The 57,671-nt window shown below is 42.1% G+C and carries 51 protein-coding genes and 2 tRNA genes (1 of these 53 running past the window's edge); 25 read left to right on the top strand and 28 right to left on the bottom strand.

From position 1 onward, the window contains the following. The 3 genes in view from M2470_RS12900 to M2470_RS12890 are tightly spaced (at most 8 nt apart) and all read right to left on the bottom strand, a layout consistent with a single transcriptional unit that may run on beyond the window. On the bottom strand, nt 1-110 hold the beginning of the coding sequence (locus M2470_RS12900; RefSeq protein WP_280745409.1) for a TolC family protein. It extends 1,231 nt beyond the left edge of the window; the window shows 110 of its 1,341 coding nt (coding positions 1-110); it begins with the start codon at nt 108-110; its stop codon lies beyond the left edge, outside the window. Then, nucleotides 107-3,145 carry an efflux RND transporter permease subunit gene (locus M2470_RS12895; RefSeq protein WP_280745408.1) on the bottom strand — a complete coding sequence of 1,013 codons (3,039 nt, stop codon included), beginning with the start codon at nt 3,143-3,145 and terminating at the stop codon, nt 107-109. Before M2470_RS12895 ends, M2470_RS12900 begins: the two co-directional genes overlap by 4 nt. An 8-nt stretch (nt 3,146-3,153) precedes the next feature. Further along, entirely contained in the window at nt 3,154-4,251 is a 1,098-nt protein-coding gene (locus M2470_RS12890) for an efflux RND transporter periplasmic adaptor subunit (protein WP_280745407.1), read from the bottom strand. 191 nt (nt 4,252-4,442) lie between these two features. On the opposite strand from M2470_RS12890, the gene M2470_RS12885 reads away from it, so the two are divergent. Next, nucleotides 4,443-4,694: a hypothetical protein gene (locus M2470_RS12885; protein WP_280745406.1), complete on the top strand. Its 252-nt coding sequence runs from the start codon at nt 4,443-4,445 to the stop codon at nt 4,692-4,694. Continuing rightward, on the top strand, nt 4,685-4,999 hold the full coding sequence (locus tag M2470_RS12880) for a type II toxin-antitoxin system RelE/ParE family toxin (protein ID WP_280745405.1): 315 nt from the start codon (nt 4,685-4,687) through the stop codon (nt 4,997-4,999). Before M2470_RS12885 ends, M2470_RS12880 begins: the two co-directional genes overlap by 10 nt. A 237-nt stretch (nt 5,000-5,236) precedes the next feature. Here M2470_RS12880 and M2470_RS12875 read toward each other — a convergent pair whose 3' ends face one another. From M2470_RS12875 to M2470_RS12850, 6 genes are all read right to left on the bottom strand, one after another. Next, the gene (locus M2470_RS12875) at nt 5,237-5,701 is read right to left on the bottom strand and encodes a hypothetical protein (protein WP_280745404.1); all 465 of its coding nucleotides are present in this window, start codon (nt 5,699-5,701) and stop codon (nt 5,237-5,239) included. Between the two features lie 183 nt (nt 5,702-5,884). Beyond that, entirely contained in the window at nt 5,885-6,763 is an 879-nt protein-coding gene (locus M2470_RS12870) for a helix-turn-helix domain-containing protein (RefSeq protein WP_280745403.1), read from the bottom strand. A 4-nt stretch (nt 6,764-6,767) separates the two neighbouring features. Further along, nucleotides 6,768-7,943 carry a thioredoxin-like domain-containing protein gene (locus M2470_RS12865; RefSeq protein WP_280745402.1) on the bottom strand — a complete coding sequence of 392 codons (1,176 nt, stop codon included), beginning with the start codon at nt 7,941-7,943 and terminating at the stop codon, nt 6,768-6,770. Nucleotides 7,944-7,957: 14 nt separating this feature from the next. Beyond that, nucleotides 7,958-9,610: a hypothetical protein gene (locus tag M2470_RS12860; protein ID WP_280745401.1), complete on the bottom strand. Its 1,653-nt coding sequence runs from the start codon at nt 9,608-9,610 to the stop codon at nt 7,958-7,960. A gap of 31 nt (nt 9,611-9,641) precedes the next feature. Further along, nucleotides 9,642-11,720, bottom strand: coding sequence for a hypothetical protein (locus M2470_RS12855; protein ID WP_280745400.1), 2,079 nt, complete (start codon nt 11,718-11,720; stop codon nt 9,642-9,644). A gap of 11 nt (nt 11,721-11,731) precedes the next feature. Continuing rightward, nucleotides 11,732-12,622: a hypothetical protein gene (locus M2470_RS12850; protein ID WP_280745399.1), complete on the bottom strand. Its 891-nt coding sequence runs from the start codon at nt 12,620-12,622 to the stop codon at nt 11,732-11,734. Between M2470_RS12850 and M2470_RS12845 the strand changes: the two genes are divergently transcribed. Then, nucleotides 12,621-12,866 (top strand): hypothetical protein, encoded by a 246-nt coding sequence (locus M2470_RS12845; RefSeq protein ID WP_280745398.1) that lies wholly within the window; start codon nt 12,621-12,623, stop codon nt 12,864-12,866. The two genes, M2470_RS12850 and M2470_RS12845, sit on opposite strands and share 2 nt — an antisense overlap. Before the next feature lie 238 nt (nt 12,867-13,104). On the opposite strand, the gene M2470_RS12840 is transcribed toward M2470_RS12845, so the two are convergent. From M2470_RS12840 to M2470_RS12815, 6 genes are all read right to left on the bottom strand, one after another. Further along, nucleotides 13,105-14,280, bottom strand: a complete 1,176-nt coding sequence (locus M2470_RS12840) for a hypothetical protein (RefSeq protein ID WP_280745396.1) — start codon at nt 14,278-14,280, stop codon at nt 13,105-13,107. 272 nt (nt 14,281-14,552) lie between these two features. Further along, nucleotides 14,553-15,506, bottom strand: coding sequence for a FimB/Mfa2 family fimbrial subunit (locus tag M2470_RS12835; protein ID WP_280745395.1), 954 nt, complete (start codon nt 15,504-15,506; stop codon nt 14,553-14,555). Nucleotides 15,507-15,603: 97 nt separating this feature from the next. Then, nucleotides 15,604-16,986, bottom strand: coding sequence for an Mfa1 family fimbria major subunit (locus M2470_RS12830; protein WP_280745394.1), 1,383 nt, complete (start codon nt 16,984-16,986; stop codon nt 15,604-15,606). Nucleotides 16,987-17,111: 125 nt separating this feature from the next. Next, the gene (locus tag M2470_RS12825) at nt 17,112-18,614 is read right to left on the bottom strand and encodes a DUF3868 domain-containing protein (RefSeq protein WP_280745393.1); all 1,503 of its coding nucleotides are present in this window, start codon (nt 18,612-18,614) and stop codon (nt 17,112-17,114) included. 6 nt (nt 18,615-18,620) lie between these two features. Then, nucleotides 18,621-19,175, bottom strand: coding sequence for a DUF3575 domain-containing protein (locus tag M2470_RS12820; protein WP_280745477.1), 555 nt, complete (start codon nt 19,173-19,175; stop codon nt 18,621-18,623). An 864-nt stretch (nt 19,176-20,039) separates the two neighbouring features. Continuing rightward, complete coding sequence (locus tag M2470_RS12815) at nt 20,040-21,290, bottom strand: site-specific integrase (RefSeq protein WP_280745392.1); 1,251 nt, start codon at nt 21,288-21,290, stop codon at nt 20,040-20,042. Between the two features lie 471 nt (nt 21,291-21,761). Between M2470_RS12815 and M2470_RS12810 the strand changes: the two genes are divergently transcribed. From M2470_RS12810 to M2470_RS12770, 9 genes are all read left to right on the top strand, one after another. Beyond that, complete coding sequence (locus tag M2470_RS12810; RefSeq protein WP_280745391.1) at nt 21,762-22,097, top strand: hypothetical protein; 336 nt, start codon at nt 21,762-21,764, stop codon at nt 22,095-22,097. A 2-nt stretch (nt 22,098-22,099) separates the two neighbouring features. Beyond that, a complete protein-coding gene (locus M2470_RS12805; RefSeq protein ID WP_280745390.1) occupies nt 22,100-22,735 on the top strand; it encodes a porin family protein in 636 nt (211 codons plus the stop codon). A 161-nt stretch (nt 22,736-22,896) separates the two neighbouring features. Next, nucleotides 22,897-23,352: a 50S ribosomal protein L13 gene (gene rplM / locus M2470_RS12800; protein WP_280745389.1), complete on the top strand. Its 456-nt coding sequence runs from the start codon at nt 22,897-22,899 to the stop codon at nt 23,350-23,352. A gap of 4 nt (nt 23,353-23,356) precedes the next feature. Next, nucleotides 23,357-23,743 (top strand): 30S ribosomal protein S9, encoded by a 387-nt coding sequence (gene rpsI / locus M2470_RS12795; RefSeq protein WP_280745388.1) that lies wholly within the window; start codon nt 23,357-23,359, stop codon nt 23,741-23,743. A gap of 140 nt (nt 23,744-23,883) precedes the next feature. Next, complete coding sequence (gene rpsB, locus M2470_RS12790; RefSeq protein WP_280745387.1) at nt 23,884-24,732, top strand: 30S ribosomal protein S2; 849 nt, start codon at nt 23,884-23,886, stop codon at nt 24,730-24,732. 25 nt (nt 24,733-24,757) lie between these two features. Then, on the top strand, nt 24,758-25,585 hold the full coding sequence (gene tsf / locus M2470_RS12785; protein ID WP_280745386.1) for a translation elongation factor Ts: 828 nt from the start codon (nt 24,758-24,760) through the stop codon (nt 25,583-25,585). An 83-nt stretch (nt 25,586-25,668) separates the two neighbouring features. Further along, nucleotides 25,669-26,337: a DUF3800 domain-containing protein gene (locus tag M2470_RS12780; RefSeq protein WP_280745385.1), complete on the top strand. Its 669-nt coding sequence runs from the start codon at nt 25,669-25,671 to the stop codon at nt 26,335-26,337. Nucleotides 26,338-26,341: 4 nt separating this feature from the next. Continuing rightward, a complete protein-coding gene (locus M2470_RS12775) occupies nt 26,342-26,866 on the top strand; it encodes a hypothetical protein (RefSeq protein WP_280745384.1) in 525 nt (174 codons plus the stop codon). Nucleotides 26,867-27,077: 211 nt separating this feature from the next. Continuing rightward, the gene (locus M2470_RS12770) at nt 27,078-28,343 is read left to right on the top strand and encodes a DUF2851 family protein (protein ID WP_280745383.1); all 1,266 of its coding nucleotides are present in this window, start codon (nt 27,078-27,080) and stop codon (nt 28,341-28,343) included. Between the two features lie 5 nt (nt 28,344-28,348). Here M2470_RS12770 and M2470_RS12765 read toward each other — a convergent pair whose 3' ends face one another. Both M2470_RS12765 and M2470_RS12760 read right to left on the bottom strand, forming a co-directional pair. After that, a complete protein-coding gene (locus M2470_RS12765; RefSeq protein WP_280745382.1) occupies nt 28,349-29,062 on the bottom strand; it encodes an ABC transporter ATP-binding protein in 714 nt (237 codons plus the stop codon). Between the two features lie 26 nt (nt 29,063-29,088). Beyond that, on the bottom strand, nt 29,089-30,573 hold the full coding sequence (locus tag M2470_RS12760) for a DUF5687 family protein (protein WP_280745381.1): 1,485 nt from the start codon (nt 30,571-30,573) through the stop codon (nt 29,089-29,091). Nucleotides 30,574-30,691: 118 nt separating this feature from the next. Here M2470_RS12760 and M2470_RS12755 point away from each other — a divergent pair, with 118 nt between their 5' ends. Beyond that, nucleotides 30,692-32,614, top strand: coding sequence for an Ig-like domain-containing protein (locus M2470_RS12755; protein WP_280745380.1), 1,923 nt, complete (start codon nt 30,692-30,694; stop codon nt 32,612-32,614). Beyond that, a complete protein-coding gene (locus M2470_RS12750) occupies nt 32,553-33,428 on the top strand; it encodes a DUF3108 domain-containing protein (RefSeq protein WP_280745379.1) in 876 nt (291 codons plus the stop codon). Before M2470_RS12755 ends, M2470_RS12750 begins: the two co-directional genes overlap by 62 nt. Here M2470_RS12750 and M2470_RS12745 read toward each other — a convergent pair. The 6 genes from M2470_RS12745 to M2470_RS12720 form a co-directional block, all read right to left on the bottom strand. Then, a complete protein-coding gene (locus M2470_RS12745; RefSeq protein ID WP_280745377.1) occupies nt 33,425-34,408 on the bottom strand; it encodes a hypothetical protein in 984 nt (327 codons plus the stop codon). The genes M2470_RS12750 and M2470_RS12745 overlap by 4 nt on opposite strands. A 7-nt stretch (nt 34,409-34,415) precedes the next feature. Then, nucleotides 34,416-35,927 carry a hypothetical protein gene (locus tag M2470_RS12740; protein WP_280745376.1) on the bottom strand — a complete coding sequence of 504 codons (1,512 nt, stop codon included), beginning with the start codon at nt 35,925-35,927 and terminating at the stop codon, nt 34,416-34,418. A gap of 85 nt (nt 35,928-36,012) precedes the next feature. Beyond that, nucleotides 36,013-37,206: a pyridoxal phosphate-dependent aminotransferase gene (locus tag M2470_RS12735; RefSeq protein WP_280745375.1), complete on the bottom strand. Its 1,194-nt coding sequence runs from the start codon at nt 37,204-37,206 to the stop codon at nt 36,013-36,015. Between the two features lie 79 nt (nt 37,207-37,285). After that, complete coding sequence (locus M2470_RS12730) at nt 37,286-38,503, bottom strand: bifunctional 3,4-dihydroxy-2-butanone-4-phosphate synthase/GTP cyclohydrolase II (protein WP_280745374.1); 1,218 nt, start codon at nt 38,501-38,503, stop codon at nt 37,286-37,288. 54 nt (nt 38,504-38,557) lie between these two features. Further along, nucleotides 38,558-40,477 carry an LptF/LptG family permease gene (locus tag M2470_RS12725; RefSeq protein ID WP_280745373.1) on the bottom strand — a complete coding sequence of 640 codons (1,920 nt, stop codon included), beginning with the start codon at nt 40,475-40,477 and terminating at the stop codon, nt 38,558-38,560. Between the two features lie 40 nt (nt 40,478-40,517). Then, complete coding sequence (locus tag M2470_RS12720) at nt 40,518-40,901, bottom strand: START-like domain-containing protein (protein WP_280745372.1); 384 nt, start codon at nt 40,899-40,901, stop codon at nt 40,518-40,520. A gap of 196 nt (nt 40,902-41,097) precedes the next feature. Between M2470_RS12720 and M2470_RS12715 the strand changes: the two genes are divergently transcribed. The 6 genes from M2470_RS12715 (at nt 41,098) to M2470_RS12690 (ending at nt 45,743) form a co-directional block, all read left to right on the top strand. Next, nucleotides 41,098-41,171, top strand: a tRNA-Met gene (locus tag M2470_RS12715). Nucleotides 41,172-41,288: 117 nt separating this feature from the next. Further along, a complete protein-coding gene (locus tag M2470_RS12710; RefSeq protein ID WP_280745371.1) occupies nt 41,289-42,488 on the top strand; it encodes a site-specific integrase in 1,200 nt (399 codons plus the stop codon). 70 nt (nt 42,489-42,558) lie between these two features. After that, on the top strand, nt 42,559-43,479 hold the full coding sequence (locus M2470_RS12705) for a hypothetical protein (protein WP_280745370.1): 921 nt from the start codon (nt 42,559-42,561) through the stop codon (nt 43,477-43,479). A 33-nt stretch (nt 43,480-43,512) separates the two neighbouring features. Next, on the top strand, nt 43,513-44,271 hold the full coding sequence (locus M2470_RS12700; RefSeq protein ID WP_280745369.1) for a hypothetical protein: 759 nt from the start codon (nt 43,513-43,515) through the stop codon (nt 44,269-44,271). Nucleotides 44,272-44,321: 50 nt separating this feature from the next. Continuing rightward, complete coding sequence (locus M2470_RS12695; protein WP_280745368.1) at nt 44,322-45,038, top strand: hypothetical protein; 717 nt, start codon at nt 44,322-44,324, stop codon at nt 45,036-45,038. A gap of 159 nt (nt 45,039-45,197) precedes the next feature. Further along, nucleotides 45,198-45,743 carry a hypothetical protein gene (locus M2470_RS12690; protein ID WP_280745367.1) on the top strand — a complete coding sequence of 182 codons (546 nt, stop codon included), beginning with the start codon at nt 45,198-45,200 and terminating at the stop codon, nt 45,741-45,743. Between the two features lie 226 nt (nt 45,744-45,969). On the opposite strand, the gene M2470_RS12685 is transcribed toward M2470_RS12690, so the two are convergent. After that, nucleotides 45,970-47,820 carry a hypothetical protein gene (locus M2470_RS12685; protein ID WP_280745366.1) on the bottom strand — a complete coding sequence of 617 codons (1,851 nt, stop codon included), beginning with the start codon at nt 47,818-47,820 and terminating at the stop codon, nt 45,970-45,972. Nucleotides 47,821-48,336: 516 nt separating this feature from the next. Then, on the bottom strand, nt 48,337-49,254 hold the full coding sequence (locus M2470_RS12680) for a hypothetical protein (protein ID WP_280745365.1): 918 nt from the start codon (nt 49,252-49,254) through the stop codon (nt 48,337-48,339). A 454-nt stretch (nt 49,255-49,708) separates the two neighbouring features. On the opposite strand from M2470_RS12680, the gene M2470_RS12675 reads away from it, so the two are divergent. The 5 genes from M2470_RS12675 (at nt 49,709) to M2470_RS12655 (ending at nt 53,780) form a co-directional block, all read left to right on the top strand. Next, a complete protein-coding gene (locus M2470_RS12675; RefSeq protein WP_280743931.1) occupies nt 49,709-50,164 on the top strand; it encodes a JAB domain-containing protein in 456 nt (151 codons plus the stop codon). 346 nt (nt 50,165-50,510) lie between these two features. Continuing rightward, the gene (locus M2470_RS12670) at nt 50,511-50,882 is read left to right on the top strand and encodes a hypothetical protein (RefSeq protein ID WP_280745364.1); all 372 of its coding nucleotides are present in this window, start codon (nt 50,511-50,513) and stop codon (nt 50,880-50,882) included. 35 nt (nt 50,883-50,917) lie between these two features. Beyond that, on the top strand, nt 50,918-51,568 hold the full coding sequence (locus tag M2470_RS12665; RefSeq protein ID WP_280745363.1) for a DUF805 domain-containing protein: 651 nt from the start codon (nt 50,918-50,920) through the stop codon (nt 51,566-51,568). A gap of 409 nt (nt 51,569-51,977) precedes the next feature. Beyond that, the gene (locus tag M2470_RS12660; protein WP_280745362.1) at nt 51,978-52,682 is read left to right on the top strand and encodes a hypothetical protein; all 705 of its coding nucleotides are present in this window, start codon (nt 51,978-51,980) and stop codon (nt 52,680-52,682) included. A 989-nt stretch (nt 52,683-53,671) separates the two neighbouring features. Next, nucleotides 53,672-53,780, top strand: a tRNA-Met gene (locus tag M2470_RS12655). Nucleotides 53,781-53,870: 90 nt separating this feature from the next. Here M2470_RS12655 and M2470_RS12650 read toward each other — a convergent pair. The 3 genes from M2470_RS12650 to M2470_RS12640 form a co-directional block, all read right to left on the bottom strand. Continuing rightward, nucleotides 53,871-54,674 carry a DUF2971 domain-containing protein gene (locus M2470_RS12650; protein ID WP_280745361.1) on the bottom strand — a complete coding sequence of 268 codons (804 nt, stop codon included), beginning with the start codon at nt 54,672-54,674 and terminating at the stop codon, nt 53,871-53,873. A gap of 49 nt (nt 54,675-54,723) precedes the next feature. Further along, nucleotides 54,724-56,292 carry an ATP-binding protein gene (locus M2470_RS12645; RefSeq protein ID WP_280745360.1) on the bottom strand — a complete coding sequence of 523 codons (1,569 nt, stop codon included), beginning with the start codon at nt 56,290-56,292 and terminating at the stop codon, nt 54,724-54,726. 388 nt (nt 56,293-56,680) lie between these two features. Continuing rightward, entirely contained in the window at nt 56,681-57,520 is an 840-nt protein-coding gene (locus M2470_RS12640; RefSeq protein ID WP_280745359.1) for an MBL fold metallo-hydrolase RNA specificity domain-containing protein, read from the bottom strand. Nucleotides 57,521-57,671 lie beyond the last annotated feature (151 nt).

The raw sequence follows: 57,671 nt of genomic DNA, 5'->3' as shown, positions 1-57,671 counted from the left end.
TAGTTACGTTCCAATCCCGTTTCAATGCAGCGTTTCAGGTTATACACTTCCTGTGCGCCTATGGAGGCGGTCAGTATAAGCAAAAACCCTATATAGAAAAGTCGTTTCATCTCTTTGATATCTTTTTTTGTCTGTCGGTAGAAATAAAGCTGTACATAGCCGGAACAACGAAAAGTGTCAGGAAGGTAGATACAAGCATCCCCCCTACTACGGCTGTTCCCATGGCAATACGTCCCTGTGCCCCTTCGGCAGAAGCAAATACCAGCGGAAGCAAACCAAGAATGGTAGAAACACTGGTCATCAGGATTGGGCGCAAACGCTGGATAGAAGCCGAACGGATCGCCTCTCCGATGGATAAGCCACTATCCTGTCGCTGGTTGGCAAATTCTACAATCAAAATCCCGTTCTTCGCCACCAAACCAATGAGCATAATAATACCGATCTGGCTGAATATATTCATGGTAACTCCCGAAGCACTCATAAACATCAGTGCTCCTGCAATGGCTAATGGTACGGTAAACATGACCACCAAGGGGTCTTTAAAACTCTCAAACTGAGCCGCCAGTACCAGATAGATCATAAATAATGCCAGTACCATGGCGAACATCAGGCTGTCGGAACTTTCGCGAAACTCTTTCGACTCACCGGAAAGTGCCGTACGGAAGGTATCGTCCAGCACATCAGCAGCAATTTTGTCCATCTCGTTCAGACCATCCCCTAAGGTATAGCCCTTGTTTAGTCCGCTGGAAACGGTTGCCGATACAAAGCGGTTATACCGGTAAAGTTGTGGTGGAGCTACATTCTCTTGCAGCAATACCAGGTTGTCTAGCTGTATCATCGCCCCATTGTTACTACGTACGTAGATAGAGCGTAAGTCCAGAGGTGTATTCCGCTGCTGGCGGTTAATCTCGCCCAATATCTGGTATTGCTTGCCTCCCATATAAAAGTAGCCCATACGTTGTCCGCTCAGGGCATATTGTAATGTCTGGGCAATGTTCTGGGTACTTACGCCCAACAACGAAGCCTTGTCGCGGTTTATCTCGATACGGACTTCCGGCTTGGTGAATTTCAGATTTACATCCGCCATTTGGAAAACGGGGCTTTCATTCACCCGTTGCATAAACTCCGGAAGGAATTCCTGTAGTTTTCCCAGACTGGTTGCCTGCAGTACGTATTGTACGGGCATCCCCCCTCTCCTACCGCCAAAGGTAGATTGCTGCTGCACGAATCCGCGAGCCAACGTCTCTTTCCTGACAGCTGCTGATATATTCTCGGCTATTTCCATCTGAGATCGATCACGATCCTGTATGTCGGGCAATAAAACGGTAATAAAACCGCTCGAACCCCAAGAACGGGTAGTGATGGATTTTCTTTCCGGTGCCAGCGAATCGGCTATTACTTCAATCCGCTCGGCAAAGTCGCGGATAAATTCAAAGGTAGTACCCTCCGGACCGCGCAGGTTGATGGATATCTGCGAACGGTCTTCCAAAGGTGAAAGTTCAGCAGGTATTTTCTGCCAGAAATAAAAGATGGTAGCGAATAAAATAACGACAACAGGGACAGCCATCCACTTATGACTCAAGAAGTAGTCCAATCCTTTCGCATAAATATTGTTCAGCCACTCAAAGAAAGGCTCGGTCTTCCGGTAGAACCAGTTCTTATGCTCCCGCCGCTTCAACAGTTTTGTGGCAAGCATGGGCGTAAAGGTAAGCGCAACAAAGGAAGAAATCGCTACCGATCCGGCAATTACGATACTAAACTCCTTGAACAAGCGCCCCGTCATCCCTTCCATAAATACAATCGGAAGGAACACGGATATCAGGGTAATGGTCGTAGAGATAACGGCAAAAAAGATTTCTTTCGAGCCTTCGATCCCCGCCTCCTTCGGCTGCATACCCCGCTCGATACGCACATAGATATTCTCGGCCACCACAATGGCGTCGTCTACCACTAGCCCTACGGAGAGCACGATAGCCAACATGGTCAGTACATTCACAGAGAAACCGGCCACGTACATCACAAAGAAGGCTCCCACCAGTGAAACCGGAATTACAACTACCGGAACCAAGGTTACGCGCCAGTCGCGCAGGAACAGGAAGATAATCAACACCACCAGAATGAAGGCTACATAGATCGTTTCTTCCACTTCCCGGATAGAGGCACGTATGAAACTGGTATTATCATACACCATTTCGATGGTAACATCCTCTGGTAAGTCTTTCTTTAGTTGCTCGATACGCTGATAGGCTTCGTCGGCAATTTCAATATGGTTGGCTCCCGGTTGGGGGATAATCACGTCGATAACCATGGGCTCACCGTTCTTCTTCAGGAAACTCTTGATATCCTCCGGTGCCAGTTCGGCATAACCGATATCCTGGAAGCGAACAATCTGGTCGCTGGTTTTTTTCACGATTAAATCGTTAAACTCCTTGGCGGTAGTCATCAATCCCAAGGTACGGATAGATAGTTCCACCGTATTTCCTTCTATACTTCCCGAAGGCAATTCTACGTTTTCGGCATCTACGGCGCTCTTCACGTCAAGAGGCGTTACACCATATCCGGCCATCTTGATAGGGTCCAGCCACAGCCTCATGGAATAGCGCTTCTGCCCCCATATATCTACACCACTCACATTCTGGATCGTCTGCAAACGCTCTTTTACGGTCAATTCAGCTATTTCGCTCAGTTCCATCAGCGAACGCTGGCTGCTTCGGATACCGATCTGCATAATAGGAGTGGCGTCGGCATCGGCCTTGGACACGGTAGGAGGGTCGCAGTCACGCGGCAGGTATCGTTGGGCACGTGAAACCTTATCACGCACATCATTCGCTGCCGTTTCCAGATCTACAGAAAGTTCAAATTCTACCGTGATACGGCTGTTTCCCTGGCTACTCACACTGCTTAACGAACGGATGCCGGGAATCCCGTTAATATTCTGCTCCAAGGGTTCGGTAATCTGGTTCATGATTACCTCCGCATTAGCCCCCGGGTACGATGTACTCACAGAGATAATCGGTTGGTCTACACTCGGATATTCACGTACCCCCAACCAGCGGTACCCAATCATCCCGAACAACAGGATAACCAATACCATTACCGTTGAAAGTACGGGGCGATTGATACTTAATTCGGAAATATTTGCCATAGGGGATATTAGTTCAAATTGTCAATCATAACTTTCATGCCTGTTCTCAACTGCATCACACCGGTAGTAATCAGGGTATCTCCCGGATGTAATCCTTCCAGTGCCTGTACGTGGCTTTCCGTCCGCAGGCCGGTAACAATTTCCGCAGGCATGGCCACGCCACCTTTATATAAATAAACGATGCTCTTACCCATCTCGGGGATAACGGCTTCGCTGGGGACAGCCAGTGCATCTTTAATCTCGCGCTTGGTTACTTCTACCGACAGATACCTACCCGGCAGGATGGCTTCGTTCTGGTTCGGATAGGTGGCACGTACCTTCAGCGTACGGGTGGTCTGGTCTATCGTTGCTTCTACAGCATATACCTTGGCATGATATTTTTGAATCATCCCATCTGTAGCCTGCATGTGGAAGGTGATGGGTGTTCCGTCTTTCACATCCGACTCATACCTTTCAGGAACAGAAAATTCTATTTTAAGGGGAGATATCTTGGTTAGTTTTACAATCACGGTAGAGGGGGTAGCATAAGCTCCTTCACTCACGAAGCGGAGACCGATAATCCCGTCAAAAGGAGCGCGTAATTCGGTTTGTGCGATATTGGCTTTTACCAGTTCGATGTCTGCCATTAGTTTTTCATAATCGGTGGTTACCTGCTCGAAGGCTTCCTGGCTCACGGCATCTTTCTCCAGCAACGTACGCTGACGATACACCCGGTCGGTAGCCAAAGGCACCTCGGCTTCCAGTTTCTTTAATTGCGCCTGCAAAGGTTTGTCATTTATCTTAGCCAGCAAATCTCCTTCTTTCACATGCGTACCTTCCTTAAAATAAATAGCCACAATCTTACCCGACGACTCAAAAGAAAGGTCTACTTCTTCATCAGGCATAGTGCTGCCTGTTGTCCGGTAGGTTTCACTTAGTGTTTGTTGCTTTAACACCTGGGCATTGATATTCAATACCTGTGTGCGAAGTGCAGGAGAGGATGGAGGAACCACTTCGGAAGCATTCTTAGACGTTGTCAATTTGCTTTTAATACGGGGATAAACAATCATACCAACAATTAATAATCCTATCACAATAATTACACCCCATTTAGCACTCTTCGTCATGTTTAATTGGTCTTAAATATTAGGTAATATGAGAAAAATATAAGTAATCGTCATTTTAGACTACCCCCAAAGGTAATGGTTTAATCCGTAGCTATGAAATTTTAATCTTCCTTGTTGCAAAGCAGCGAACGTTGTTTCATTGTTCATCATTATTTCGTATCTTTGTGTTATATCATAAAAATGTGACGGTTATGACAACAATCTTAATAAACGAAAATACGGAAGAAGGTCGTACGCTGATGAACGTAGCTCGTGCTATGATGAAAAGCAAAAAGACAGCTGTACAGATTGTTGCCGACGATGACAGGCTGCAACCTTACCCGCTATCGGCATCACCAGCCGAGAACATTGCTTCGGCAATTGCTTCAGCACGCGACACACGTGCTTATAACCATCAACAGGTAATGGAAGAGATGGAGAAACTCATCGCATCGTGGCAATAAAACAAATCATCTGGAAGCACACTGCACGCGCCAAATACCTCAGAACGACACGATGGTATTTCGATAATATGGGTTTGAAAGCCGCTGATAGCTTCATGCGTGGCATAGCTGAAAATGTAGAGCGAATCAGCAGACAATCCGCTATCGGCAAACGTGAACCTTTGCTTGTCGGCCATCCGGAAGACTTCCGTTCGCTGGTTGTACATCGTCATACCAAAATCATCTACTATTGTGATACCCAGAATGTCTACATTGTTGATTTATGGGATTGCCGACAAAACCCCGCCAAACTAAAAATAACGTAACATATAAAATTTAAATCGCATAGCGACTAGATGTTATTAGGCAGGTGGCGCCAGCCCCTGTATTAATGGGTCAAACCCAATATATGCATGCCGTAGGTATGCAATATATCGCCCCTAATGGGGCTATAATATGGGGCATGGATCATCCCAACCAGGGGCTGGCGCGCCCTGGCTAATGACATTTAATCGCTATGCGATTTTTATACTACCCGTATTGTGTGTTTCAGTTATATCATATTAAAAGAAAAGGGGTATCTCCAGTAGCTCCACCATATCGTCGGTGGTGAAGATGTCGGTGCGCATGTATTGGTGGAGGCTGTTTACTTTCAGGCCGAAGTCCATTCCATATAATAGGGAGGAGCAAAGGTCCCAGGAGGAAGATTTTCTTTCCCTCGCACCTCCTTCCAGTAGCCAGATTACTTTTCGTAGCAATATGGGGTTTTCTACTTTGAAGCGAAGGCTTCCCATGACGGTAGCCTTGTGCAGGTAGTCCAGGAAGGACTGCCGGTTACACTTTGTCAGGTTCACCAGGAATGGCTGGAATTCACTATTCGCCTCTTCCCAGTTGTGCAGGGCAGCCTCAAAGGCGATACGCAGCCATTGCGCTCTTTCCTGGGAGGGCAATAAGGCTGTTTTGGCTATAAATCTCTTGACTGAAGGGTATTCCCCCTCAAAAAAACGTTTAAGTTCCTTATAATACATTCGTTAAGACTTGGTTTGTAAAATCAAAAAAAATGAGAGGGATACCTTCACAGGCCTCCCTTCTCCATAGACTAACCTTAAATTAACTTGGCGTTAACTTAAGAAAGATAAGATTTCTTTTCTGCCCGCCGGGGCGGGCGCAGTACGCAGTATGCAGTACGCAGAACGGGGAAAGCCTCTCCCCTAACCCCTCTCCACAAGAGAGGGGGAAAATCCGTGCTGCGTGCTGCGTGCTGCGTGTTCCTCAGAATGCCGCAAGGCATTCCTGATTTTCAGCGGCGGAGCGCCGAATTGTTCTTTGCAGAAGCGGCTGAAGTGTCCGGCATAGTAGAAGCCGTTTTCCAGCCAGATGACTTCCAGGGGCTTCTCTTTTTCTTCCCGCAGGCTGAAATAGATATGGGCGGCTTTCCGCTTTAAGAGCCACCGGTAAGGGGAGAGTCCGAACTCTCTCTTCATCTCCAGGGCAAAGGCACGGCTCTCCATGCCTAATTTAGCTGCCAGATCGTCTGATCGCTTTACGTTCCGGTAGTAGCGTAGTACATCCAGCCGGAAGGCGGGGTTGTTGCCCACCAGCGGGTGTAACAGCTTTGCTACTTCCTGAGTACTGTAGAAGGCTTGCAATAGAAGGAAAAGCTCCAGGCTTTTAATTGCATGCAGTTTGGGACTGTCTATCCCTGCTTTCTCGTATCCCAGCAGCAGTTTCAGGAACTTTTGCAATGCCTCGCATGTCACCACCGGCTCGAACGTATCGTCCGTCTCTTTGGCTATCTGGTACAGTTCCGCCATATAGCGGCCATTATAGACTGCCGGCAGGGCGTTGAATGCCAGTAGGACCAAGCGGCAGGGACGCAGGCTGCGGCAAAGGGTGTCTGCCGTTATGGGAGCCAGCATAAAACACCCCTCAGGCAGCTCGCGACGGTAGAAGTTGTTGCAACTGATCTGCATTTCTCCCTCCAAAAGGAAGATCAAATAGTTGTGCTTCCGGATCGGTAGACGGAACGCTTTTCCTTCTCCCACTTCCATGTACTGGAATCCCTCCTGCTGTATCATACCTGTCCTCATAATTTTAAGGAAGAAGTTTTTTAAGTTGTGCATATCTTCCGCGTACGATGCCTTCGCTGTCGGTCAGGATATAGGTCGGTGTACCTACGATGCCGTAGTGCCGGAAGTTCTCGCCTTCAAAGCCTTTCAGGTCGCAGAGTTTGTCTGTCCAGGGCAGGCTGTGGGCGGTCGCTTCAAATATATCCTTGTCTATGTCGGCGGCGATGGAGATCACGCGGATATTATTATCTCTCAGTAATTTGTATTTCTCTTTCAGCTGTTCCAGCTCGTAATGGCAATTGCCGCAGCCGGTTTCGTAAAAGACGATCAGGCTGCTTACGGGCACTAATGTTGCAGTATCCTCCTGTACGATTTCCGGTGCCGCTTGCCCGTTCAGGGGCATGGTCAGGTATTCCACTCCCAGCTCTGCCAGTAAGTTGTCTTTTGCATACTTACTGAACATGCGGATAATGGCCTGTGTTACTTCGCGGCGTACGGGGATATCATGCCCGCAGCTGTCAATCATGCGGCGGGCATCGGCTACCAATACGGTATCCTTGGCGTAGCTTTGCTGCATCCACAGTTCGAATACCGGCTCCCAGAACCCACTGCTATAGAGATCGATAAAATCCAATTGATCCACCACAAAGGCGTATTGTTCTTCCAGCATTTCTTCCTCTGTGATGGTAAAGGAGCTGCCTACGCCTGTCAATAGGTTTAAGATCTCCAATAGGCGGGCGGCATAGAGGGGGCTATCCGTTATTTCCTTCCGGAAAGCCTTGTACTCTGTCTCTATCGATTGCCTTTGCATAACATTGGTGGCATCTACGTATTTCTGTATGATGTTGTTTTGCCTCTCCATCGAGCGAAGTAGAAAATTATTCTCGGGCGAGCCTTCAAACAAAAGCGTTCCCTCTTCGCTCATACAAATATCTTCATCACCACTGACAACAATATTCCATACCTTAGCGGAATCCTTGACCGAGAAGCAGGCTACGCCGCGATAGTTCCCGGACAAACGGATAACTGCCTTGCCGTCTGCATCTAGTGTTCCCTTAGCAATAGTATCCTGCTTAGCTCCTTCAAACAAAGAGCAGGAATACTCCCGTCCGGCGTAAGAGGGTAGCCGTACGTCTATTGTCCGACAAGAGGCGATGACCGGTAGCCATACAAAACACAGTATCGTTATATATTTAAGCATATAAATAAACCGGATTAATTGTGCTTAATGCAACGCAATGTGCAGCCTTGGCCCCGGTTACCACTACCAGCGGAATTAACGGTGCTACTGTTGAAGCTCAGCATGTATGCATCCGTACCGATAGTACCGATAGTCCAATAGTTGGCGCCCGTTCCCTGATTATAGAGCTGACCATTAGTAGCGGCTCGGGAGCCACTTGCAGGTAAAAAGAGGGTGGTTGTCTCGCCGTCCGGTTTGATCTCATAACCACGGCCATTCACACTGTTCCATACCCAGGTATTGGCCGTAGCCGTGGCCGGAGTGCCCGCGATAGCGCCCCCTTTGTACAGGCTTCTCCATTCATCCTGGGAGGGTGTGCGCCAAGCGGTATTCGCTCCGCTGGTGCCATTCGTTGCAGGATAATAGGTCTCGTAGCTGATGCCGTCTTCCTTAATTTTGGCACAGGGGTCGTTAGCGGCCAAACGTCCGCTGCGCCATATCCGGTCTATCTGGGTGGCAGACAAGTTATATGCCCAGTTGGCATTTTGCTCTGAAGTTGTGAGAATAAACTTCCCGTAATGGTCAGTATTACGCTTTACCTGCCGCCACGGGTAATTCTGTAGAGCAATCAGGTTACCACTCTCATACGTAGGACCTTCGCCATAAGCCACCTGGTTTGTCCCGGCGTTTTTTTGTCCGGCGACAAAGCCTGCCGATGCCCCACGCTTTTCGTGCCCATCGCCAATACGGCCCCATTGGTACAGGTCACCGTAGAGGTTTTCTTCCCCGGCAATGTAATAATGTAAACCGTTTGATTCATTGGCAGGATTGAAAGTCATGGAATGATTTTTCTGCGCCTCAATCGTCAGAGTGGTAGCCCCCAGGTTGAAGCACATAAAGGACAGCCATTCCCCGGCATTGTTCTTGGCCCCGCAGCCCACGGCTACTTCGGCTATATCGGATGTTAATTCTGCGCCCAGCGAACTGTTTGCGATGCAATAGAATTTATAAAAGCCTGCATTCTTGGCATTGCGGGTCGTTCCTTTAATAACTCCCGTCGGCGTAAATTTGCTTGTCGTCGCTCCCGTTCCCGTTACCGTTCCCGATCCTCCTATGGCTGTCCCGATACGCACATGCACATTGTTTCCTGTCACCTGGTACCATTGGTAGCTCCAGTCGCCCTGGCCGTCTACTTTAAATTCCAGTGCAGCGGGTGTTTCTGTCCCCAGTTCATAAAAGGTAAACTTTTTGGGCTGTTTCGTAATAGACGACACCGCTTCGTTGGCCTGCGAGGTCACCCAGTAGGCGCCGTTCCAGGTGTACACCGCCGGGTAGAGCGCCCCCCCGTTGTTGGTGATATTGTACACCATCAGCCCCGCCAGTTTCTCTTTCAGCGAGCCTACATTGTTTACAAACTCATCGTCATCCGCCTCGATAAAGGGTTCCAGCGTACCGGTATTGACTAGTTTTACCCGGGGCAAGAGGAATCCCCCGCCGTCTTTACCCGATGTGATGTTCTTATCATCGGTTACGGAGGCTACCTTGCCGCTGGTCTGCTGTGTCTTGATTTCAAGGAGCGCCGCACGTGTGGGGGTGATGTCCGAGCCCACTGTTACCTGGCTGTATGCCGGAATTGTCCCGGCTATCACAGCCAACCATACTGTTAGTTTTAATCTGATTCGTTTCATCTGTTATCTCTGTTTTATTTTTATATCTATTTTATTTAACCGATAGTTTTGTTGTCCTGCCTTTTTCTGTGCGGAGGATGTACACGCCCGTTGTCAGGGTTTTGCGTATCCTTTGCGGGAATAGTTCCGTTACTTTCTCGCGATAGAGAAGCTCCCCTTTCACATTGTACAGGTAGAGGTATTCGCCCCTGTCCGCTTCGTCAAGGCCATATGCGGAGGTGATACCGTTACGGTACGAAGCCGTAAAGGCCTTCTCTTCTATCGCTTCCATGCCTGTTGCCGTATTACGGAAGTGTAATACAAAGCGTGCCGGGCTATCTCCTGGGCTGGAAGTGAAGCGGTAGACGGCATTGCGCATCAAACTGCTCTTTTTGCCTGTTTGGGTATCTTCCAGTATCACCTCCTGTACAGACTGTAGGGATTCCAAACGCGAGGCTTCCAGCTCCACTTCCTGTATTTCTAGTGAAGGCTCGAAATAGAGGGGAATGCGGTAGGTGGTAGGGGGTATCACAGTTGTTGTCATTTCCTTGTTGTCCGACGAGCGGGTGTATAATTGGTTTACGCCGCCGGAGCGGTTAAACAGTTTGGGGGCATCGTAGGGGTCGGTAGCCGCTTCCGAAGCGTCGGGACGGAATACCACGCAGAAGCGGTCGAAGCCGCCTGTCCGGGTGTCACGGCTTTCCAGGAGTATTTCATCTATGGGGCCGCTCTCGGTTTCCGCTGCGCGGAGGAAATCCACAATGCCGTGTGTACGTTTGGCTGCCGGTATTTTGAGGCTTACATTCTCTTTGTTGGACCAGAGCACGAACATCTGCATGGGGGCAATGAGGTTTTGGCTGTCGTAGTTTCCGGCACTGCCCGTATAGGTTCCCCCTACTTTTTGTCCGATCAGCCAACTGGCGGCAAAGCTAAAGCGGTTATTTCCCTCATAGGCGCCGCTACCGTTGGTGAGCACATAAAAGCCGTTTTTTACATCCGCCGTAGCGGCAGGGCCTACCGTTACGCCCCAGTCGCTATCCGCCGCCCCTTCTTTTTCCACCAGGCTCTTCAGGTCCAAAGGCGCCGTAAAGGAGTTACCCAGGTAATTGAATCCTTTGGAGAGGGTAAGGGGGATGTCGGAGCTGTTAAGCACTTCGGCCGCATAGCGTTCGGCTGTTGTCTTCACCTGTATGGAAGCCGCTCCGTAGTAGGGGAATCCCCCGAAGTGGAACACGGTGGTGGCCCGGTCGGCATACTTGGCACCCGCCCACTCGGGGTCGAGCATGCCGCTGTAATAGGCGGCTTCGTCCACCAGGCCCTGCCCTACGATATATCCCTTGCCCTTTTCCACAAAGGTGGCGGGGTTAGTGATAAGCAGTCCGTTGTCTCCAAAGAGCCCCTTAGACGATGGAGCCGAAAGGAAGTTGTACATAAAGTAGTCGGCATAGGTGCGGCTGAAGGGGGAGGCGAATCCGAAGATACGCTTGCCCTGGTTTGCGCCCAAGGCGAGGTTCACCTGTACATGCCCCCAGGGACCAGCGGGATTCGTATTGTCATAATACATCGTCCCCGAGGCGGTGCCTTGCAGGATAAGGTGTGCGTTGTTGGTGTTGAAGTCCATGCCCGTTTCGGAGTCTATCACCAGGCGCCCGCTTTTGTGCTGCAGGTTGGTCATGGTGGCTGCCGCAGTGGGCACAAGCGTTACGGTGGCCTGTTTCCAATCGGTGGCGTTGGTATTGTTTATCACGCTTGTTTGGGGGAAGCGGATAAAGCTGCCGGCCTTGCCCGCGATGCCGCGTATCTGCTGGGGGGAGGTACCGGCGAATTCAAAGCTCCCGTCCGTCTTGGCGGCAAAGTTTGTTTCACTTTCATCCCCGGCGAATACATGGAAGCCGTCGTCCGAATGGTTGATAAGGTCCCCTGTCAGCTTCATATTGGCTTTCTGCACGTAGATGTTGGACGCTCCTGCGCCCATCATGTCGCCCTGTATATAAAGGGCGGTACGGGCGGTAGTGCTGCCTTCGACATTGAGGGTTCCCGTATTGAGGAACATCACTGCGCTTTCCTGCGCCCCGGCTTGCGTGGCACTCAGAAGCAGGCTTCCCAGGATCATTATAGCTAATTGTTTCATATGCATTCTATCTAATTTTCTTCTGTTGTTGTACGGTATGTGATGATTACTTCCCTCGACAGTGTTCCGGCGCGTATGATAAGCGCCGCCCGGCTGTCTGTTTCCGCTGCATAGCCTCCGGCTGCCTGTAGGCCAAGGGAGGTTACGCTGGAGGGGTATTCGCCGGTGGGCGTGCTGAGCCATAAGGCTTCGCCCCCTTCCTTCCATCCTGCCGACCAACTGCCGTAGGTCGTGTACACATCGAGTGTGCAGTTTTCCCCCGAGCCGATAGCCAGGGAGTCTGTAGAGAGGCCCAGCAGGTAATAATCGTTGAATTCGATGGCCCTTAGTTCAAGCTCGTTGGCATCGACAAATGAAATAGCCGAGGCCGGTGCCAGCGCCGCTTCCCTGGCCGTAGGGTAGCCCTCTCCGGCCACCGCCATCACGATTACGCGGTAGCGGTAGTTGCGCACAAAGGGGATCGCTTTGCCTTCCTTGTCGCTGAGCTTGATGCGGTAATACTGTGCCTCTTCTTCTCCGGCTGCCGCCTTGATGACGAGGGTGGTCTCCTTGTCGCCCTCCTCCTGGGTGTCCTCGGCTATATAGATGGCGCCTTCCATCAGGCTCAGCCCTTTTCCGCCGGTTTCCGTATAGGCATACGCAAAGCATTGGCTGTTGGGCTGTGCCCCTTCGGGTACGTTCGGCTTCTCCAGTATGTTGCCCCTGCCATCGAAAGCGGGTGCCAGGTATGCTTTGCTCCGGGCATGGAACACAAATACGGAGTCTATGACCAGGGGCTGTTCCGTGCCTACGGATGTTCCCGTCGTGCCGCTGCCGATGTCGATACGGCAAACGGCCCGTTTCATCTGTATACCCTCCGCCCCGGTGTCTGTCCGGCCGATAAGGCCCGACTCCCCGTACATGGGAAACGCTGCCTTGCCCCACGGCTTTGAGAAGTCGAAACTAAAGTATTCCATTAGTTCTTCCTTGCCCACAGCGCCCCTTTGTGCCGCCGCTTCAAGCCGGGCCGTCAGGGTATTGGTGAATAAGTGGCGTACATTGGCCAGGACAAGTAGCTGTACGTCCGCCTCTTCCAGGCTAAAGCCTATCTGCTTCACGCTGGACAGTGCCCCCGGTTGCGCCACTTCGTCCACGGCTATGTGGTGATGGTAAAACGCTCCTTTCTCCGACACCTCCAACACCAAGATGTCTACGGAATGTATGGCATTCTCGTCGTCCGCACTGAGCGCGTAGGTCGTAGGTATACTTGTTCCCGGTATGACCATGGTCAGTGTAAAGGGGCGTTCCGTTTCCGGCGGCTGCTTTTCCGGGCCGATTCCTTTTTCCTCCGTGGTACACGCAGAAAGCAGAAAGCAGTACGCAGAAAGCAACATAATTATATATGTCAATCGTTGTTCCATGTAACTTGTATCTTCTTGGTGAACTTCACCTGTCCGTTGCTTTTAAGCAGGATATTGAAGGAACCTTCCGCCGGGATACTTGTGTTGCCGGTGAAGTTTACTTCTATGCCGTCCTCCTTTTGAATGCAGCTGAACCAGGCGTTTGTATTTTCCACCTCCCAGGCACCCGGGTAGTTGGTCTTCACTACGATGAAGTCTTGGGTGAACTGGCTGTTGAAGCTGATTTTGGTCCGGCTCACATCAAAGGAATAGGATACATTGCCTACGTCTACCTGATTGCCCCGGTCGTTCCAGTTGATGTATTCGGATAGCATGCGCTGCGAGTTGGGGTTTGCCGATGCCAGGTCGATGCTGCTATAGCCTTCCCCCGCCACACTGATGATGTTCATCTGGTAATGGTGGTTGCGCAAGAGCCGGCGGTAGGGGTCTCCCGAGCCTACGAAGCCACCCGAGCCACTCCCTGTGGCAGGCGGACCGTCTTCCCATCCGTTCCCGTTGTTTTCGCCTCCCCCTGTAAAGAAGTCCTTGAAGTCGGCACGGTAGTATGTTTCGCCTTTCCCCTGCAAGGCACCCTTGATAATAAGGTGGGTGGTGTTGGTGTAATTATTGTCGGAGGGCAGTTCCGTTTCAAAGAGGTATATGCTGCGCGGTGCGGTGGCATACTGCAGCGGGTTGCTGTTGACAAGTGAGCCGGTATAGTCCCCGCTAAGCGGGAGGGAAGGCTCCGTCACTTTTTTGTCCGTTGCGTTCCATTTCGCTGTTTCCGGTACGATGCGCCCGTGGTTGTACTGGTTTTTCACATAGACGGCCGAGATCGTGAAGTTGGCCGCCGTCACGCTCACGTCCACCCTTGCCACGGCACGTATCAGGTCGATGGTCTTGCCGTCCAGTGTCTTGGGGGTGGCAGGCCCGTATTCGCCCCACATGGGTAAACGCTTGTAATCCGTGCCTGTATTCCAGGCGCTGGTATTCGAGGCTACCAGGTGCGAAAGCAGGTAGCCCTTTTCTACGACGGACGGATAGGCGGAGAGGCAGGCCGAGATTTCTACGCGCGCATTGGCCAGGAATACGTAGGTGTACTGCTCACCGTCGTTGATTAGTTCCACCTCGAAGCTGCGCTTATACACGCCCGTTGCTTCTTCGAGTACGGGGGTATCCATATCGGCATCGTTTATCTGCCGGCTGAAGGCGAATACGGCCTCTGCACCGCTGCCCTTAAAGGCGAGGATGTCGATGGTTTCCACGCGGCTTTCCTTCTCGAAGTCGAGTGCGTAGGTGGCCGGGCCCATGCTGTTAAAATAAATGGTGACGCGTTCCTCTTTCCCTTCGGGTTCTGTGATAACGGTCTTTTCTTCCCCCGAACAAGCCCAGAGGGCGGGAAGTGCTAAAACGGTCCATATGTATCGGTATAAACTGCGCATAATTCTGTGTATTATAGGGGTACCCTGTTGCTGATAACCACCCAGTCGTTTATAATGAGCTCCAGTACGACAAAGCTGCCGTCGAGAAGGAGTATGATGTCAAATTCGTCTTCCAGTTCCAGTTTCTCGTTGGTGTCGTAGAGGTATGTACCCCCTGAGGACACCACTTTGGCCAGTTCTTCCACGATGTTGAGCCTGTATAGCAGTTGTGCTTCCGTGGCCCTGAGTGGTGAAACGGCTGTATCCTGTTTTTCAATGCTAAGATCGGTATCGGCGCCTATCCAGAGGCGCAGGGTTGTAAAGTGTGCGTTGTAGTCGTAGCGGCTCTCTTCCCCGCCCAGTGCCCAACGGTAAGGGTGGTAGGTGTAGCGGCTGTTTTCCACGGGTTTGTTTTCCGAGTCGTATTGCCCGTTGCGCCCCTGTATGTATGAATGGAGTGTACTTCCTTGGGGCAGTTCATAGCCGTCAAAGCCTACATAGAGGTTGATCCTGTTGGTATTCTTTTTCAGGTAAATGGTATCGGCTACCCCGGCTGAGCGGTGTTCAAAGAGGATGTCCTTCGCCCCGTGGTAGAGGTCGGAAAGGCTGTCCGTTTCTAAGGAAACAAGCCCGGTGAGCATGCCCTCCAAGGTTTCGCTGCCTGTGGTATGGTAACAGTCTTCCGCCTGGTTCACCAGTGCTACGTAACGCAGCTCAGTGCCGTTGGGGCGGTCGTTCAGGTATATTTTGTATCCCGTGGCCTGTATCTCCTCCCGGCTATAGCGTTTGGTTTCCACCAGGCTGTTCCCCTTGTAGATGTACAGGTCTACCGTTTCCACTACATCACGGAAGCTGTACTTGCCGTTGAGTGTTTCGAAATGAAGGTACCTTCCCGACGGACATTCGCTGAGGTCGTCGTTTATACAGCTCCCCAAAAAAAGGAGGAGGATCAGTATGGAGCTAAATAAGGATCGTTGTCTGTTCATGCTGTTTGCCGGGTTTTTTTAATGTAGGTGTTACATACCGGCTGCGGAGCCCCGGGGGCTACCCGTAGCCCACAGCCGGTCATATTTGTTTTATTAATTATAATGGAACGTCCTGTTCGATTTTAGACCAGTCAAGAACAGACACTTCAAGGGTTACCCATGTTTCGGTTGAGATCGGGGTTTCCGGTATTACTTCCGATTCTTCTCCCGATCCGAAATTCTTGATTTCGGTTACCTTCACCAGGTACGAGTGGTTACGCAGTACGGCATGTTTTTTTACGGCCTCTGTTTCACTGTTGTCAGCCACCGGGAAAGAATAGTACATAAAACCTTTGTCGTATTTGGTACCTGTAGTACTGATACCTGCTATGCTCTGGCTGGGTTCGGCAGCGAAGATACGCGGCTGTCCGTTTACGTTATACACCCAGAATGTACCGTTGCTAAGAGTACCGCCTGACGTACCGTCGGCTTTGTAGATAGTGGCGGTAGGAGTATACTTAATTTTCAGCTGTATATAGGTTGTATTTCCGTAATACTGGTCGCCGTTTTGCAGGGCTGTTGTGTTTTCCACTGCATAATAGGCTTTTCCGGGAGCATAGGCGCCTGTCCATTTGTAGTTTTTAAACTTGGTGTTCGGGCTGCCTGCCGTGCCGGCAGCTTCATCATGGTAGATACTCTTAACCAATGCTGCGCTGGTGTTGGTGCCCGGCTCGTTGGTGCCGTCCCATTGACCTACCAGGTACATGGCGTCAGGTACCGAGCAAAGACGGTATGTAGCATCGGAGAATGTTCCGCCCAGCGGGGTTGCGCTGCCGGCAGTTACCTCTGTCAGGTTTATTTTTGCTGCCAAACGTCCGATGGTAAGCCCGGTGATGTCCTTAGGCGTAGTTTCAGTTCCGCCGCTAGGAACAGTTGTCGCCTTACCCCAAAGTGTACCGATCATAAACTTGTTGTCGGTAGCAATGTTTGCCGGGATCGGATTCACGCGATAAACAGAGGTCGTTCCCGCTACTTTTTCAGAGGTATAATTGGAAAAACCTGCACTGACAGTTTGCAATTCATAAAGGCCCCTGGATGCTTTTTCTCCCACCCCTGTCACATTTGCCTGGTTGGCTAAGATGTAGAAATACTTGTCACCTGAAGCAAGCTTGAATTTGTTACTGTTGTAATTGGGGCTGCTACCGGTAAATGTAATTTCCGATTCTCCTGTAGTAAATTCCAGGGGAGTAAGTCCACCCGACACATCACTGTTGTACACAAATGCCTTCAGGTTATCCGCACTAGCCAAATTCTCTTCCGTTACTGCCGGATCGGTATCTACCGTCCCGTAAGTAGCCGGTTTGGAATCCCTTACAATCAGGCTGGAATAATTGTCCTCGCCCTGGGTTATTTCCGGTGCCGTGCCTTCCTCGCTCGAACAAGCCGTAAACCCTGCCGCCACAATAGCAGCACACATAAAAAACTTAAACGTCTTTCTCATTTTTACTTGAATTTAATTAATAAAAAAAGTCTATTTAATTGTGAATTGTAAATTATTAATTGTTAATTGCCAGTTGTTTACAATTTATAATTAACCCTTAACCATTAATAATTAATCATTAATAATTAGTTGCGCAGCAATTTCTCCGCATCTTCTTTTCTCTTTATTTCGTCGAGGTTCTTCAGGGCTGCATCGAGGTTTTTCTCTGATGCCCGTTTGAAGAGGCTCTTTGCCTTGGCCGTATTGCCTTTAAGCATTTCAAGTACCCCTATGTTGTTATAATACTCTGCCGTACCCCGAACTACATTTCCGTTCTGCGTGTTGCGTGCTGCGTGCTGCAAATACCTTTCTGCGCGCACCTGGTCACCTGCTTTGAGTGCCGAGGCGGCTGCGTTCAGGTTGGCTACCGGGTCTTCGGGATAGAGCCTTACAGCTGTTTCAAATACTTCTACAAACTGCGGGCTGCCTTCCGGGTAGGTGTTGGCCACGAGGAACATTTCATTGAGACTGAGCTGCCGGGGTTGTGTTTTGATTACCTGCCTGGCTTCTTCCACATTGAAGTTCCTGGCGTTGTAATCTATTCTTGCCACTACGCGGCGCAGCTGTGGGTACAGCTGGTGCAACATCTGCTGGTAAGGACCTCCGCCATTGAGTGCCTTAAGGCGGTTCTTCCGTTCTTCGGGATTGTAATAATTGATGATTGAAAGGATGGTGCCTTTAGGTTCTATGTAAGATTGCTGTACCAAACGACTTAAGCCTTCCCAGTCTTCACCCCCGTAACCGATCCGGTAGAGGTGTGAGGGGATACCGGCACGCATGGAAAGGTAGTTCCTGAGAGCTTCGGCACGTCCCCTTGCCAGTTGGTTGTTTGTATTTACATTCCCTTCGGGGGAAGCGTAGCCTGTGATAAGTGCACTGGTTACCGTCAGGTTCTTGTCAGAGCGTATGCTGCCAATGATCTGTTCGATCTTAGCCAATTCGCGGGGGTTGTTGCCGAAACTCGGGTTGATCTCCGTACGTGCCACAGGGAAATCCAGGAAGACATCGCTCTGTTCACTGCGCGCCTTTACCTGTTCCGCCTCGGGACGGATATAAGCCACATGGGTGGAGGGGTTATATTCTTTCACCCCTTCAAGAACGATGCGGTCGGCCAGCCTATGGCTTTCCTGTTCTGCCGCTTCACCTCCGCATCCGCAGAGGTCGCACAATACATCCAGCTTAGCTTCACGCATCCAGTTTTCATAAGGCACCGCCTCACGGTAACGGTAGACTTTACGGTTCTCAGCCTTGAGTGGAATAACCGCATAATGTGCCGAAGCAACCTGCTTTTGCCATCCATTGAGTTCCACCTCCCTTTCAAAGGCTTTCTGGCGGTGGCGTCCATTAACCAACACACTCTTCATCTTCACTTCCCGTCCTTTCCCATTGCTGAGTACAGGTGTCAACTCCAAAGAGCGCTCCGTATTAAGACGCAAATCCGCCAAGTCAATATCCATGATTAACAACACAGAATCTTCCACCTGCCGAAGGGAATGTAACTTCAAAAGTTCAGTTGACAGTTGACAGTAGGCAGTTAACAATTGAGATTGCAACAATGCTATGAATAATATATATAGTATCTTTTTCATATCCATTTATTTGATTATATAAATCAGTGAGATCCCTGCTTTTGTAGGTCCGAAATAGTGTTTGGTGAAATCGCCGATTTTTTCAGCGCATTTCTCACATGGATACTTGGCATGATCGAGGTAGGCGTATCCTACGCCAACGGTTGCTTCTATGCTCCAACGCTTACTGAGGATCCACTGGTAGCCATAGGAGATGCCCGCACCGTATAAGTAACCCTCGTAACGGTTTTCATTGAGACCGAACATCTTCAGTCCTCCTATGTTGTAGCCTGCTACGTGTGCATGCAAGCCCATGAAGTGACCCATGAAGCGCTCACAGAACCAGTAACGAGCCTCGGGCTGTATGGCCCAATGCTTGAGCTTGCGGTTCCTGGAGAACTCCCAGGGGTTGTAATTTGCCGGTAGTTCCAGTGTCCATTTGGGAGCCAGGCCGATTTCAAGGCCCAGGTTCAGCGTCGTTGTCGCGTCATACAGTAGGTTCGACTTAAGGGCCACATCCTGTGATTTTGCTAAGGGCATAAAAAACGCCGGCATGGCTAATACCACAACAGCCTTTTTTATCCATCCAACGGTTATACGATTCTTTGTTTTCATCAATGTTAGTCTTCTGTTTTTTTAGGCTTCTTCCATCTCCTATCACTTAGTGAGTGACAGCAGACAGGCTTAATGAAAATGTAAGTGCTTATATTTGCAGTAATTGCAAAACTACTTTGTGTGGTTTCGTAAAAAGGTGAAACATTTTTATAAACAGGGGACAGTTCAAAAGCCCTGTAAAATCCGCCTTAAACTGTAATTTAAAAGCCCGTTTTGAAGAATGAAGGAATAAGCTTTGTAAGAGTGGAATTTGTAAACATTTTATAAACAGCCTTATTTACTGTGTTTTAAATCTACTTTTGGCGAGTTTTATAGAAAGAAAAACGGATTTATGTCGAAGATGCAGGAATGATGCCTTCCTTAGCAAACTAAAAAGAGTTTTTTCCGGCTAATGTTTGTAAACGCTTATCTATTCCACCTGGCATTCACTACCTTTGCGCCCTGAACCAAAATAGTGAGAACTATGATTAAATATACTGATATGACCTATGTGGTACCCCCAATAGTATTTATAAATAAGGACACAGCTTGCCTGTCCGGACAAATTCTCTTTATCTGCCCGGCTTCTGACATATATTTTCCGGCCTATTTTATATGTGTATCCACAATACCAACAGGTGATAATTGTGAATAGATTGAGAGGAATTAAGTATTTCTGGCGATTTTAAATGCTAGATATTTGCAGATAATTACTGGTTTTTATCCTTATTTCTGTCACTCACTAAGTGACAGATGGTCTAAAAAACAAATAGATATTGCAAATATATATAAAACCCGCCGTTTTTCCTCATTTTCCCCGGAAAACATAAATTAACTTAAATGTGCTGTTATTTACATGGCATGGGTAATGGCTTTTGCTACCGTATCATTGGCTTTATCGAGCACACTTCTGTTGAAGGAGGCCAGGTAGATACGGGTAGTGGCCTCGGAAGTATGTCCGAGGGCTTCGCTGATAACTGCCAGCGGCAGGTTCGCCCCTTTGGCGATAGAGGCCCAGCTGTGGCGCGCTACATGCGTGGTGAGCTTGTTCTTCAGCCCCAGAAACTGTGAGATTTCCCCCAGTTTATGGTTCTGCCTCCGTAGGCCGCTCTCATACTGCAGGCGGGGGGAGACATTCTTCCGGGTGATGATGGGGAGAAGGTAGGGACTTCCCTCGGTAAGCGGGCGGAAGGTAGCCAGTATATCCTTCAGTTTTTGATTCACTTTCAGTTCGATCCGCTGCCCGGTCTTCATCCGCTTGTAGGATATGACATTGTTTTTGAGGTCTTCTTTTCTGAGGAAGGCCATATCCACGTATGACATGCCTCTGGCATGGAAACTGAAAAGGAACATCAACAGCGCCTGCTGCAAGTGGAAAGGGAGCCCGGAGTTTTTTGACGACCGCAGCTTAAGCTCCACCTTATCAAGCAGGTTCATTTCTTTTTTGCTCAGGGCGCGTTTGGGGGTGGTGGCATTCCCGGTGAATACATCGCGGAAGGGCGGTATACTGTGTGCCTGGAAGATGCCTTCCGCTGCCGCCTTGTTATAAATGGCACGCAGGTTACGCATATAAAAGGAAATACTGTTGCGTGCAAGCCCTTCTTCGGTGAGCTGGAACTCAAAATTCTTCATCAACAGGGGAGTCATGGCATTAAAATTCATGGCAGGTTTTTTACTAAAGCCGACAAACCTGTCCAGTACCGTCTGGTAAGCCCTGGCGGTACGTACCTGTCCCCTTTTCAGCAGTCCCAGGACTAATTTGTAGACATAATCAGCCACACTGATCTTCTCTTTATACTGCCTGTAGGCAGCAGCTATTTTGGCAGCATCGGGTGTGCCTTCCCTTTCGAGCCGCAAGGCGGTGGATTCAACAAAGTAGCGGTCGCTTTCCAGCTCCGCTTTAGCCCAGGCAAGGTAGCGGGAGCGCTCCCCTTCCATGAGCGGCGGGATAATCATTTGCCTGTCCAGATTCCACTCACTGGGATACAGTTGGATACGGGTTGATACATTGTACGTGGTACGTTTACTGATAATGCGTACAAAAAGGCGAAAAGCGCGGCCTTCTACATTGGAGGCCCGCAGCATAAATTTTACAGAAATCATCTTGTCTTTCTTTTTAAGGTTAAAAAATAATTAGTCCAGAAAGGATTAGTCATTGATATGGTGGTAAAAGTATAAAAAAAACACATAAAACTGCAAATTGTCAAAATGTTAATTTACCCACGGCTTGCAGGCCGTATTTGGGGCTGAGGCAGGGGGAGCTTGTAAAGAAGGCTTTTATTTGGCACTTAAGCTTTGTTGTTTTGCAAGCTGCAGCACGTAGAACGGAATACGCAGAACGCTTTTTCAAACATTTTTCATCTATTATTCTATATTCTTTAACTCAAACCTGTCTTTTTGTTATCTTAAAAAGAACAGCGTTTTTGGGTGGGTTTTGCGTTAAAAAATGCTTCGTTTTACATATTCCAGCCATCCAGTTTTGAGATTGGCCGAAATAGTTAAAAAATCATTTGGATGAATATCCGGAATCATTTGGATAAATGAGGGGATTTAATTGGATGATTTCAGTAAATCATGAAGATAAAATGGGGAAAAGTCGGTGTTTTTGCTGAAAATACGTTAAATATCGGCGAAAATATATTAAAAAGTCTTTCGGATTTTTATTTTTTGTCGCTTTTGAATAAAAGTAACGTTAGCCGAAATTTGCTTTTTGAAGAAATATGTAAGGATATAGGGTTTTTTAACATCAAAAAAACCGGAACGGTTGTTCATCTTGGTAGCCCGTTGCTTATAATCTGTAACTGCCTTTCAGCTATTAAAAAGAAATTTCCGGGGATTTCATGGGGTAACTTCCTGGCGATGGATTATCTTTGCCCCTTATTATATTTTGCCCCTTATTATATAAGGTGAAGATGAAAACAGGCTTCAGAAAATATGTCTTGTTAGGGTTGATCATGGTATGGGCAATCCCGGCTGTTACTGCTCAGGTTACGTTTGGCGTGAAGGCAGGACTGGCACGGAGTTCTATGATACAAAAGATTGACCTGGACCATGAGTCGGGCTCACAACTGGGATTCAGTGTGGCCGGACTGGCAGATATTCCCTTCTACCGCAGGTTTTCTTTTCGTCCTGAAATAGCCTTCACCAAGCAGGGAGGACATTTTTTCTCCGATTATAATGAAGACAAACTCCCCGGCTTGAAGCATACATGCAATTACTATTCCCTGCAAACTCCTTTAAATATAGCATTCAACATTCCTATTTCGGGCGTTCGCATGGCAGTGTACGGAGGATTGGTTCCTGATTTTCGTTTGTGGGGGAAAATGAAAACCCTGGCGATAAACGGAGAAAGCCGCCCCCAAACGGAAAAAAACATGAAATCTTTCGACCTGGGATGCAATGCCGGGATCAGTGTAGAATATAAAAAAGTATTCTTCGCCATCGATATATATAATGGTATACTGGATTGCCGTGTGGATAAAAAAGAAAGTGAATCCCGTGTTTATCACAATAATATCTCCTTCTCTTTAGGGTACTTTTTCCGTTAAATGTTTTGTATTTCAAAGAAAACGCGTACCTTTGCAAGCCGATTATTATCCGAATATACTAAGAGTTTAGTTCTTAGCGCATTGTTGTATCTTGTGTCCGAGGCAAGAATGATGTTGGGAACTTGTTTTTTGAATTATTAATTAAAAAAATTAGAAAGAAAGTGGATACTTTAAGTTTTAAGACCATTTCTGCAAACAAAGCAACTGTAAACAAAGAATGGGTTGTAGTAGACGCTACAGACCAGCATTTGGGTCGCTTGTGTTCAAAAGTTGCGAAGCTTTTGCGCGGCAAGTACAAACCCAATTTCACACCTCATGTTGATTGTGGTGATAACGTAATTATCATCAATGCAGACAAAGTCGTTCTGACAGGAAATAAGTGGAACGATCGTATTTATTTGAGATATACCGGATATCCCGGTGGACAACGTGAATTTACACCTGCTCAACTAAAAGAAAAAGGTGAAGACCGTTTGTTCCGTAAAGTAGTAAAGGGTATGTTACCTAAAAACCGATTGGGAGCTAAGTTGCTAGGCAACTTATATGTATATGCCGGAACAGAGCACAAACATGAGGCTCAACAACCCAAATCAATTGATATTAACTCACTTAAATAATATTATGGAAGTAGTAAATGCAATAGGAAGACGTAAAGCGGCAATTGCTCGTGTATACGTTAGCGAAGGTACCGGTAAGATCACTATCAACAAACGCGACATTGAAAATTACTTTCCTTCTTCTATCCTTCAGTTCATTGTAAAGCAGCCGCTTAACAAACTGAATGTAGCAGAGCAATATGATATCCGCATCAATTTAGGCGGAGGCGGCTTCAAAGGACAATCCGAAGCAGCCCGTTTGGCTATCGCCCGCGCATTGATCAAAATCAATCCGGAAGATAAACCGGCTCTGAGAGCAGAAGGTTTCGTAACCCGCGATCCACGCGTTGTTGAACGTAAAAAACCGGGACAACCGAAAGCACGTAAGAGATTCCAGTTCAGCAAACGTTAACCTTATTTGTGAGTATCTTACAAGTAAAAAGAGGCGTTTAGTATCTAAATTGTCAGGATTTCTTTTGCATGCTGATATGTTGGAGGACTACCTGATGGTTGAATGGTAAAACAGAATGTAAACGATTTAAAAAGAAAAAAATGTCAAGAGTTAATTTTGATCAATTATTAGAAGCAGGCGTACACTTCGGACACTTAAAAAGAAAGTGGAACCCCGCAATGGCTCCTTATATTTTCATGGAGCGCAATGGTATTCATATCATTGATTTACATAAAACAGTTGCTAAAGTTGACGAAGCTGCCGAAGTAATGAAAAACCTGGCAAAGTCGGGCAAGAAAATACTTTTCGTAGCTACCAAAAAACAAGCTAAACAAATTGTCGCAGATAAGGCTACTTCCGTAGGAATGCCTTTCGTTATCGAACGCTGGCCGGGTGGTATGTTGACCAACTTCCCCACGATCCGCAAAGCCATCAAAAAGATGACTACAATCGATAAGATGACAAAAGACGGTACATTTGATAATCTTTCGAAAAGAGAAAAACTTCAGATCACACGCCAACGTGCCAAGCTGGAAAAGATGTTAGGTTCTATCATAGACCTTACCCGTCTTCCTTCTGCTTTGTTTGTTGTTGACGTGATGAAAGAACATATTGCAGTGCGTGAAGCAAACCGTTTAGGTATTCCTGTATTCGGAATGGTTGATACCAACTCAGACCCGAACAGCATTGACTTCGTAATTCCTGCTAACGATGATGCTACTAAATCGGTAGAAGTGATCGTAGGCGCTGTTTGCGAAGCTATCAATGAAGGTTTACAAGAACGTAAAGCTGAAAAAATAGATTCTGAAGCTGCTGAAGAAGCAACGCCCAGAAGAGAGCGCAAAGCAAAAGCTACCGTAAAGAAAGAACGTACAAAGAAAGAAGATGATGATGCGTTGAACGCAAACGTTCTTGACAAAGTAGCGAAAGATATTGAAATAGGTGAGTAACTAAATAAGAAAGGAAAAATAAATTATGGCAGTTACAATGGCTGAAATCTCCCACTTACGCAAAATGAGCGGAGCGGGTATGATGGATTGTAAAAATGCTTTGCAAGAAGCAGAAGGCGATTTCGATAAAGCAATGGAAATCATCCGTAAAAAAGGACAGGCAGTAGCCGCAAAACGTTCGGATCGTGAAGCATCTGAAGGTTGTGTACTGGCCGCTCAAGACGGAGGACATGCTGCTATCGTAGCCTTGAAATGCGAAACTGACTTTGTTGCAAAGAATGAGCAGTTTATTTCATTAACTCAAGATATCCTGAACATCGCTATGGATAAAAAACCGACATCATTGGAGGCTTTATTGGCTTCTCCTATGGCTGACGGACGTGCTATCCAGGATCATATCACCGACCGTATCGGTGTAACAGGCGAAAAGATGGAACTAGGATTCTATGAATTCCTGGACGGAGCTACAGCAGCTTCTTATATTCACCCGGGTAACAAGTTAGCAACCATCGTTGCTTTCAACCAAGACGGTGTAGAATTCCAGGTAGCTCGCGATATCGCTATGCAGGTAGCCGCTATGGCTCCGGTAGCCGTTACTCCGGCTGAAGTTGATCAAAAAATCATCGATCAGGAAATGGAAATCGCTCGCGATAAAGCACGTCAGGCAGGCAAACCAGAAAACCTGCTGGATCGTATTGCTGAAGGCGCTTTGCAAAAATTCTACAAAGAAAACACTTTGTTGCAACAGGAATTTGTGAAAGACAACAAATTGTCTATCGACCAATATCTGAAACAACAAAACAAAGACCTTACAGTTACTGCTTTCAAACGCGTAACATTGAACGTTGAATAAGTAAATGTTCATATAAATACTAAAAGGGCTACTCCGGATTATCGGGTGGCCCTTTTTCATTATCTTTGCTGAAAAATAACTTTATGTCAAGAACTTACAATCTATATTGTGACGAGAGTACTCATTTGCAAAATGACAAAATGCCTTATATGTTAATAGGTTATATCAAATGCCCATATAATCAATTATCTTTTCATAAAGCAGCGATCAAAGATATCAGAGCCAAATACAAATACAAAGGTGAAATAAAGTGGAGCAAAGTGTCAAAAAAAATGTCTCCATTCTTCAATGAATTGATTGATTACTTCTTCTCCAGCGATTTAGTTTTCAGATCGGTTATTGTGGATAAAAAACAGATTGATGAAACTCGAGAAAATTTCACCTATGATGACTTTTATTTCAAAATGTATTATCAGCTACTCCACAATATGATGGATCTGTCTGATAATTATAATATTTACATTGACATAAAAGATACGTGTAGTCACTATAAAATCAAAAAGTTAAACACTATTCTAAAATATAATTCTTCTATCAGGAATTGTCAGTTTATCAAATCTTATGAAAGCTCATTAATGCAGATATGTGATGTTATAATGGGGGCTATAAATTATAAACTAAGAGAAGAATACAAGGTTATCGCCAAGTGTAAAATCGTAGAAAAAATAGAAAAACAACATCCTTTCAATATAAGCAAAACAACTCCTAAAGGCTATGAAAAGATGAATCTCTTCTACATAAATCTCAAATAACGCCATGCCTTTCAATGCGACAAAAAAATACGATGATTGCCTTGACTTACTTTCATATACAGAGAGTCAAAGATATAAAACCTTATTATCCATATATGAAAGAGACATATATTTCAATAAGAAGCTGATATTTTTTGAAAAAGAAGTCAGACCCACTCAAATGAATAGCGATGAAAGCACTAAAATGGTGTTATTTTCGCATTTAACATGCAAATCTGACTCAGAAGAAGGGGTGAAAAAAAGAGATAACTTTGACATGCGCCGTTCTGAGAGACTACATTGGATAAGACATCACATAGACGCTTGTGGAGGCAAAGGTGTCTTTATTTTTGATCATGAAGACAGAATTAGGGGCAAAAATACAACTCGAACTTACATTTACGACAAACCACATAAATACGTTATTGTTTTAGAGCCCAAAAGAAGCAATCAAGAGTATTTCTATCTGCTAACTGCCTATTATTTAGATGAAGAATACGGAGAAAAACAAATTGACAAGAAACTGAAAAACGGGACAAGCCGCTTATAAAAGACCAAGGTCTGGCATGAATCTTGTCATGTCAGACCTCGAAGCTCCTTCCTCCTAATCAGGTAGGATGAACAGCACAAAAATAAGTTATTATATATCATTTAGCAAAAAATATATCACAATTTTTCAAAAAATCACATCGAATACAGGCTGTAGGGAGGTTTCTTATTATCTTTGCAGCATATTTAACACAAATCTTAACTACAAAAGAATGGAACGTTTATTGCACTATGTATGGAAGTACAAGCTCTACTCCCCTACCGGTTTGGTTACTACCGATGGTTTGCCTGTATCTGTTATTGATCCCGGAATTCAGAATACGGATGCCGGTCCTGATTTTTTCAATGCAAAAGTAAAGATAGGAGAAACGCTTTGGGCAGGAAGCGTTGAGATACACGATAAAGCCTCCGACTGGCTCAGGCATAATCATGATAAAGATAAGGCTTACGATGCCGTGGTTCTACACCTGGTAGGAGTAAACGATGCCGGAATCTGCCGTACCAACAACGAACCGATCCCTCAGGCTTGCTTACCGGTTCCGGAGCATGTACGCAAGAATATAGACTGGCTTCTCAGGCAGGATCTTGCCATTCCTTGCTTTCATACGATCCGGGAAATTCCGCCTATTCAATTATCATCCTGGATGGAAGCGTTACTCAGTGAAAGGCTGGAACGGAAAACAAAAGATATCTTCCTTTTGCTAGATCAATACGGGAATGATTGGAACGAGGTGTTTTATATCCTGTTAAGCCGTTGTTTTGGCTTCGGGATCAACAATGATGCTTTCGAGCGTCTGGCTCGAAGTCTCCCTTTCCGCTATATACAGAAACAACGTAATAGCAGTTCGCAGGTAGAGTCTCTTTTGTTCGGACAAGCCGGTATGCTGGATGAAGAGGGTAATTGCCATTATTATCGCCTGCTGCAACAGGAGTACAAGTTTTTGAAACATAAATTCTCTTTAGCTCCTCTGGATCAGTCTGTTTTTAAGAGTTTACGTGTAAGGCCCGCGAGTTTTCCACATGTTAAACTGGCACAATTAGCCGCTATATGGTATCGCTATGATACCTTATTCTCGCTCATTCTGGAAGAAAAAGACATCGAACAGACCAAGAAACTACTACAGGTGCTTCCTTCCGATTATTGGGAAACACATTACCACTTCAAATACGCCTCACCGCAAAAAGAGAAACGTTTAGGATTCAATGCCTTGAATATATTACTGATTAATGCAGTAGTACCAATCTTATTCGCTTACGGACAGAAAAATAAGCAGGACGAATATTGCGAACGGGCAATCAGCTTGCTGGAGCGCATCCCTCCGGAGGGGAATAACATTATTTCCACTTTTAGCAAAGCAGGTATCCATGTATCCCATGCCGGTGATACACAAGCGCTCATCCAACTGAAAAGAGAGTATTGCGAAAAGAAAAAATGCCTCTATTGCCGTATCGGTTTCCGCTTATTAAAGCGGGTATAAGCCTTTTAATCTGTGGCTACAGCCTGTTTCACGAAATACGAATTCAGGTTGGCAACTGCTTCCAGGCTATTGGCCAGGTCGTTGATAATGACTCCTTTTTCCAATAAGATAACCCGGCTGCAAATATCGGTGGTGTAGGCAAGGTTGTGACTGGATATCAGAACCGTTACGTTCTCTTCTTTATTCATTTTCTGTATCATATCCCTGATTTCAAGCTGGGAAGAAGGATCCAGGAAGTTGAATGGCTCGTCGAGAATGAGTAATTGCGGACGGATCATCATAGCAGCCATAATGCCGATCTTTTGCTTATTGCCGGATGAGAAATTGCGGATATACTTCTTCTGTCCTAATATCTCATCGTTCATAAAACGGCTGAACATGGCCAGGCGTTCGTCTACCATCTCCTTCGTCATATTGTAGGTTTTGCCTACAAAATAGAAGTACTCTTCCGGCGTGAGGAAGTCAATCAGGAAACGATTGTCGAGGAAGGAGCCGGTATATGTCTTCCAATATTCGCTTTTAGACACATCCAGTCCTCTGTTCAATACATATCCGCTATCCGCTTTCAACAGGTCGAGGATCAGGCGGAACAAGGTTGTTTTTCCCGCACCGTTATTACCTACAAGCCCTATCAGGCTGCCTTCTTCGATGGTTAGCTCAGGTATATTTGCAGCGATTTTATCGCCAAACTGCTTCTTTAAATCTTTAATTTGTATCATAATGTAGTATTCTTATTCAGTTATTGTTACGCATCGCTACGGAATCCGTCCATGTTTATATATTTTCTTTTCAGGAAACGCTTATAGGTCCAGCCGAGCCAAAGATTAGCTGTCAATACAAAGCCCAGCCCGACTATCAGCATAAAATAGTAGGCTATAGCTGCACTAAAGACCCCTTTTATTATCATCACAATGCCAAGAGGTATAAACATGGCAATCATGGTAACCATCATCATGTTTCCGGATGTTCCTTTCCAGTTGAAAAGTCCGCTCTCCGCATGACTGAAATAGGTTTTATTATAGACGGCATTCTGGAACATTAGAAAGAGCAAGAACCCATTCGTGTAGAAAAAAACAGATACCAGGAACAGGAAGTCCAGTTTGCCCAGATAAACAAGGCTCATTAATAAAAGCAGCAATACGACAGAGCACGACACATACAACAGATACTTAGCCTTTATCATGCTGAGCAGAGATACGTTCCGGGTCATCAGTCCATCGAAGAAAGAAGATTCGGCAGTAAACATATATTGAGCCATAATCAAGCCCACCCATCCTACGACAAACATCGTAAAGAAAAGCGGGAAAAAGTAAGTAAGTTTAAATACCTCAGAATCGATCATCAAAAAATAATAAACAACAAAGAACAGTCCGAAAAACGCCTGTTGCTTCAAGCGTTTTGAGCGAGCAATCATCTTCAGTTCCAAGTTGATAAACTCTCCGGCACTACCCAATCTCTCAAGGAAGGACAGGCGGAAGAAAGTTCCTCCTTCGGAAATCTTCTTTCCTTGCAAAGCCCGGTATAATTCTTCCCGCATCATAGACAGGTTGATATACCAGAACAGGCCAAAGACAAGTAATACAGCCCCCCAGGCAAGCAAATTCTTCTCCAGAATCCATTCTCCCCACCGTACGGCATAGTCACACACATCTAGCCCCGGTATAAACGTAATTCCGGCTATAATAGCCACTACAATAACAGGCAGAAATAAAAACCATCCGTTACGCCGGAACAGATTGTTCGAGATATTGACCAACAAGCTATTTCCGATGCAGGACAGATAAATGTACAACATATAAAGTATCGTACTTATTGCTCCATAATAGGGAATAACAGACTTAATGACAAACGGAAGCAGCATCAGGAGCAGGTATAAATTCCAGACATTGGAGAATTCTTTCGTCAGCAGAAAATTGAATAAACGGAATCGCTTGACAGGGAGTGCCAGGTAGGGTACAATCTGCATCGTCTGGCTCTGCTTGAACATATACTTGAGCAGGAAATCTGCCAGAAAGATATAGAGAAGGAGGTAGTTAAAGGAATCAATACCGCGTGAATAAGCGCCTACCTCCAGCAGTAAGTCACTCAAAATGAAACCAAACATCAGTAGATAAACGGCTATCATCCCGAAAACAAGGAACATAAATATCTTAACAGCCATATTGCGTCCGTACATCGGATGCCTCTCAAATGCTTTCCACTGGTGACCTTGCAGTTCTTTTTGTAACATAATGTATAGAGTAAGTTATTCCGTAAATATAGAAATAATTTCTGTTTCACAAATCTGATTATTAGGATTCTCAGGAATTTAGCTATTTTTGTCTGGTCATTGACAAATTAATAGCTGAATGAAGATTCAATATATCAAAAAAAATATACCGGTATTCATTGGTTTGTGTACCGTTTTCCTTATTTATTCGTGCGCCAATGTAGGAACACCCAATGGCGGCCCATACGATGAAGACCCTCCCAAGTTTATCAGCAGTACGCCAACGCCCAATCAGGTGAACTACAAAGGGAAGAAGGTTGAGATTCTGTTTGACGAGTTAATCCAGCTGGATAAGCCTTCCGAGAATGTAATTGTAACGCCTCCCCAGCTACAAATGCCTGTTGTCCGGGCAGCCGGAAAGAAAGTAACCGTCGAGCTGAAAGATACGCTGAAAGACAATACTACTTACACGGTAGACTTCACCAACTCCATTGCCGATAATAACGAGAAGAATGTATTTGAGAACTTTACGTTTGCCTTCTCTACGGGTGATGTGATCGACTCACTGGAAGTTTCCGGCTATCTGCTGAATGCCGAAAACCTGGAGCCGATGCAGGGTATCACTATCGGATTACACAATAATCTGGAAGATACGGCTTTTACGAAAGAGCCTTTTATCCGGACATCGCGTACCAATGAAAAAGGGAAGTTTGTCATCCGCAACATTGCTCCGGGTACCTACCGCATCTTTGCCCTCAACGATGTGAACCGCGATTATAAGTTTGACCAGGCCGGTGAAGATATCGCCTTCTGTGACTCGCTGATTATTCCTACTTTCGAGTTTACCTCGCGACAGGATACCTTGTGGAAAGATACCCTGACAATAGATACCATAAAGACAGTACATTATACGCGCTTTATGCCCGACGATATTGAGCTACGGCTTTTCAAAGAAGATTTTAAACGCCAGTATATCCTGCGCCCTGAACGGCAACAGGAGAATATGTTTACGCTTCGTTTTAACGCCGAGTTGGATACCATGCCCCACCCTATCCCCCTGAATTTCACACCGGCTCAGGATGACTGGTATTTCCCTCAATGGGCAGAAGAAGACAAAGCGGTAAACTATTGGTTGACTGATCCGGAGGTATGGCAACAAGATACGCTCAAAATAGAAGTAACGTATCCCAAGAGCGACTCGCTGAATGTACTTCAGCCGCAAACCGATACCCTGACGGCAGCCATACGCCGTATGCCGGAGCCCAAGAAGAAAAAGAAAAATGATGAACCCGAACCCATTGTATTTCTGGGCATGACGATTGATGCCTCCGGTTCGATGGACATATCCGATACGGTTTCTATCCTGTTTAGTGAGCCGGTACTGGATGTAAATAAAGAGTGGTTCTCCCTGAGCCAGAAAGTAGATACCGTCTGGATTCCGGCAGAATTTGAATTCTTTCCCGATTCGACCAACTCACTCGGTTACTTCATTAACCGCAAATGGAATTACGGAGAAGAATTCCGATTGGAAGTAGACTCAGCCGCGATTTTCAGTATTTACGGAAAATGGAATGACCCGAAAAGCCAAACGTTCAAAATAAAGAACGAGGATGAATACGGACACTTCTATCTTAACATAAACGGATTACCGACAGATTCTACCGTTGCTTTCGTAGAGCTGTTGAACTCATCGGATGTTCCGCTACGTAAAGGCTGGGTAGAAAAAGGAGGAGTCCTTTTCATGAACCTGAAGCCCGACAAGTATTATGTCAGGCTGGTAATCGACGAGAACGAAAACTTTAAGTGGGATACCGGAAACTATGCCGAAAAACGTCAACCGGAGAAGGTTATCTATTGCCCCAGTATGTTTAATATAATGAAAAATTGGGAAGTAGAGGAGTCTTGGGATATCAATGCCGCAACATTTACGAAGCAAAAACCGTTAGATATAACAAAGAACAAACCCAAAGAGGTTACCAAACAAAAAAGAGATCACCGAAATGAAGGAAGACAGACAAAAAGTAGAAGTTCCGGCAGCAGCGGTACGGGAATGCCATTTTAAACGTTTTTCTTTTGTTATACTATGTTGCCTGGTAGGATGGTTTGCCCAGGCACAAAAACAGTGCTTAGATCTCAACGTATTCGCAAAAGGGGAGCAAATGGAATACGACCTCTATTTCAAGTGGGGATTACTGATGCCGAAAGCTGGCACTGCTTCTATGACCATAAAGGATACCAACTACAAAAATACCCCTGCCTGGCATACCTTTCTGCTATTAAATACATCCGGGATGGTAGACAAGGTATTCAGTATCCGTGACACCATGCAGAACTTTATCTCAAAAGAAAACCCCCGCTTATTATACAGTGGGAAACGTTCGTACGAAGGAGGGTATTATGAAATGGATGATCTTAACTACACCTATAAAGACAACAAAGCCCATATTCATGCCGTTCGCAAAAACCTCTCCAGAGTAAGAGCCGACACCGTATTGGTAGCCGGAGAATGTGTACTCGACCTACTGGGTTCATTCATGTTTGCCCGTTCCTTTGATTGGACTAATATAGAAGTAGGCGTACAATACCCTTTGGAAGTAGGGATGGGAAAGAGCCTGATAAACGTAGCATATCGCTATGCCGGCCAGCGAATTATAGAACGGGGAAATGTGAAGTATCGCACCCGCCTCATCATCATAGATATCTATGACGATGCCTTTACCGAAAGCAAAGAAGCGATGGAATTATGGATTGGAGACGATGATAATCACCTCCCGATTAAAATGCGGGCCAAGCTGAAGATAGGAGCAATGGAGGCTTACTACAAATCGTCTAAGAACCTCCGCTATCCCCTAAACTGCCGGGTAGAAATCCCTTAATATTTCCATGGAGTCCATTCGTCGTTCACTTTTGTACGCGTTTTGAAGTTTTGCTCTTCTTTGTATAACGTTCCTTCTTGGTTGTAATATTGTTTGAGTTTTCCTTCGGGTAAATGATTGAGTACGTAATAGGGCTGAATGACTCCATTGACGATATTGCGGTGCGTCTCTCTGATCAACAGATCGTTTTCGTACTCGTTGATTTGTTCCCATCCGGAGTTGTCTGTCAGGTAGTTTTGGAATAGGATACGAGCGTTTTCGTCGTACCTTGTTTTGCTAACATTATCGTCCGTTACGTTCATGTATTCAAAATCATCGACTTTTGTTAGCGTTGAGATCGAAACGTTATGTACTTGAGATAGACCGTTCTCTTTCTTGTAATTGCGCCTTACGATCCTTACACCGTCATTGGCCAAATACTCGGTAGACTTATCCATGCGTAGCAGAGGAGGGATAGCTTCGTTGAGCAAATCTATTTGATACTCTTCGAGGTGTACGATCCGGTTTTGATCATCGTATGTTACAACTAACTTCCGTCCGATCTCCCGATTAGAATCTTTTGTCTCCACGTTTGTGAGAGTTACGACTTCCCCTTTGTCTCCTATCTCTATCCATATTTTACGTGAAAGGTGTTTACCTACGTTTATCAGGGCATTGTTGCCTTTTAGCTTAGTATAGGTGTAGATTTCGTCTCCTTGCATTGTTTGTATGTAGCCTGTATCTCCGAACCTGATTTCTATGTATTCCAATTTCTTGTGTGTTGGGTCTGATGTGAATGCTACCCCACAAATCAAGCCATCTTTATACTGATAATCAAACTGTTTGATATACGGCCTGGCTTCACTTTTATAGATATACACGAGTAGTGCATTGATAAAAGTGCGTGCATTTCGATTGTCTTTCTCAAGATTGCTTTCTTGTGCAAAAAGAGGAATAGTGCTAATCCATAGGATTAACACTATTATGCCTGTTTGTCTCATCTTGTTTTTATTCTTTAGGAACTTTGGGAGCTCTTAACTTGAAATTGGGCACTTTGGTTTGCAGACTTTTCAGATTGGCTGAAACAACCGTCATGCTACGGTCGGTAATGTCGGCAAACTCCAGACTGGTACAAGCTGACAGATCCGGAAAGTCGGTATTGTTAAAGCATCCGGTGAGGTTCAACTGTTTCAACTTGTGAAGCGTATCCATTCCCACAGGATAATGATCGGCCAGATTGTCTTCGAGTTTGATCGTGAGATTTTCCACATTAAGCCCTGTTAGTGCGGGTACACGTTCGATTCTGTCGGCAACTATTTGTAATGTATGTAACTTTTTTAAATTCAGGAGTGACTTCCCGGCTAATCCATATTTATAGCTAATGAATGAAAGCTTTTCTAATTTGGTTGCTTTAGACAAGTCGAGAGTGGCTTGTTCGTCGGATCTGATATTTAAGGAAAGAACTTCCAAGTTGGGAATCTTTGTTACCTCAGAATAGTTCAGAAATGCGTTTGATTCAATGTGTAAAGAACGCAGATTGTTGCTTGTTGTGATCCACTGCGGGCAGTCTTTGATGAAAGTTTGCTGTAGCTCCAGGTGTTGAAGCATATTTTGCAGCATGGCTAATTGCTCTAATCCCTCTAAAGGAGTCTGCGTTTTCTGATTGTCTTTTACTCTGATTGTAAGTGATATCAGATTGGGGAATTGCTTCACATAGTTGGGAATCGCTTCGCCTGGCGCAAGCTCTACATGCAGTCCTCTTACGTTTTTAAGCATAGGAAGCAATTGCGGTATCATTTCGGCTTCTTCCTTCGATGCTACTTTCAATCGTATTAAATGCTTCAAATCGGTAGAGAAATAAGCCAAGTATTCATTCACTCCGTATTCCTTATATGTATAATCCATGACTGTGCTATTGGGGCGTTTGACGGCTTCCAAGAGTGATTTGTAATCGAGTTCCTTTTCCAAAGGCGCGCATTGCGCTGTGAAGTCGTAAGTAAGCGTATCCGAATGTAGTTCGTAGGCTTGAAGTTTATCGGCTTTTTTGCCTAATTTTTTGCGATATTCGGGGGTCAGTGTAGCAGGATCTTGTACATATACGGCCCATAGTTTATAGACGCCGAATGTAGGTGTCGTCAGAAAGCCGAAGTCGACCTTGATGCTTTCACCCGGTTTAAGGTCTACAATCCCTTTATTTTTTGGCTCAGATGGTAACATCGGCAGTGGTTTAGATTCAGGAGGTGCTACTTTCCCGTCTAATTCTGTAAAATAAAGGGCTTTATACCCGCCCCAAAAAACCTCTGCTTCGAGAGCTACAAGAACAGGGATTGTCTCGCTGCCGGATGTATTTTCAATCCAAAAATCAAAGGTTTTTCTATCTTTAAATTTTGATTTATCAGCTCTGGGTTTTAGTGTCAGTTTAAGCGGGGAGTGCTGAGCATTGATTGTAAAACTTCCCAGTAAGAAGGAAAGAAGCAATAGGCATGAACCTCCTATCTTTTTCAAGTTTGTTGTTTTCATACGGTTATAAATATGATTAGTTCTTTAAAAAGAAAGTGGCTTAATGGCCACTTTCTGATATCTGTTTTGGGAATATAAACAAAGGTTATTTCAAGGCTGCGAGTGCTTTCTTCATGCGGCTGATTGCTTCAATCAGATTTTCGTCGGATGTAGCATACGAGAAACGTAAGCACTTCGGAGCACCAAAGGCTGCTCCTCCTACGGTTGCCACATGTCCTACTTCCAGCAGGTACATAGCCAGATCAGCTGCATTTTCTATTTTCCGTCCGTCGGCACTCTTTCCGAAATAGTAATCCAACTCAGGGAATACATAGAAAGCGCCTTGTGGTACATTGATCTTGATACCGGGGATGTCCTTACACAAATTGATTACTAGGTCGCGACGGCGAAGGAAGGCCTTACGCATCTCGGCAACACATTCCTGAGGACCGTTAAAAGCCGCAACAGAGGCTTTCTGAGCAACCGAACATGGACCTGAAGTATATTGCCCCTGTAGCTTATTACAAGCCTTGGCAATCCAAAGCGGAGCAGCAATGAACCCGATACGCCAGCCTGTCATTGCATATGCCTTGGAAACACCATTGATCACTACGACGCGATCTCTGATATTATCAAACTGAGCGATGCTTTCATGCTTGCCTATGTAGTTAATATGCTCGTAAATCTCATCTGCCAATACAACAACATTCGGATGTTTAGCCAATACATCTGCCAGGCCTTTCAATTCTTCTTTGCTGTAAACACTACCCGTTGGATTGGAAGGAGAGCAAAGGATCAGAGCCTTTGTCTTGGGAGTAATCGCAGCTTCAAGCTGTGCGGGAGTAATCTTGAACTCCTGTTCAATCCCTGCTTCTACAATTACGTTGGTACCTTCTGCCAGCTTCACCATCTCTACATAACTCACCCAATAAGGGGCGGGAACGATCACTTCGTCACCCGGTCCGATGATGCTCAGCAATACGTTACATACCGACTGTTTTGCTCCACCCGATACTATGATCTGGTCTGTTGTATAGTCCAGTCCGTTTTCACGTTTCAGCTTATCTACAATGGCTTTTCGCAGATCCATATATCCCGGTACGGGAGAATAGAAAGAGAAGTTGTCGTCAATGGCTTTCTTTGCAGCTTCTTTAATATGATCCGGTGTAAAAAAGTCGGGTTCTCCAACACTTAGGTTAATTACATCGATGCCCTGAGCCTTAAGCTCATTGCTCTTTTGCGACATCGCCAGTGTTTCTGATGGCGATAAGCTTGCTAAACGTTCTGAAACTTGCGTCATAATTCGAATTTTGCTTGATTTGTTTATGATGATGCAACAAAATTAATCATTAAGCGGATAATTTACAACATTTTGTAAGTTATTTAATATTATGGAGTGTATGCCCCATTCGTTCCTTTTTCGTTTTCAGATAAAATTCGTTGTATTTATTAGGGGTAATCTCTATCGGAACATTCTCTACAACTGTCAGTCCATAGGCTTCCAAACCTACTCGTTTTACCGGATTATTGGTCATCAGGCGCATCTTGCAAACGCCCAGATGGCGCAAGATCTGAGCCCCTACCCCATAATCTCTTTCGTCGGCCTGATGCCCCAAGTGCAGATTAGCATCTACCGTATCCAGGCCTTCCTCTTGTAGTTTATAGGCTTTCATTTTATCCATCAGACCAATCCCACGGCCTTCCTGATTCAGGTAAATAATAACTCCTTTTCCTTCTTTCTCTACCATCTGAATGGCCTTGTGGAGCTGTTCGCCGCATTCGCAACGCCTGGAACCGAAGATATCACCGGTAGCACAGGAAGAATGAACGCGAACCAATATAGGATCATCTTTGGTAAACTCTCCTTTTATCAGGGCAATATGTTCTAACCCATTACTTTTTTGCTTGAAAGGAATCAAGCGGAAATGCCCGTATTCGGTAGGCATATCTACCTCAACACCTGCTTCAACAAGCGATTCGTTCTTGAGCCGGTAAGCAATCAGGTCGCGGATACTGATGATTTTAATTCCGAACCTTTTGGAAATTTCCATAAGCTCAGGCAAGCGAGCCATTGTTCCGTCTTCATTGATAATTTCAATCAAGGCTCCGGCAGGATAAAGCCCGGCCAGGCGAGCCATGTCTACCGTTGCTTCCGTATGACCGGAACGACGAAGTACACCTCTTGAACGGGCACGCAATGGGCTTACATGCCCCGGACGTCCCAAATCTGTTGGTTTTGTATTCGGGTTGGCAAGCGCCAGAATAGTTTGCGCCCGGTCGTACATGGATACTCCGGTGGTACAACCTCCGCCCAGTTTGTCAACCGTTACGGTAAAAGGCGTTTCCAATATCGATGTGTTGCGCGTAACCTGCATTTCCAGTTCTAACTCTTCGCAACGTTCTTCAGTGATTGGTGCGCATAATACGCCCCGCCCGTATGTCATCATGAAGTTTACTTTCTCGGGCGTTATTTTTTCAGCCGCAATAATGAAATCGCCTTCATTTTCACGGTCTTCATCGTCTACTACAATCACAAATTTACCTTCGCGGAAATCTTCTATAGCTTCCTCAATGGTATTTAACTTTGTATCATTCATATTGATTTTGTGTTTCTACGTTTTCTTCATACAAAGGTATGAAATATAAATAGATTATAATTCAGAGATCATATCCTTTAGTTCTTCACTGACTTTACGGACAGTCTCAATATCCTGGCGTAATAATTTCCGTTGATAAATAGAAAGAAAATAAACAGGAAGCCCTAAAGGAAAGAACACACCGATAGCAAGACTCAGTTTTGGATTCAAATGAGCGCCTAATTGCTTGTATCCGCCAATGAAGGGATAGTCCATCAGCTTGTTCAATACCAGGTTCTGATCCGAATTGGAAAGCTCCTCTACGATGCTTTCCATTTCCAATGCCAAGTGTTCAGCTATAGCATCTTTCCCTCCTTCTCTCCAATAAGTAATGTAGCTGATCCAACGTTTATGTTTGGAAATATAAAGGCGACAGTTACTGATAAGATTTTCAAGACGGGGTACCAATGCCTTGTAATCGGGATTAAAGATAATAACCTCTTTTCGTTCCACCTTACGGGTGGCACGTCTTCCTATCAGGCTCTTCAATGCATTCAGATAAGTATCAGCATTCAAAATAACAGAGTCATTCACGGCCTTGTAGGTAAGAAAGATACCTAAAGGGGTCAGAACAGCCGAACTCAGCCACATACCTTGCCAGGCCGGCCAAACACCATCACGCGCCATCTTGAAGCCCATATTGTCTATCACATAATAGATAATAAACAATACTACGGAAATCACAACAGGTGTTCCTAATCCTCCTTTTCTGATAATCGCTCCCAAAGGCGCTCCGATAAAGAAAAAGACAAGGCAGGCAAAGGAAACTGCAAATGTTTTGTGCCATTGCGTAATATGTCGTCGCAACCTTAAGGATTCATCCCCTATGCTTAGCGCTTTAAAGTGATAGTCTGATTTCAGGTTTTCAATAGAGGATTTCGTTCGTGAAAGCATCGAAGCCTGATCGGCAGCAGTTTTAGCAAGATATAAACTGTCGTAATTCAATACAAGTACATCTTCTGTTTTATCGTTTATCTGCTTCGGCGTTTCCGGAGTCCCTCTCTGTGTATAACCCGGGAACGACCTTTTATAAGACGAAGCATAGACATTGTTTGCATTTACATTCTTAATACTATCCAGGCGTACCGTCATAGAGTCTATGGATGTCTGTAACGTTTCCAGGTCTTTCCCGATATAGTTGTTCTGGAAAAAAGATTCATCGGTTCGGTTAAAGTTGCCGTCAAACTCAATCAGAATCTCTTTCTCAGAGAAGGTTTCCCGTCTGTATGGGACAGCTTCCTTCGCCCGGGCAGCCGTATTTGCTTGTGGATTCACATTTTCAAAAGACTCACCACTATATAACGTCAGAACAAGGAATAGTTTATCATCAGAGGTCTTTAGCCGGCCTGAGTCAGCGACAAACACGCGGGCATTGTTAAAACCTTCGGAATAGTCATAAATCATCAGGTCTCCCAAAAGGCCGGTCTTGGTATTCTTATTCCTCACATATAGGTTGTAGCCGGTGATTTCCTGAAAGAAAACACCTTCGGGAATATCCAGTTCGGGAGACTTTTGCCTCATCGAATAAAGCAAGGAGTATAGTTTTACCTGCACAACAGGCATTACATTATTCTGAAAGAAAAAAGCCCCTACACTAACAAAAAAGATAAGGATTATCAGGGGTTTCATAATATGGATCAGAGAAACCCCGGCCGACTTCATCGCCAGTAACTCCAAGCGTTCGCCCAAATTACCGAAAGTCATAAGTGAAGAAAGAAGAATAGCAAGTGGAAGTGCCATAGGAACCAACGACAGAGCAGCATAAAGGAACATTTCACCCAGAACGAGCATATCAAGCCCCTTTCCCACCATGTCATCAATATACCTCCAGATAAACTGCATAAGCACTATAAACAAACAAATACCAAACGTCATAAAGAATAACGGCAGGAACGTTTGCATCATGAATGTATATAGTCGCTTAATTTTCAGCATTGCCAATCGATTGAAAGGGCAAAAGTAGTGAAAAAAGAAATTAAATACCTAATGTACGCTTCAATTCTATTACTTGCGAATCCCATAACTCAATGGAATCCTGTTTATCGTCTGGTTCGGCAAAATCAGTTATCTCAAGAGCCGTGGCTCCGGTCAATTCTATGGTATGTATAATAAATTCAAAATAAACTCCTTCATCTTCTTCATCAACCCAGCGGTAACGAACACAAATTTCAGGTTTCATGGATACCACTTCAGCCTCTTGTTCTTCTTTGTCCCATTTAAAGGCGTATTTATTATCGTGAATAGATACATCGTCTGCGAACCATGAAGAAAGCCCCGGAGGCGTAGTGAGATGATTCCATAAACTTCTTCGCGAAACGGTATCGAAAACATATTCAATATGAAACTTCTCTTTCTTCATCCTTCAACATATAAATTAAAATTGCCACAAGATACATAAAAGAATTCAATTGCCTTACTAATATACAAAAGAAAAACATCACTAACAAAACAGAATAAGCCCCCAAGAAGTTCCCAAAACCTCATTTTTTCACCAAAAGAGTTGCACAAGATAAAAATAACCTCTACTTTTGCACCGTTCAAAAACGAACTACCTTGGCGCGATAGCTCAGCTGGTTAGAGCGCATGATTCATAATCATGAGGTCCCCAGTTCAATCCTGGGTCGCGCTACAAACTGAAAAAGAAGCACTTAGAGAATATTCTGAGTGCTTTTTTTGTGTCTATTCTTATCGATTTTCCTATTTATTTAAGAACAGAGTTAAACCAAGAGTTAAACCAAAAATTAGTATGAGTACTACGGTTAACATCTTGTGTTACAAGTCAAAAACATTAGCAAATGGAGAAAGTCCATTGATGATTCGTATCTGCAAAGACGGAAAAAAGAAGTATAAAAGTATTGGAGTATCTATCAGCCCAAAATATTGGGACTTTAAGAAAGGAAAACTAAAACGAAATTGTCCTAATCATGATAGCATTCAATCTATCATAACAGAGCGGATTAAGCAGTATTCAACTCAGGTTATAGAATTTCAGACTACACAGAAAGAGTTTACAGCTTCCAGCTTGATTGAGTGCTTGAATAAACCACTAAGACGGAAGACAGTGAAAACCTTTCTTGAAAATGAGATTCAGCGGTTAAAAACCGAAAATCGTTTCAATTATGCTTCATCGCATAAGCATCTTTTAAACTCGCTTAATTCCTTCAAAAGCAATTTAGACATACCATTTTCTGATATTGATATTACTTGGTTGAAAGGGTATGAGTCATTTCTAAGACAAAAAGGTTTGGCAAATAATTCGATAGGAATCAGGTTCAGAACATTGAGAGCTATCTATAATCGTGCTATAGAAGAAAATATCGTTAAATCAGAAAACTACCCTTTTAAAAGATATAAGGTGTCGAAACTTAAAGAAGAAACGATAAAAAGAGCTATCAGCAAAGAAGATATAGGCAAAATTATGGCTTATAAATCTACAAATCCATATCTAAAGTTGGCGATAGACCTATTTATATTCTCATATTTCATGGGGGGAATTAACTTCATAGATATAGCCTATCTAACTAATGCCAATATCATAGATGGTCAGCTAATCTATGTCAGAAAAAAAACGAAAGGAATGATAAAATTGCCTTTGCAATCTATAGCATTTGAATTGATTAACAAATATAAGAATGCAGATAGTCCGTATTTATTCCCCATTCTTTCATCTTTTCATAGCACCGAACAACAAAAGATAAACAGAGTTCGAAAGGTTGTTAAGAAAGTTAATGCAAAGCTCAGGGAGGTAGGAGAAGAATTGAATCTACCAATAAAATTGACTAGTTACGTTTCGAGACACTCACAGGCTACAAATTTAAAGCGCTCAGGTGTCCCCACAGCCATTATAAGCCAAATAATGGGACACTCATCGGAAAAGGTTACCCAAATCTACCTTGATAGCTTCGAAAATTCACAGATAGACGAGGCAATGAAGAATCTGTTATAAAAATCATCCCACTTTCAGCAATGGAGGTGGGATTTTTTATTATTTTTGTTATTAAACAAAATTTACATTTATGGCGATATATGATATATTCTCTAAACGACAAAAAAAAGAAAGAGGAGAAGTTCCTGATATTTATAAATATGATGAAGTTTCTAATGAATTAAGAATTCAGATTATTCACATTGTGAAGGAAGTTATTGGTGATAGTTATAAAGTTTCACTTCCTGATAAAATATATGAAAGAACTGCTCAAATACTAAGAAAAGAATATGGACTATTTTATTTAGATGACAGTTCTAGTCCAAAATATGAGGTTATGAATTTTCTTTTAAAGACTGAAGTAGAAAGAGCTTTAGATGTGATAGAGTTGTTGTTTAGGTTTATAAATAATTTAAATAAAATCCAAGAATACGATGAATATCATTATAAAAAGAATGCTAATGTCAACCAAACGCCTAAAGAAGCTATAGAAGAATTAAATGAAAGATTTAAAGAGCATGGTGTTGGTTATCAGTTTGAGAATAATAAGATAATACGTTTAGATTCTACATATATTCATTCAGAAATTGTGAAGCCTACAATTAAATTATTACAAAATCCTAAATTTAAAGGGGCTAATGATGAATATATGAAAGCACATGAGCATTATAAAAAAGGGCTTAATAAAGAATGCTTAACTGAATGTTTGAAAGCATTTGAAAGTACTATGAAAATCATTTGCTCGGAAAAAGGTTGGACATATAATCCAACTGATACAGCCAAAGCACTTATTACTACTTGCTTTACAAATCAGTTAATTCCAACATTTATGCAAAATCAATTTACTTCTCTAAAGAGTTTATTGGAAAGCGGAATACCAACTATTAGAAACAAGTTGGGTGGGCATGGACAAGGAGCTATACCCCAAACTGTAGATGATAAAACAACAAGGTATGCTTTAAATCTTACAGGTAGTAATATAATCTACCTGATAGAATTAAGTGGGCTATAACTATATACCTTTTTTGAGAATGAAAAATACCATATGATTAAAATAGAATATAGCGATAATATAATAGCTAACAAAAACATTTTAGAAGGTATTATCAATCCACATCTCGAAACGATTAAAGGCAATCGCAAAAAAGAAATTGAACTTTGTCATGCAGGGAAGTTATTAATGATATTAAATGATAATACACTAATCCATGAGATATCTGAACAGCCCGATTTTATATTGAAAAAAGATGGCTCTTTCATAGGGTTAGAACATCAAATTCTTGTAGACGTACCTTCTAAAATTGGAGAAGGAACTATTGACACTGTGATTAATCTAGTAGAAAAGGAGCTTCAAAAAGATTCTACCTTACCAAACTTTTTAGCAAATTGTAGCATGATGCCCAATATAAGATATAAACTTCATGAAAAGAAAGATGTAGTTACAACGGTGCAAAAGGTTATAAGAACTTACATTTTAGAAAATAGATTTATTGAAAATCCATATATAGAACGCATTAGCATACAACCTCATTCTTTAAAAGCTGTAGCCATAACTGATGCTTGGTGGCAAAAATACATTACACCTGAAACACTCATAAACGCGATTAAGAAGAAAGAGAAAAAAATATCAGTGTATAGATTGAAATACGATATACCTCAATGGTTGTTAATAGTCATTGGTGGTGTTGGGAGTAGTTCGTACCAGATTGAAGATTATCAATCATTTGAAATGGATTTTACTTCAGAATTTGACAAAGTCTTCATCTTGGAAGATTTTTATAACAATCTATATGTATTGAAATAATTGTTAATGATAAAGACTATTGACTATTTTTGCATTATGAAGTCTTTAAAATGGACAATAGGTTAAAATATATACGACAATTCTGTGATACTCACTATCCGGCAACAGATGGAGAGGATTTTTGGCCTTCTAATTTACCAGAAGCTTACCTCATAAACAGAGATAAGATTTTAGCTGATATGCCCTTTTCAGAAGAAAAATACTATAGCTTCGATACATTACAGGAAGTTATTGAAGATTTAGAATTGGACGATGAAGCGTTGCTCGACTTTATTATCTTCTTATACTACCATACTTTTGAATCCAGTCAAAACAAGTTTATAACATACGGTAGCAAGGTTGAAGAAATCAACAAGTTCATTACTGATAATATAGACAACCCTAATCTGAAAATAACTATATCTACTAAAGGGAGAGGAAACAGCTACACTATAACAAAGCCAAATCTAATAAAAGGTCTGTTTGCAGTTTACAGGACAAATGAACCATATGTTAACTACTCAATAATAAGAGACGATAACCCGGACACTCTACGAAAGCTTAGCTACGTTATAATCAAAAACCTCATTGATAACCTACCTATAACCAAAACCCCTAATATCAGATACTCCAATAAAGAACGCCTATTATGCTTATGCGTATTATACCTTTGCGACTTCTTACTGGGCAATCCGAAAATAGTTTGTCACAACGATAATAATATAGTCTTCGATAAACTAATGAACGACTTTGAAGGAACAGAAATCTTCTTAAATACACTTGCTTGACCACATAATACGCTAAAATTCAGCAGCGTATTAAAACCCTCCTCTTTAATTACTCTTTTGCTCCGATTACTCTGGAATTATATTCGCATCGTATTTGAAAGATACGAGATGCGCATAGTATCTGACAAAACACTAACATTAATTTAAAAAACAAAGAAAATGAAGAAGTTCAAGAAAGAAAGAAAAACCAGTGTTTACTCAAACATTCAAAGAATCCGTATGCGTATCAAGGGGCAAAAAGTTAAAACCCCAGAAATCTACAGAGAGGTATGTGAGGATGTATTACCTTGGAATGAAAGAGAGGATTTCTTTACTGATTTTTCAAAAGAGAAAGAGTTGTTATTAGATTCAAAAAAAATCAGTCGTGAGTGTGAAGTATTAAATCTTAATCCGGAAGCTGTTGCCCAGCGTGTAGTTTTTGAAGGGAAAAAGAAGATGAATGAAGTTTTAAAAAATGGTTTGTATTCTACTTTCGGAGAAAAGATAAGAGCAATGGGCAAGCCTATTTTCAGTGAAAAGGATATCCAATCTTATATCCAAGGTGATTACTCTTGTTCTACTGATGAATCACAGCAGCATGGTTTTACTCCGAAAGAAAGCTTTATTGCAGATGCTGTTAGTAGTCAAAATATTCCTAGTCCTGCTCCTTTTTCTGCTTCTGCTCTTATAAGTGCTTCTCTGCCTACAGAAGAATCTCAGAAATAATGTAGTTTACTCTAAAACTCCCTGTTGGAAACAGCAGGGAGTATAAATCTCACAAAAAGTCAACTACTTTCAGTTTAATCTTAAAACAAGCAAACTAATTTGATGAACAACTTGCAAAAAGCACACTGATTTCGAGTTAATCCTGAAATGAGTACACTTTTATTATTAATCATATAAAAAAACAATAGAAAGACAGGGAGGAATTTTCAACCTCCCTGTTTTCATTTCAGAAACCTTTAATACCTTGTATTCGGATAATATTTACCCGCTTTCCGTTGATATCGTCTTTAGTCTTTTGAAAACCGACAGAGTATTTATCCCAACCAGTGGCCGTGGCTGTTCCTTTTACTCCGACCGTATCGTAGACTTCCTGTAGTATCCGTTTAGCTTCCGGTATAGTTGCCTCAAATGGGAATAGTAGTATTCGTTTATGGAGTTCATATCTTACCCGACCATCCAATTGATTATTGTTAATCTCCTTTTTCAAGTTCGATTCTTTATAATTGAGAGCCTTGATTCTTTTACCACCGAGCAAATCATAATAATGTTTCACTTCGGGGTGCTGTTTCTCCATTGATATGGCTAATGCATCAAATGTGAACTCACCCTTCGCCTTATAATCGCAGTAGTACTTCATTCTTTCCTCGAAGGTCTCCTTTTGAATTAAATGTTTCAGACTTTCTTCATATTCTTGATACTGTTGGTTTATTGAGACGTCGAAGCCGCTTTCAGATAGTTGTTTTCTAATTACAACACCATTCCGGTAGCCATGCTTTTGTACGTCATGGTTATATATCTGACTGATTTTAGCCATATCGTTAAAGACAAATTTCTTTTCCGATTCATCATACATGGTATATGATTCCGTGTACTTATTGATTTTCTGAAGTTTTATATTGTCTTTTATTCTCTTCTGTCTTAATGCTCCGGTTTCCCTGTTATTTGAATTGATTTCCTCTATGGATAGATTTGTTTTTTGCTCCAATTCAGCAAAGAATTCTTCATCCGTTACGTCTCCGGCATTGGTGTTATAGATAAATTGCACGTATCTCCGAAATGGGTTCTCATCCAATCTTTGGCGTCCGGCAATCTGAATTAATTCAGTAGCAATGTCTATAGACGTATTAATTCTGTTACAATCACTAATAGCAAAGGTAGAAGCAGTAGTTGAATAGAAATCGCATCCGGCATAAGCGGTAGAAGTGCAAAGCGTATATTTCTTATGTTCTTCTCCCCGTAATGGAATACGCCCTCTTTTGAATCCTTTACCTATTTTGGCTATCTGCTTGTCGTTATCCTCCGAATTACCAACAATGATATTCACTTCGTCCGGTAATAGTCCTGTTTGCTTTATAATGTTTACAATATTGTTCACACTGTTAAGGAAGATAACACATTCGGTGGAATAAACTGGTTTGCCATCAATAATGAGAAAAGGATAAACTCCGTTTTGATAGTTCCGAACAATATCAACAGCAGCAGCTAACGGGTTTGGAGTTCTTTCTCTTAACACATTAATAATCTCTTTCTCCGCCCAATTCATTTGATAGAAGTCCATGTCTTTGAAAATATCTATCTGTTCAAGATACTTATCAAGTATTGGAGTGGCTGATAAGTAGGTTACATTCGGGAACTGTTTTAAATCAGCCAACATTCTCATTTCAACTTCCGATTTAAAAGAAGAATCGGATAAGACGCATTGAAATTCATCAACAATGACCCGGTAATTTGGATTATTCCCAACACAATCTAAGACTTTATAAAGGGAATCAAATGAAGTCAGTATCTTAGGGCAGTCATTTCCTTTGAGATAGTTTTCTATCTCCGGCTTAAAAACTCCACCTACGACCATTAAAGTATGAGGATACTGTTCATGCTTATTCTTCAATAGTTCATTCCGTGGACTACATATTATAGTAGGCTCATCATTTTCTAATGCAAATGTAGTCGCTCCACATCCGGCAATCTCTTTGGCTAATATCCCGTTTTGGAATCTAAATTTATTTAATGTTGGTGAGTTCTTAAAGTCACTAAAGTATCTAATTCCCGGTTCGATTTTAATTTCATTTTTTTTCATTTAGATAAGTTTGATTATAAGATTTATAGTTAAGTCATCTCTTATGTTGGTTGTCCTATATTTTGGACTATTTTCATCTTCTATTAAGGAGGTCTCGGTAGAAAAACTGGACACACTCGGGAAAAATAAAACCAGATTAGTCTCCGGCTTCATTAGCAAAACGTTTAATAAATATCAATATATTGACTGAAGATTATCTTTATTTTACTTTTTCGACTTGGTTGGTCAATGTAGAGTGAATCTTATTACTTGGATTATCTGATAGGAGATATTTCGGTTAAAATGGAGTTTGAAGTTGGTTACACCTTTTACCGGACATAGGACTGATCCTTGATTTAAGAATACACAAAGATACTAACTTTTTAGAGGTCGAAAAAACGAAAATCGGGAAATATGAAAAAGTGAGTTTTGTTTTATTATAGTATTGTTAAACGGCATAGAGACGTACCACATTATTAAAAAATAGGGTATAAGGCAGACTTACTACTGCCATTTTGGATATAGTCCAAGGCATTACTATTCAAATTCCAGAATAGAATCATCGTATGTTTTGGGCTTATGACATGCCCCACAAGGTTTAAAGTTTAAGATATCTAACAAGTATTTTTCAAACTTTAAATCAGGATTAAACTTTACTCGATAATAATCTATTAACATTCTCCTTGTTGGGCTTTTAAATTTTTCGTCAAAATCTTTTAAGAATTGTCTTAATTCAGATTCTGTTAATTTTGTATTATTAGGAATTGGTTCTTTTTTATAAGCTAGAAAGGTTCGACCTTGATAATTTTTGATAATAGACTGTTTGTCAGGATTATTAACATAGAATATTCTTGATTCTCTTAATAGTTCATCTATATCATGTTCTAATTTTTTTAAATCCTGATTCAAAATTTCATAAGCACCCGAATTTTTTCCCTCAAATACTTTTATGTTTTTAATATTCCAATGTATTTCTAAAATTCTCAAAAATTCTTCAGTATCACTCATAAAGACATCACTATGTCTATTAAACCAATTTCGAAAAATTTTAACTTCTTGTTCAATACATTTCATTATTTCTTCTTTACTTTTTCCTTCTCTAATAGCCTTTTCTCTTGCTCTAGACTTTATTTCAATAGGGATAAAGAAATTTTTGAAATCAGAAGTTAATCTTTCACACTCTGTACTTCTATGATATGCGGGAAGTTTAGGCTCTTCATAAACAAACATAAATCTATCTTTTACTTCTGCAGCTTTATATATATCTACAAATCCTTGAGGATTTTTTAATAAATATTCTGCCAACAACAGTTCTTTTTCTTCCCAGCGATTATAAAAATAGATTTTCCTTTTATAGATATTACCTTTTAAATCTTTAATACTATTGAGGTCAACGGACTTCAATATTCTTTTATAATTAGCATTTGTGATATATACTATATTTTTTTCTTCCATGATAGACTATAAATAAGAAAGACAAATATAATAAGTCATATTGATGAAGCGAGCTTATTATAAAGCAATTTCGGAAATCAATTGTGTTTTTTCTGCAGAAACAGCTCCCCCCCCCATAAAAAATCATGTAGATGTTCCATACAAACATAGCTATAGGTATGTGAGCGATAGCAGTGTTCCCCAATACGCCCCTCGCCTAATCATAGAGGAAAATGATATATTATAACTTAAACTGTAGCTGTGGAAACTACGCTGCATTTTTAGTTTAACCTGCCCTATTTCGAAAATCAATCTTAGAGAAAACTGCTACCCAAATAACATAAGGCAGGAATCTAAGGGGTTTTTCTTTTTGGGGAGGAAATAAACATGTCATTTAACCTTTACAACCAATTCAAAATGAGAGTCATTCAGCAATGAGTGGCTCTCTTATTGTTTAATCTAATCATTTACAGAGATGAAAGATGTTTATAAAGTTTGTGATGTTACTATCCACTACGAGCCCCTAATCAAGCCTTCTGAAAGGTTGCAGATTAAGAACTCGCGGGATATTTTTAGTTTTCTGATGGAACACGTCTTTGACATGAAGACAATTCAACACAAGGAGTCTTTTAATGTGGTATTACTGAATCGTGCTAGCAAGGTGCTTGGTGTTCACCTTATAAGTGAAGGAGGAGTTAACGGAACTATAGTCGATATTAGGCTAATCATACAGTCTGCAATCCTGTCTAACAGTAGTGGTATTATTCTTTGCCATAACCACCCTTCAGGCAATATGATGCCTAGCAATCAGGACAGATGCATCACGAACAATGTTAAAGAGGCTTGCAAGCTATTTGATATTACCGTGTTAGACCATCTGATTATTACAGCAGAAGGTTACTATTCTTTTGCTGATGAAGGAGTTTTATAATTCTTTTATCAGAATACGATATTTAACGCTTTTGTTTATCTTTGTGTCAATTCCACTTCTTAAAGAGTTAAGGTGTGGGAGGACATATTTACGAAAGCGTTATACGATATTATCCTTGCTTAGAAAATCCCCAATTTTCATAACAACTCAGGGATAGTGGAAATAGCGCTCACGTTAGATTTATGCTTTTACTCCTTTGGGATTAATACATAAAACGACGTGGGCTATTCCATTTATTTGAGTTGTGGGCATGGGGATGCCTCTAAGCAGATAATATGGTTTAGTTCCACGTTTTTTATTATTAACCGCTTCATACAGGAATAAAGAAGCATAAACAATTTTCAAAATGAAGAAAGTCACATTATTACTACTTTTGCTCTTATTTGCATCAATTGGCTTTGCACAGACTACAGCCAATAAAACGTATCATGTGAAATACGTGTTAGATTCAAGAGGAAATGCACAACGAAGTGAAGCCACCGTTTATATTACAAGGGACAGGATAACTGTTCAGCGAAATGGATATGAAAAATACTGGGATGTTAAATTCTTAGGGACTTTCAACCTTAAAGAAAGTGGTGAGTCCATTCCTTATGACATGTACTATTTAGTCAACAAGAAAGTCAATTTCACTATCAGCGTGAATAAGACGATTAATTATAATGGTACATACTATTATCATATAAACTTTGATGGACAAGGACAGTTGGCGTTATGACTGTCTAAAAAAATAACTATTAAATATTCTTTTTTATGAAACCCGTTATAGACCTTTTTAAAATGTACGTCAATGGAGAAACTATTTGCGTTCAAAATGACAGGCTTATTAATCAGCAAGTGACTTTGCCCAGTGGAATGAACTCTATACCTGTCAGGTGGAAGACTAAAGACTTTACAGAGTTAAGCATCCGCTTATATTCTGAACATAGGACACAACTGCAAATAATTAAAGATCTTCCCGCTTCCGGTGAACATGAATTTTATATAAACCAATATTCAACTCCGCTTTATGTCGCTATTTATGATGGGGCAGAAGAAATAGACACAATAAGAATAGAACAAAAAAGCAATTTTTGGGAGCATTTGTTTTCTTTTGAAGGGAGAATAAGGCGTTCAGAGTACTGCTTTACCTACCTGTTTTATTGCTTGCTTTTTGCTGCAATATATTACACGTTGATATTTAATTATATGGGCATGATAGAAATCAATGAATATGTTGCCATTTTTCTGGGATTGCTACTTATTCCTTTATTTTGGATATTCTGCGCACAGGGAGCAAAACGCTGTCATGACAGGGGGAACTCAGGGTGGTTTCAACTTATTCCACTTTACTTCTTTATAATGTTATTTGGTGATGGAGAAAGAGGTTCAAATGAATATGGAGCATCTCCAAAATACAAATAACGATATGAAACAAGATAAAGAAGATTATTGGCTATATGCTTTGCTGTTCTTAGGAGCAGCATTCATTTTATTTTTAGTATTTTTAGTAGATTGCGGAGGATATGGTATACTATTTGATTAATTGGATATTACTCAGGGGAAAAATTGTTGACTTTACAGACCCTGATTCTCCTGGCATATTTGAAGTGATAATAACAGGCATTTGTTTGTTGTTTTGCCTGTTCATTTTCATTACAATGAAATTTGGCGGGAAAAATAAGAAGTGATTTGATAAGGACATTTTTTTCAGAATAAAGGTTTTATAGACCCTAAGTTAAAAATGTCCCTGTCTATAGTTTTAAACTGAATAAGTCAATATAAAGTAGTTTTAAATGCTGATATGGTGAATAGTGCATACATAAAAACAACAATGCTGATATTAATAGGCGTTGGTATTATTTCTTGCAATAATCCTGATAGAGCAAAAACGGATAGAGGCAGTGACTTGTTATATCATCCAAGCAAAGAAACAGTTGATGAATTTAAAGAAAGATTGGGTATTGATAAGGTAGAACCTATCTTTGAGAGATACGAAAATGATGAAACCTATCTTTCTTTCTGTCTGGAATTAGACAGTCTTTTCAAAAGCAATGTTGATAGTTGCTTTATGGCAGATGTGGATATAGATTATTTAATACAAGACTTATCTCCAAATGAAGACACTGCCTTATCTGTTGAGTTTACCAAAGAGAAATTCAGAATAGAAACAGTATATGAATATTGTGTTGCCCTGTTCTTTGACAAGAATTATAGGATTGAGCAATGCAATGCTTACAGGTATATGGCAGAAGAACTATTGATGAGCAAATATTATAACCTTACATTGTCTTTACTGGAATCAGAGGATAAAAAGCTATTGGAGCAAGACCAGTTATTTTGGTTACAGAGTTTTAATAGTTCACGGGATATATCTTTGTTGATTACTGAGCCGAAATACGGAAATACAGGTGGAAGGGAAATGAGTTTGTTTCATTTATATTATCTAAGACCTAATATGTTGGAGCGAGCGGAATACCTCTTTATCTGGTATAAGCATTTGAAAGAGGGCAGAGATTATCTTCTACAAAATGAATAAGGCTAAGAAAATTATACTATGTGCGATATCTCCTGTTACTCTACTTATCACAGGTCTTATAATAGGTGTTATTGGATTTGTCGTTATGATATTTATTGCAATATTGAATTAATATTTAGCCTTTTACAACAATGAAAGCACTATTCCAACTTAAAAAGAAGTTTTCAAATACTACATGGATTGATATTCTTGTTTGGACAGTATCTATTATAATGTTATTTCTTACACCATATACACTTATTGTTATGTCTATTAATGGGTTATATCTGATATTCAGGAAGCAATATATTAATGGCTTAATACTCCTATTCTTGTATCCAATACCATTAATGGCATATCATTTAGGCAAGTACTTGCATCCAATGGTAGATAAGTTTATACATCATTTAATTTACATGACATGAAGGCATTGATACTTAGATATTTTAATGATATACGTGTCCCTATATTGTTATTGTTGATTCTGATTTCCTTATATATATTCAGTCAGGGTGCAATAAATGGGTTTGAAACTAGAAGCAATATCTACAATTATTTACCTAAGATTTGGATTCATTCATTACCTGACTGGATATTATATATAGCATTGTTACAAGCTTTCATTCCTGTTCCATACTTGTTTTATAGGAAGAAGTGGATTAAAGGGATAGGTTTGTTATTGGCAGTGATATTTATAATAATTGTATTTATATGCATACCTGATGGTGTGTGGCGAGCCATATCCCTAACGAATGTCTAAAAGCTATATAACATAATAGGGCATTATGAGGACAAGTCCAGTCATAATACTATTATATTAAATAGCAGACATTCATTAAGGATATTACCGTTAGCTTTATTGGCTGGCGGACTCTCTGATGCTCTTTCTAACGTGAAGGAGAAAATATGAAATTTATTATTAATCATTCTTGATTTAACCCTGTCAGTTAAACCGTGAGTTAAACCATTCTAAAATAGAATAAAAAAGAATCGATTAAGAAAATAGCTAAGGTGCGATAGATCAGCCGGTTCTTTAAAAGCGAAGCTTTTGAAGGCCGAAGGAAGAGCGCATGATTCATAATCATGAGGTCCCCAGTTCAATCCTGGGTCGCGCTACCAAGAGACAAAGAGGCTTACGAGAAATCGTGAGCCTCTTTTGTTTATGTATTATTATGTAAAGTGTTATATCAGCACGGATCACCGTAAATCTCAAACTTCAAAAATATTAAGTTTATACTCTTTATCATTAACTTGACATTTCTTAAAAGACACATTTGGAAAATTTTGTTTCTTAACTTTTTCTTTTATCATTTTGATACTAAAGTCTTCTACTCGACATCCAAAAATTATCTCTCTCAATGCACTTTTATTGAATGTGTTATATTCTTTTCCTTTATTTTCATTTTGTTTAAACACACGACATTCTGCTTCATAACTCCACTTCTCATATTTAGTAAAAATAGGAACTATAATGGATTGTGGATTTCTAATCATATTTACTACTGGTAGCTCCAAAGCATATTTGACCCTATGAGGCATTGAAAAGAATTTTAAATCGTCTTTTAAACTAAATTTCAAACAAACCCCTTTATGCTCATTAGCATAGTGTGACCACATCAATATTTCATCATTAATCTCAGAAAAACAACAAATACTGCTTTTTTCCCAAACATCTACAAGCATTTTTTTGAAATATAATTCTTTTTCTTGGAGAGACACACTTGTTTTGAAAGCAATAAATTCCTTTATATTTGGAGGGATAAACCCTGTTGATTCACAATATGATAGATAGTATAATGCTTCTTCATAAGTAAAATTTATATCAATATTAGCAACACATTCATAAGGATCATTATAACTGATAGGAGATTGGAATTGAAGCGTATTATTTTCTAAAACAAAATCACATAACGTTTTCAAGTTCATGTATTTATACAAAAACTCCGGAACAAAACCTTGCTCAATACAATCTAATACTCCTTTCTCCTCTTTTTGCAATTGTGCTCTTATCATATTATTATTTTTTACACCATAATGGATCTGGTTATAGAATGGACATGATCTACTTCGCATTTAGAATATCCATTACTTTCGATGTAAAGTAATACCCACCGGTTTTAGGGGCTCCTTGAAATTCAACAATACCTTTTTTTCTTAGGATGCGGAGATAACGTTCTGTGGTTGTTAAACTTTTATTTATTCTGTTAGATATTTCAATAGCATTTAACCCTGCAATATTTACAAGAATACCAACAATCTCATTTACACCGTCATTTACACCGTCATTTACACCGTCACGAATGAGGGTGTAAATTTCATCAAGCTTATTATCAGTCGTTTTTGATATTTTTATACTGTCGTTTATACCATCATCAGTACGAAAAGCTGGATGAATAGGTAGTGTAGTTATGAAATAACTGTAATTATCGTCTGTCTCAAAGCGTGGTTCAGGTGAGCCATTATTTTTCATTTCTTTACGAATGATGGGGATACCTGTTCCACGTCCTTCCGTCATATTCAACTCTTTGAGAAAATCACCTATTCTGCGATTTCTATATCTTCGGTTGTGGATGACTCCGCTCTGTATTTCATCCATCTTAACACTACGGTCTGGACCTCCTTGGTTTATTACTTCAATACAATCAGGTAATATCCGTATTTCTACGGGTTCTCTAATTTCCCAGTTTCTATGATAGAGAGAGTTAGCAATACATTCTTCTAAGGCTCGAAGTGGATAGTTCCATACTCGTTGCGCCTCTGCTCTATCCGGAAGTTTATATATCTGCTCTTTTAATACCATGCTCCGTAACTGAGCAAGTGCTTGTTGTATTTGTATATAAACAGGTCCGGTAATTGCCGGCTTTTCGTAGAAGGTAGGGTCGCCTAGTCCTCTCGGAAATTCCACTATTTCAATTTGAGAATATGGGAAAAACTTTTCGGGACGGTAGTTAAACATCATCAAAGCGATATTCTTTGGATAAAGCAGTTCATCGGGACCACTAACCAAATCCATTGCCCTATATATCTCATTTATGGGAGTGGTCTCAATTTGTTCTACTAAAGAGCTGTTTACATTCAGCAAAAACTCCCTTATCAAAAGCGGAGAAATATCTTCAACACTTGCTTGTGTATTAACTCTATCATCAAATGGTATCCGGCTACTTACACTTATCAACTCATCTCGTTCTGCTTTGCTCGGTTGAACAGTACTTGCATATCTACGTATGTAATAATGATGTTTTTTCTCTTTTGCCGTAATATTTTCCGGCACTTCATACGGACGACTCATACCTGCCGGAACCCATATTACTAAAAGATTTTGTTTATCAACTGTTTCAATACTAATCTTGGGTGCATAATAAGGGCGTATCAGATTGTTGTAACCAATCATTTCTTTTTGAATGGTATCCAGTTGTTCAACAGGAATGCCCATAACCGGACGTTTAGCCCTACCTTTTTCCTCTTCAGCACCAACGATAATATATCCGCCTCCAATATTCTCAAAATCATTGGCAAAAGCACAAATTGTTCGATAGATCGACGCAGGATTCCAACCTTTCTTATATTCAATCCGTTCGTTCTCTACTATACGACCGGAGATCAGCTTTTCTATGTTTACAGGTATTGCCATATTGTATTTATATCTGAACAAATTTACTCTTTATTCTCCAAAGTTCATTAACAAGCTTGCATTCTCCTTACATTTAAACATCAACCAAGCATAAAATTTAAGCAATCATTACACAAACTAAAAACCGCATGGGTACATTTCACAAAACGCATGGGTGCAATTTCGAAAACGCACGGGTGCGATCTATCAAACACATGGGTGCGATTTTAGCACTACTGTAATAAGCTGATATATAACAAAGTGAAGTTCGTCTATTTTATTGTAGATATTCAGGTAAACATACCTAATTCTGTGAATATATAATCTAACGTGACTATTAGTTTCTTTACAATAAGCAAATCCTGGGACAAAAAAGTATGTATAGTTTTTCCCAAAAGTATTAATACTTTTATAAGAAAGTATGCATACTTTTGGAAAAATCATGTATTGTTGAAGTAGAGCTTGTAATTATTTTTGATTTCAAATCTTCGGATATTGGTAGGTCGCTAAATTTGGCCGGGCATTCACTGTGTATTGGGATGATTGCTGTTGTGGGGTTTGTAAGATTGCATACATCTGCTAATGTTTGGGGGGTGGCATGTCCACTTGTGTGAAGTTCCTTTACTCTATCCTTAAACAAATCTGCAATCTTTACATATTCTTGTTTTTGATTCACGCCTTCTTTGAGATAACCCTTCCACATGGAGTAAATGAATAGTGTTTGTTCTTCCGGCAATTGAGATAGAAGCTCTTTAATCTGGTGGTAATGTTTAGCTCTAACCAACATACAGAAACCTTTCTCTTTTATTTTTGAGAATTGATTTGTGTGTCCATGGCTATAATAACACTCTGCATCAAATTTATATATCTCACTCCTATTTCCTTTTGTTTCGGTAAATATCTTAAAAACCTTCTTTTGGTATTTGTCGCAGAGAAAACTGCGATTGCTTTTCTGTGCTGCCTGATAAAAGGATGATAAGCGATCTATGTCTGTTGACGAGCAAAGAACAAATACATATTTACGTTGCTTCATCAATTCAGTAGCCTTCTGTTTTAATTCAGATTCATGCATGACGACTTCCTCTTCTGATCTTGACAGCATCGTTCCTTCTGTAATGAGGACATCTATCTGGCCTTTAGGTAATATAATTTGTTCAAGAACTTTCATTAAGCCTTTACCTAAATAGCCATGATTACGGAAATCTCCCGTGTGAAGGATGCGTTTCCCTTCTGCTTCAATTAAAAACATATAGGCATCGCAAGCGGAATGGCTAACAAAATAGGGAGTTACTTTTATGTCTTTCTTACTTAGTCACCCCTTAAAAAGCGGCTTTAAGTTTTTCACTTAATAAAATTGTCTGTATCCGTAAAATGATATAGGCAATTTTTTGTTTGTATTT

Origin of the sequence: Parabacteroides sp. PH5-46, from assembly GCF_029892785.1 — a bacterium.
Classification (GTDB): domain Bacteria; phylum Bacteroidota; class Bacteroidia; order Bacteroidales; family Tannerellaceae; genus DFXE01.
The sequence above is the reverse complement of the archived record's forward strand: the minus strand, read 5'-3'. Positions and strand labels throughout refer to the sequence as shown.

Bases quoted from the DNA above. Each gene is read 5' to 3' on its own strand.
- M2470_RS12890 (WP_280745407.1), bottom strand. From the start codon at position 4,251: ATGACGAAGAGTGCTAAATGGGGTGTAATTATTGTGATAGGATTATTA.
- M2470_RS12845 (WP_280745398.1), top strand. From the start codon at position 12,621: ATGGGAAACGCTGCCTTGCCCCACGGCTTTGAGAAGTCGAAACTAAAG.
- M2470_RS12675 (WP_280743931.1), top strand. From the start codon at position 49,709: ATGAAAGATGTTTATAAAGTTTGTGATGTTACTATCCACTACGAGCCC.
- M2470_RS12710 (WP_280745371.1), top strand. From the start codon at position 41,289: ATGAGTACTACGGTTAACATCTTGTGTTACAAGTCAAAAACATTAGCA.
- M2470_RS12680 (WP_280745365.1), bottom strand. From the start codon at position 49,254: ATGGAAGAAAAAAATATAGTATATATCACAAATGCTAATTATAAAAGA.
- M2470_RS12835 (WP_280745395.1), bottom strand. From the start codon at position 15,506: ATGAACAGACAACGATCCTTATTTAGCTCCATACTGATCCTCCTCCTT.
- M2470_RS12730 (WP_280745374.1), bottom strand. From the start codon at position 38,503: ATGAATGATACAAAGTTAAATACCATTGAGGAAGCTATAGAAGATTTC.
- M2470_RS12855 (WP_280745400.1), bottom strand. From the start codon at position 11,720: ATGAAACAATTAGCTATAATGATCCTGGGAAGCCTGCTTCTGAGTGCC.
- M2470_RS12660 (WP_280745362.1), top strand. From the start codon at position 51,978: ATGCTGATATTAATAGGCGTTGGTATTATTTCTTGCAATAATCCTGAT.
- M2470_RS12780 (WP_280745385.1), top strand. From the start codon at position 25,669: ATGTCAAGAACTTACAATCTATATTGTGACGAGAGTACTCATTTGCAA.
- M2470_RS12805 (WP_280745390.1), top strand. From the start codon at position 22,100: ATGAAAACAGGCTTCAGAAAATATGTCTTGTTAGGGTTGATCATGGTA.
- rpsI (WP_280745388.1), top strand. From the start codon at position 23,357: ATGGAAGTAGTAAATGCAATAGGAAGACGTAAAGCGGCAATTGCTCGT.
- M2470_RS12875 (WP_280745404.1), bottom strand. From the start codon at position 5,701: ATGTATTATAAGGAACTTAAACGTTTTTTTGAGGGGGAATACCCTTCA.
- M2470_RS12770 (WP_280745383.1), top strand. From the start codon at position 27,078: ATGGAACGTTTATTGCACTATGTATGGAAGTACAAGCTCTACTCCCCT.
- M2470_RS12860 (WP_280745401.1), bottom strand. From the start codon at position 9,610: ATGAAACGAATCAGATTAAAACTAACAGTATGGTTGGCTGTGATAGCC.
- tsf (WP_280745386.1), top strand. From the start codon at position 24,758: ATGGCAGTTACAATGGCTGAAATCTCCCACTTACGCAAAATGAGCGGA.
- M2470_RS12650 (WP_280745361.1), bottom strand. From the start codon at position 54,674: ATGATAAGAGCACAATTGCAAAAAGAGGAGAAAGGAGTATTAGATTGT.
- M2470_RS12825 (WP_280745393.1), bottom strand. From the start codon at position 18,614: ATGAAAAAGATACTATATATATTATTCATAGCATTGTTGCAATCTCAA.
- M2470_RS12810 (WP_280745391.1), top strand. From the start codon at position 21,762: ATGAAGATAAAATGGGGAAAAGTCGGTGTTTTTGCTGAAAATACGTTA.
- M2470_RS12775 (WP_280745384.1), top strand. From the start codon at position 26,342: ATGCCTTTCAATGCGACAAAAAAATACGATGATTGCCTTGACTTACTT.
- M2470_RS12830 (WP_280745394.1), bottom strand. From the start codon at position 16,986: ATGAGAAAGACGTTTAAGTTTTTTATGTGTGCTGCTATTGTGGCGGCA.
- M2470_RS12765 (WP_280745382.1), bottom strand. From the start codon at position 29,062: ATGATACAAATTAAAGATTTAAAGAAGCAGTTTGGCGATAAAATCGCT.
- M2470_RS12865 (WP_280745402.1), bottom strand. From the start codon at position 7,943: ATGCTTAAATATATAACGATACTGTGTTTTGTATGGCTACCGGTCATC.
- M2470_RS12870 (WP_280745403.1), bottom strand. From the start codon at position 6,763: ATGAGGACAGGTATGATACAGCAGGAGGGATTCCAGTACATGGAAGTG.
- M2470_RS12720 (WP_280745372.1), bottom strand. From the start codon at position 40,901: ATGAAGAAAGAGAAGTTTCATATTGAATATGTTTTCGATACCGTTTCG.
- M2470_RS12690 (WP_280745367.1), top strand. From the start codon at position 45,198: ATGAAGAAGTTCAAGAAAGAAAGAAAAACCAGTGTTTACTCAAACATT.
- M2470_RS12640 (WP_280745359.1), bottom strand. From the start codon at position 57,520: ATGTTTTTAATTGAAGCAGAAGGGAAACGCATCCTTCACACGGGAGAT.
- M2470_RS12895 (WP_280745408.1), bottom strand. From the start codon at position 3,145: ATGGCAAATATTTCCGAATTAAGTATCAATCGCCCCGTACTTTCAACG.
- M2470_RS12840 (WP_280745396.1), bottom strand. From the start codon at position 14,280: ATGGATACCCCCGTACTCGAAGAAGCAACGGGCGTGTATAAGCGCAGC.
- M2470_RS12735 (WP_280745375.1), bottom strand. From the start codon at position 37,206: ATGACGCAAGTTTCAGAACGTTTAGCAAGCTTATCGCCATCAGAAACA.
- M2470_RS12815 (WP_280745392.1), bottom strand. From the start codon at position 21,290: ATGATTTCTGTAAAATTTATGCTGCGGGCCTCCAATGTAGAAGGCCGC.
- M2470_RS12850 (WP_280745399.1), bottom strand. From the start codon at position 12,622: ATGTACGGGGAGTCGGGCCTTATCGGCCGGACAGACACCGGGGCGGAG.
- M2470_RS12670 (WP_280745364.1), top strand. From the start codon at position 50,511: ATGAAGAAAGTCACATTATTACTACTTTTGCTCTTATTTGCATCAATT.
- M2470_RS12755 (WP_280745380.1), top strand. From the start codon at position 30,692: ATGAAGATTCAATATATCAAAAAAAATATACCGGTATTCATTGGTTTG.
- M2470_RS12645 (WP_280745360.1), bottom strand. From the start codon at position 56,292: ATGGCAATACCTGTAAACATAGAAAAGCTGATCTCCGGTCGTATAGTA.
- M2470_RS12885 (WP_280745406.1), top strand. From the start codon at position 4,443: ATGACAACAATCTTAATAAACGAAAATACGGAAGAAGGTCGTACGCTG.
- M2470_RS12695 (WP_280745368.1), top strand. From the start codon at position 44,322: ATGGACAATAGGTTAAAATATATACGACAATTCTGTGATACTCACTAT.
- M2470_RS12740 (WP_280745376.1), bottom strand. From the start codon at position 35,927: ATGAAAACAACAAACTTGAAAAAGATAGGAGGTTCATGCCTATTGCTT.
- M2470_RS12750 (WP_280745379.1), top strand. From the start codon at position 32,553: ATGAAGGAAGACAGACAAAAAGTAGAAGTTCCGGCAGCAGCGGTACGG.
- M2470_RS12745 (WP_280745377.1), bottom strand. From the start codon at position 34,408: ATGAGACAAACAGGCATAATAGTGTTAATCCTATGGATTAGCACTATT.
- rpsB (WP_280745387.1), top strand. From the start codon at position 23,884: ATGTCAAGAGTTAATTTTGATCAATTATTAGAAGCAGGCGTACACTTC.
- M2470_RS12685 (WP_280745366.1), bottom strand. From the start codon at position 47,820: ATGAAAAAAAATGAAATTAAAATCGAACCGGGAATTAGATACTTTAGT.
- M2470_RS12705 (WP_280745370.1), top strand. From the start codon at position 42,559: ATGGCGATATATGATATATTCTCTAAACGACAAAAAAAAGAAAGAGGA.
- M2470_RS12700 (WP_280745369.1), top strand. From the start codon at position 43,513: ATGATTAAAATAGAATATAGCGATAATATAATAGCTAACAAAAACATT.
- M2470_RS12760 (WP_280745381.1), bottom strand. From the start codon at position 30,573: ATGTTACAAAAAGAACTGCAAGGTCACCAGTGGAAAGCATTTGAGAGG.
- M2470_RS12665 (WP_280745363.1), top strand. From the start codon at position 50,918: ATGAAACCCGTTATAGACCTTTTTAAAATGTACGTCAATGGAGAAACT.
- M2470_RS12725 (WP_280745373.1), bottom strand. From the start codon at position 40,477: ATGCTGAAAATTAAGCGACTATATACATTCATGATGCAAACGTTCCTG.